We start from the raw sequence: 43158 nt of genomic DNA, 5'->3' as shown, positions 1-43158 counted from the left end.
CAAAACCTCCAAAATAAAAAGAGCCTATGTAGTCTATCGTACTACATAGGCTCTGAAAGTTCCCGAAGAAGTTGATTAACTCGAAGAGTTTGTCAACAGCCCCATTTTGGCTGCTTTCTTTACTAAACTCTTATGTGAAGGTAACTGATGGCATGCGTCCGATCGGTAAAAATTTCCACCAAACTCCCCACTGATTAAAGTTTCACTTTATATCTCAAATCACATCATCAACCTTTGCTTCCACACGAATTTGCTGAATGAATTGTTGTCTTTCGTTTTCGTTACGAATTAGTTTATGCATATACCGCCGCTTACTCAATAAATTCCGATAACGTTCTTCCGTATGAATTACATCTCGGCATTTTATATCTTCATATATGACTTTGAACCACTCATGCCCTTTTAACTTTTCAATATGACGAGCAAATCTTCTTTGCTTTCGCTTCTCTCATCCTTCTATGCTTTCTAACGCTTGTTCTACAATTTCCTCTCCTATAGCTTCTCCTACAACTTTTACAATTCCAACTGTTCCGCGAGCAATAACCTTTGTAGCATCTGCTGCCGCTTCTCCTAATGCAATTGCCCCTCGTACAACCCCAGCGAGAATGTGACCAATAATATCTTCCATAGCCCCTCTCCTTCTAATTTACTATTTGCATCCGTTTAAAAGGATAATAGATTGCAACCAAACTTCCTAATACATCATCTTTATCAATTAGCCCTAGCCCATTACGACTATCGCGGCTTACTAATCGATTATCCCCCATCACAAAGATTTTATTTTTCGGAATGATCATCGGACCAAAATCCTCAGTTAAATTCATCATAAGTTGTTTTGCCTGCTTCTTATTTTTTTCTAAATATGATTCTTTTTGCAATTGACTGTTTATATATAACTGATCATTTTTCATTTCAATTGTATCTCCAGGTAGACCGATAATACGCTTCACATAATAATTATCTGTTTTTATCACAATTACATCACCATGATGATAGCTATCAACTTTCCTTACCAACTTATTTATAATGACTTTATCTCCTTCATAAAGTGTAGGCTGCATGGAAGCTCCTTGCACCGTCGTCGGAAAAAACACAAATACTTTCATAAAAAAAGCGATAATGCATGCAATCGCAAATATTTCAATCCATTCCCGAAAGCGGCTTTTCTGTCTCATCCTTCTCTCCTTTACCCTTCAATGTACATATATTATAAAATATTTTTGTAAATAAATTCTATATTATCAGTAAACTGCATATACTATTTACAACGAAAACATCATATTCTATATATATAAATTATTTAACCAACAAAAAGAACTACTAATAAGCAGTTCTTCTTTCATTTCTATATAGATGGCAAATATTCAGCAGTGGATGAAGAAAACCCCCACCGATTAAAGTTTCACTTTATCAAATCTTACAATTATATTCTAAAAAACATCCTTATATATAGTTTTTTGATATAATGTTTCTGGTCTTTTTTATTTGATACATAAAATACAAGGAGGATTTATTTTTATTATGAAGGTTATGCTAAAAAACGAACGAACTGGACAAATTAAACAAACAAAACTAGGGTTTAGCTGGACTGTATTTTTCTTCGGCTTCTTTCCAGCACTATTTCGCGGGGATTGGAAATGGTTATTAATTATCTTAATTGCAAGTACATTCACATTCGGTTTTTCTAATTTAGTTTTCTGTTTTATTTATAATAAGTTATATATTAATGACCTTCTATCTCAAGGTTATAAACCTGCTGACGAATATAGCTTAGCTGCTTTACAACAAAAAAATATCATGGCAGCATAAATAATTAAAAAGTAAGCAAGCTGGTTATATACCAGCTTGCTTTATTACATTCCAACATAAATAATACATATTTGTGCTCCAACATATGTTGCCCAAACCCAAAGAGGATCATATTTTATATTTCGTCCGCCGATATCAGTAACACCAATAATAAAATCGGAGATGGCAAACAATAAACCTCCAAACGCTGGAATCCACCATATTCCACCGTTCAAGTAAGCAAGTGCAAATGCAAAGCATGCCATTCCACTAACCCAAAGCCCGTATATAAGTGCTCCTATTGTAAATAACTTATCTTGCTTATTATTTCGAATAAAAAAGAACCAGCCAATAATTAAAAATAACCCGTATCCTACTAAACTAAACCATAACCCATTCCATGAAATACCTGTTTCTAAAAAGGCTGTAACATACAAGCAATGTGCAATAGCAAATGCTACCATTCCGCCAATTAAACGGTTACCAAATGGAATTAAGCCTGCCATAAATAAATCGCCAATTGTTGACAAAATCATACCTATTGCAACCCATTGCCGATAAGGTGTCGCAGGGTCTTGCACCCACATCCATATTGCAGCTCCAGTTAATGAAAGGCTTAGGAGTAAACGTATAAATAAAGGTAATGGTTCGTTTTTCTTTGTTTGTTTTGATTGCCTTATTGCATAAATTGTACCGAATAGAAACAAAGTTACTTGTCCAATCAGCAATACGTACATCTCATTCATATTTTTCTCCTTGATGAATTAATATTTCTATGTTATTCGATATAAAAACGTCATTTTCCTTCCTTTTACCTACAAGTTTCAACAAAAAATAAGTGTTTTTCTGTTACTCCATCACTTTTTGAAAAAGATCCATTTCATACTTCCTGGCCTTACATATAGAAAAGAGGCTCTTACTGAGCCTCTTCACGCTGATTTTGTATTTGCTCCGTTTTTTTCACTATAGGTGTACGATTCACCACAATGATTCCTGTCGCTACACATGCCAATCCAAACAACACGAAAGAATGAATCGCTTCGCCTAAAATTAAGCTTGATAATATTACACCAAACACTGGAATGAAAAACATGTACATCGATACTTTTCCAACTTTGTTGTATTTCATCACTGTATTCCAAATACAAAATCCCGCTGCCGATAAGAAAGATAAATATAATAGCATAAGCAGCGTTTGCATATGGAATGTAAATGGCATAAATCCAACTTGTAAAACCCCGATGAACAATAAGCCTAAAGAACCAATAATCATTTGATATGCAGTCATATAGCCTACATCCATCGTTTTACTGCCTTCTTTCGCCAAAATGTTACCGTATGAGTACAGAATTGCCGCACCTAATAATAACAATTCGCCAATCCCAAAGTGAAAATCCATATTCCCCTTTGGAATATTTACAAGGACTACACCACAAAAACCGATTAATACCCCAACGATTTTTCTCATATTTAATGAATCATCTTTATATAAAAAATGTGCTAATAAAATTTGAAAGAATGAAGATGTTCCAGAAATAACTGCTCCTTCAATCCCAGTGCTATAGCTCATACCAATATAAAAACAAACATATTGTAAAAACGTTTGAAACAAACCAATCTGAACAAGTTGCTTCGCTGTACCTTTTTGGAAAGATACATTTTTTCCTAGTGCTTTAAAAAAGAATAAGAGCATGAATCCCGCTATGAAAAATCGATAACCTGCAAATAAAATTTGTTCACCTACTTCATGAGGTTGAATGTCTAACTGGACATAACTTAATTTAATAAAAGGAAACGCACTGCCCCATAAAAAAGTTGTACTTAATGCCGCAACAAATACGCCGAGCGGATGTGTAAAAAATCTTTCTACCTTCACGTGATGTCTTCCTTTCCGTACTTTTTTACGAACAATATTCATATATAACAAAGCAAAGTCAAAAACACAAGATTTTTTACTTATAATCATTAAGTAAAAAATCTTTCTCTATGTGGAAACATATGTTACAATTTAGAATAATAATAAAGTAAATAACTACACAGAATGTGTTTTCTAAGAAATGCTGCTATCCGTATGGATGGCAGCTTTCGTCGTTTTATAAGGGTTTCGATGATGATTCTTTTTCTCAATGAGAGGAGTAAAACGAGATGAATTCACTAGTAAAAATATTCTCAAAGCAAAAGAACGTTTCAACTTAAATGAATGCTGCTATCTAGATGGATGGCAGCTTTCTCCATTTTATAGAGCTGTCGATGATGATTCTTTTTCTCAATAGAAAGGAGCGAAAAACTATGGATGCTGAAATAAAAGTATTATTAAAACAAACGGAAACACCACCTTAAAAGAAAGCTACTATCCATCTTTCACTGGTTTCCATAATAAATTTTTTCTCAATAGAAAGGAGCAAAAAGTTATGAATTCTGAAGTAAAAGCATTATCAAAGCAACCAGTAACGCCAACTTCTCCATCCTGGTTAGAATCATTCCAAAAACATTATGAACTCATTTTTGCAATTACATCTGGAATTTTTATTTTAGCAGGTTGGTTACTAACAAAGAATGACCTAACAACTGCTGCAACTATATTTTACGTATTAGCTTATGTAATTGGTGGGTATGCAAAAGCAAAAGAAGGTATTGAAGATACGATTGCGGAAAAAGAGCTAAACGTGGAAATGCTCATGCTTTTTGCAGCTATTGGCTCAGCAATTATCGGCTACTGGACAGAAGGCGCTATATTAATTTTTATCTTCGCTTTAAGCGGAGCTATGGAAGCTTACACGCTGGATAAAAGTCAAAAGGAAATTTCAGCACTGCTCGACTTACAGCCTGAAGAAGCACTGCGTATTTCTCGTGGAGTAGAAGAACGTATTTCAGTCGAACAGCTGCAAATTGGTGACATCATTTTAATTAAGCCAGGTGAACGTATTCCTGCTGACGGTGTAATTCACACTGGCGAAACAAATATTGATGAAGCTGCCATTTCAGGTGAACCTATTCCAAATGAAAAGAGAACAGGCGACGAAGTATTCGCAGGAACTGTTAACTTACGCGGTGCCATCGAAGTAGAAATCACAAAACATAGCGATCAAACATTGTTCCAAAAAATTATTCGTCTCGTACAAAATGCACAAAGCGAAAAATCACCTTCACAGCTTTTCATTGAAAAATTTGAAGGAACATATGTGAAAGGTGTCCTTCTTGTTGTAGGGCTCATGATGTTTGTTCCTCACTATGCGCTTGGCTGGAGCTGGAATGAAACATTTTACCGTGCAATGATTTTACTCGTTGTAGCTTCTCCTTGTGCACTCGTTGCAGCTATTACACCAGCTACATTATCGGCAATTTCAAACGGTGCACGCCATGGAATCTTATTTAAGGGTGGTGTTCATTTAGAAAGACTCGCTTCATTAAAAGCCATCGCCTTTGATAAAACAGGTACATTAACACAAGGAAAGCCAACAGTAACAGATGTATATACGCGTGACGGAATATCTGAAAAAGAGTTATTGCACATTACAGCATCTATTGAAAGTCATTCTACACATCCTTTAGCAGCATCAATTGTTAAATATGCAAAACATGCATATGACATGACATTAACAAAACCAGAAAACGTTGAAGATGTAACTGGATTTGGCTTAAAAGGAACACTGCAAAACAAAGCTTACAAAATTGGGAAAGCTGATTTTATGGGTGAAGAAACAAAATCATTCCATAACGGCATTTCAATGAAATTAGAACAAGAAGGAAAAACTGTTGTATATGTAAGCGATGAGAAAGGTATTCTCGGTCTTATTGCCTTAAAAGATACACTACGCCAAGAAACAATTGCAGCAATTCACGAGCTTCAAAGCCTTGGTATCGAAGCGATTATGATTACAGGCGATAATGAACAAACGGCAAAAACCATCGCTGCTGAAAGTAATATTAAAGAGTATTATGCATCCTGCTTACCAGAAACAAAAGTGGAAGCAATAAAAGAATTGAAAAAGAAATATGGTACAGTGGCAATGGTCGGTGATGGCATTAATGATGCTCCTGCATTAGCCACAGCAAGTATTGGAGTTGCGATGGGAGAAGGAACTGATGTTGCTTTAGAAACTGCAGACGTTGTCTTAATGAAAAATGAACTTTCTCGCTTAGCACAAGCAATTCGCTTATCAAAACGAATGAATCGTATTGTAAAGCAAAACGTTATCTTTTCATTGACAGTAATTATGCTGCTCATCTGTTCAAACTTCCTACAATTTTTAGCACTCCCATTAGGTGTCATCGGTCATGAAGGAAGTACCATTCTCGTTATTTTAAATGGATTACGATTATTAAAGGCAAATAATTAAAAGGGTTCCAATATGGAACCCTTTTTTTAATGATAACCGTTATGTCCGTTTGCACTGCTGCTCGTTTTATGTTTTGGCTGTGAGCTGCTGTGTTGTTTACGTTGATTTTTATCGTTTTTGCTATTGCCAGTTTTATTTTGACCCATGAATAATCCCCCCTATTCCCTTTTAGTATGGAACAGAGGGTTACTTTTAATTACGGGAATTATTGTCACTCGTTCGATAATAATTCAAGAGTGCGTTAATTTCTCCGCCAAGCAAAATTACCCAGCCAGTTAAATAAAACCATAATATTAAAATAATAATAGCACCGAGGCTACCATATGTATTAGAATAATTTGCAAAGTTATCGACATAGAATGCAAATGAATACGATGCCACAATCCATCCAATCGTAGCAAATAATGCTCCTGTCACCACTTCTCTTCTCTTTACATGACGATTTGGGGCAAATTTATACAAAAAGCAAAATAAACCAAATAATACGAGAAAACTTAATAATAATCGAACAATACTCCAAACAAACGAAAATTCATGAGATAAACCTAGAGCTTTAAAAATCGCTGATCCAATTAATTGTCCAAATACAGGTAAAATTAAAGCAAAGACAATCATAAAAATCGTTGCTAATGTTAATACAATTGACAATGCTCTTGTTGTAATAAATGAACGTGTTTCAGTAATATCATAGGCACGGTTAAATGCCTTCATCACAGCATTTACGCCATTCGAAGCAAAATATAACATTGCAAGTAAACCAAACGATAATAATCCACCATTTTGTTCACTAACTATTTTATCTACATTTGTTTCGATTAAACTCAGTACATCTTCAGGAGCATAATTCTGTAAAAAGGATAATACATCTTCCGTCTCAATTGGGATATATCCAAGAAGCGTTATTAAAAAAACAAGTGCCGGAAAAAGAGAAAGCAAGAAGAAATAAGCGAGCTGTGCTGCTAAGCCCGCCAAATCATCTCGTATCGTTCGATCATATAAGTCTTTTCCAAATGTGAAAACATGATGAGTTCTTGCTTTTTGTAAAAATGTTTTCATCTTTTTTAAACGCTTTTCTTTTCTTCTTGATTTTGTTTTAGTTCAATAAACGCTTCCGATTTCTTCTCTTCTACAATAGATTCCTTTTTACCGCTATCTTCTGCTACAATCAGTTCTTCTTCCGCCTTTAACTCTTCTGTCGGTACAACCGCTTGAATTTCAATTGTTTCTGGTTGTTCTTTCACATTATTTTTCTTCTTACTAAAAATATCTTTCGTCTCTTTTAATGTTTCAACAACAGCTGGTGTTAACTTTTTAATTTCTGCTACTTTCGCTTTTACAACATTAAAATCAGCAATTTCGCGTCCTTTATCTGTAACTGTTTGCACTTTTTCTTTTATCTTTGCATTTTCACCAATTTGAATCATTTTTGTTTTCGCTTTTCCTGCCGTATACTTCACTTTTTCACGATTTTCTTTCTTTAACATAGAAACTGCCACACCTGCTGCCACACCGATTGCAATATTTCGTACGATATTTCCCTTCTTTGCCATATTCCTTCACCCTTTCATCTATTTTGTTAGAAAGTTATCTCGCTCTAACGGACAATGAGGTGATAGCCTCGAGGTATCTCCCTATAAGAGTTCGATTGGTTCAACTAACCATAAGCAGCGTTGCTCACCAATGGAAGTTTCACGTTATACTTTCTGAACTAACATCCTTATATTCCTTGCTCATTTCGAATGAACGCTAGCAATTTTGCACATCCTTCTGTTACAAGGTCATATACTTCTTGAAAGTTTCCTGTAAAATATGGATCCGGAACATCTGTCCAGCCACCGTCTGGAACAAAATCGGATAGTCTGCCAATATAGCCGCCTGCTTTTCCTAAAGCTTTTAAGTCGTCTAAGTTTTTATTGTCCATTGCAATTATGTAATCAAACTTTGTTAAGTCTTCTTTTTCTACTTGACGTGCTTTAATTCCTTCAAAGGACACTTCATTTTCTATTAAAATTTTTTGTGTGCCATGATGAGGCGGGTGGCCAATGTGCCAATCTCCTGTTCCAGCAGAATCGACAGTAATCGCTTGCTCTAACCCTTCTTTTTTTACAAGTTCACGAAAAATTGCTTCTGCCATCGGAGAACGACAAATGTTTCCTAGACAAACAAATAAAACTCGAACCATATTTGTTTCTTCCCTTCATGATGCATTTGTTATATTTAGTATAAACAATCAACAATTACTTATAAAGGGAATAGGTGCTAATTTAATGCGATTGCAAACTTCCGTTAACGAAAATGATAAAAAATGTTAAGATAAGTCTATCTTATTTAAAGGGGGACACTTCCATGGATTTATCCGTAAAAACGCAGGAAAACGTTGAATATATGGTAGAAGCAATTAAAGAAAAATTACGCATGGTAAACGCTGGTGCAATGAGAGCTTCAAACTTCAATGAAGATATGTACGAAGACTTACGTGACATTTATGAACACGTTATGAAACGTGAAACATTTAGCATTAGCGAAATGCAAGCTATTACAGAAGAATTAGGTTCATTAATTAAAAAATAAAGTGAAAAGGCAATAGGACTAATCCCATTGCCTTTTTTATCATTCATTATCCTTGCATTTCTTTTTTAATTTTGTCTGTTAATTCTGCCATACGCTTACGACTTTCTTCACGCTCAAGTTTGTTTTGTTCTTCAATTTGTTTTGTTTCTTGAACACCTTTAGAAATAATATTCCAAGTCTCTTCAAGAGTTTCCATCTTAATACTTGAAGAACCCGCCAATTTTGCTACTTCTACACTTTGCGTCGCGATATTTTGTGCATTTCTCTTCAATAGCTCGTTTGTGCGGCGGTCAAGCTCTGCCATTGAATCAGCAACAAGCTTTTGACGTTTTGCATTTACAGCTTGAATAATACCATTTTTAAAAATAGGAATTGTCGTAATAAACGCTGTATTAATTTTCCCTATTAACTTGTTGTTACCTCGTTGAATCATTCGAATTTGCGGCGCTGTTAGTAATGCAACCATACGCGCTTTTTCTAAATCATCAATACGCTGCTCTAAAATTTCTACAGAGTTTTTTAAGGATTCCAGTTCGATTCCTGCAAGCTGATCATTGTTACGAACACGTTCTTCATACATCGGAACTAATTCGGTTTGCAGACGCTCAAGTAACATTTCACCCGCAACAACGTATTTCTCTAAATCTAAATAGTATTTTAAGTTTTGCTCATACAAACCATCTAACGTACCAATTGAACGCTTCATTTCATCTTGATATTTCGTGATTTCCACGTATACTTTATCCATTTCGCGTCCCATCGTTTGGTACTTATTAAAGATTTGTTCAATCATTTGATTTCCTTTTTTAAATAAACGAGAGAAAAAACCGCTTTTTTCTTCAACGAAATCCTTACTGTCAAACTTGTCCATAATTTTCCCAAGTTGTTTTAATAGCTCACCGGAATCTTCTACCTTAGATAATGTCATCGTATGTAAAATTTGATCCGCAAACCTGGAAATCTCTACAGATGGCTCTTTTCCTAGCTCGATTAATTCCAATTGATCTTTTATATCCACCGCATTATAGATGCGCTGTACTTCAGGGTCTTGTCTTAACTGCAAACGAATATCTTGTGATGTTTGTTCATTCAATTCTGTTGTTGTTGGATCTAATACAATCGGATTCATATATGTATCTTCCTTCCTTTATAAAAATGGACGAAATAGCCCTTTTAAAGTATTTGATAAGTTTTTATAGGCCGATGGACCGTGAAACTCTACATCAAAACTCACTTCTTCTAACCAATGTGAATCAAATGCTCCCGCTTCAATGTACTGCTCAATATCATTACGTCCTGTCGGATTAAAATGTAAAACATCCACACCAATGCGATTTAAAAAGAGCATCAATATCGCATCAGAACGCGTAAGTTCTCCACTTTTTTCGTTGTTAAATATAACTATTTTGGGTACTTCTTGCGAATAGTCAAATTTCTCAAGCTGCTCAAGTATGTTCGGTGGAATTTGTGAAAGCTGCGCAAACACATATAAAGCAGCATCTTGCTCTGTTTCTGTTCCCATTCTCTTGTAAAGCTGACTTTCACATGTATGAATAATCGCTTCTGCAATGCCGTATTGTAATCCTTCAGGTAAACGTTTATGCGGCCACCAATGACTTTGAATGACTTTCTGCGCATCAAGCTTTCCAGAACGATCTAACGCATCACGATAATGGAATTGAAAATTAGCTTTCTGTTCTTTCGTAAATGGAAATTGATTTACTAATATACTGTTCTCATACGATGTTAACATTTTTAATCTTTGAAAATACTCTTTCTCATTTTTAGAAACACCAGACACCTTTGCAAATAACGACGGAATATATATATGTTGCTTTTCTACAAAGAACGTAGGTCTTATAAATGCCTTCTCTTTCGTAATGATAAATAGTTCATCATATGTTGTCTTTAATGTACGCGCAACTGGCGTATATGCCCTGAATTGCCACGGTTTATATAAGAGCGAATTATCATGATGAAGCACTTGCTCAATTTCTTTCGATGCTTGATATGCAACCGTTGCAACGCGCTCACGCTTTTTATCTGGAAATGGTTCTAATGAAATTCGGCTTGGATGTGAGATTACAAATGTCCGATTCTCTTCATCGATCTGTTCAAATCTGTCTTTTCCTTCTGGATGATAATACAATACGTCACATCCGAGCATAATAAGGAAGTATAAAAAGTAAGTTTGGCTTTCCGACACATCACCATACCATATAATTTGAGGCATTTGCACTTTATAATCCTTTTGCGAAAACCATTTTGAAACGTAATTTTCACTTAGCTTAATCATATCAATCAAAAAACGGCGGAAACCTTCTGTTTTTAACGATTGATTGTGCTGTCTTTCGTACAGCTTTAAAATTGAAATAAAAGTTGTGTGTATGTAGTGTTGCATATCTGGATGGTCAACTTCAGGCAACAAACGTTTTCCCGATAAATGAGCAACAAGTCGATTTACAGTTAAACCGCTTGATGCTTGTTGATGTAATGAAAAAACTTCTTGAATATCACGAAGCTTCTCTGAAGGAATGACTTTATTTAAATTTTGTTCATGAAGTACAGTGATATTCTCGTTTTGGCCATAACTAAATAATCGGTTATAGTATTCATCCACATCATTCGGCACACCAAGAATACGGCATCCGACATAACTAAAATGCATATCACTCTCTGTAAGTTCATAATGCGGACGCTTTGCTAACTCTACTTCAAATTGCTTCAATTCTTCTTCCCCGTTTAATGCATGTGGGTGAAGTGTAAAACGTGAAAACACACTAATTCACCTCCAAACGAAACGTTTATAAAAAATGGGCGCTCACATAACGAGCAAACCCATTTAGTCTATTAACCTATTAATCTTCTTTCTTAGAAGCTGCCACCTCTTCACGAGTTTGGCGAGATGTTTTCATATAATGTAAAATAAATGTAGCCCCAAATGCTATAACTAAAATCATAAAGAACATCCAATGTGGCATTTCAATATGAATTACAGAAAGGAACATTTTCACAGCAATAATTGCAATTAATATATATGCTGTCGTTTCAAGCTCTGGAATACGTTCTAGTAATTTTAAAAATACACCCGCAATACCACGCATCATTAAAATTCCAAGCATTCCGCCAAGAAGCAGAATCCATACTTCGTTTGAAACACCAAATGCCGCAAGAACGCTATCTACAGAGAAAGCGATATCCATTAGTTCGACCATTACAACTGTTCCCCAGAACATGCCAAACATTTTAAATAGCACACTATCTTGCTTCATGCCATGAGCTTCTTCGTCTTCTTCATTTCCTTTGGATTTATCAATAAAGTATTTCAAAGAAAGCCATGCAAGGTAAAGAGCACCAAGCACTTTTACCCACCATAATTTAATTAAGAACATACCAATTCCGATTGCAATAAAACGGAATGCATAAGCACCAATAAGTCCATAAAATAACGCTTTTTTACGCTTTTCTGCTGGAAGATGTTTTACCATAACGGCTAATACAAGCGCGTTATCAGCAGATAACAATCCTTCTAAAACAACAAGCGTACCAATTAATCCCCAAGATACTGGATCTTGCAATACTTTTATCCACATATCTAAATCAAAGAATTGGGCATACGTATCAAGAATTCCGTGTAAAATCTCCATATTGTTGTTGACTCCTATTCTTTTCTAAAATTTCTAAAAAGCGGAAAAGAAGGAAACGAAATTCGCTTCCTTCTTATGCATCCAAGCCGTACGCTCTTACAAGCGCAGCTAATCCACCTTGGAAGCCGCTTCCGACAGCATTAAACTTCCACTGTCCATTATGACGGTATAATTCACAAAAGACAACTGCTGTTTCGATGGAGAAATCTTCCCCTAAATCATAGCGAAGCACTTCTTCATTTGTTTCTTCATTAGCTAAACGAACGAACGCATTGGCAACTTGTCCAAAGTTTTGGCGGCGCCCCTCTGCATCATAAATCGTAACTGTAATGGCAATACGATGTACATCCGCTGGTACTTTATTTAAATCAACAACTAATTGCTCATCATCGCCTTCACCTTCTCCAGTTCGGTTATCACCTGTATGTGTCACAGAACCACAAGGAGATTGTAAATTGTTGTAAAAAATAAAATCTGTTTCTTTCGTACATTTACCTTCTTGATTTAATAAGAACGCAGATGCATCTAAATCGTAATCAGCTCCGCCATCATATTGTTTAATATCCCAGCCAAGACCAATAATTGCTTTTGTAAGGCCTGGGCTTGTCTTACCTAAATCAATTTTTTGTCCTTTTTGTAACTGAATGACCATATCCATTCACCTCTATTTACATAGATTCTTTACTCTACATCTAAACCAAAGTTTTTACATAAAGCTGCTAATCCGCCTTGGAAGCCGCTTCCAATCGCATTAAACTTCCAATCGTTGTTATGGCGATATAATTCACCTACTACAACCGCTGTTTCAATCGAGAAATCTTCACCTAAATCATAACGAATCAGCTCTGTGCTTTTCTCTTCATCTAAAATGCGAACAAAGGAGTTAGATACTTGTCCAAAGTTTTGACGACGACCTTCTCCATCATAAATTGTAATGGTAAAACAAATACGTTCAATATGCGCAGGAACATTTTTCAAATCTACTTTGATTGTTTCATCGTCTCCTGCACCTTCTCCTGTACGGTTATCACCTAAATGCTGTACAGAACCATTTGCTCCAGTTGGATTGTTATAGAAAACGAAATCTTCTCCTCCGCCAACTTTACCGTTTGCACCAACTAAGAAAATACTTACGTCTAAATCAAAATCAGCTTGTCCATCATATTTATTTGTATCCCAGCCAAGACCAACAATTACTTTTGAAAGGCCTGGATTTGTTTTCGTTAAATCTACTTTTTGCCCTTTTTGTAATGAAATAGCTGCCATATATAGCGCCTCCTTAAAGATTATCCCGCTCTAACGGGCAGTAAGGTCCCTAAATCTCAAGGTGTAGAGAAAAATGAGGAAGATAAGTAGGGAATAACTGCCCGTAAGAGCCCGATTGGTGAGAGCTTTCCATCAGTGGGGGATGAAGCTCCCCACTGATGGAAGTTTCACTTTATTGATAACGTGTTACAATTTCGCTTAAGTTTTTGGCTTGTGTTCCGTCTCCAATTGCAGAGAATTTCCATTCACCGTTATCACGATATATTTCACCAGCAATTAGCGTCGTCTTTCCGCCATAGTTATCAGTTAAATTATAACGTACTAACTCTTCATTTGTTTGTGGATTTTGAATACGAATATACGCATTGTGAATCATTCCAAAGTCTTGACGACGATTTACACAATCATAAATATTTACAACAAATATTAAGCGGTTCACTCTAGATGGAACTTTTGATAACTCCACAAAGATAGTTTCATCATCGCCTGCTCCTTCACCCGTTAAATTATCACCCGAATGAATAATACTTCCGCAAGAAGATAATTTATTTCCAAAATAAATAAGGTCATTTTTATGTAAAAAGCGATCATTTTCAAGCATAATCACAGATGCATCACAATCAATATTTGGCTTACTTCCAAATAATGAAGATAAAAATCCACCTGATTTTTCAATTGGATCCCAGCCCAAGCCAACTTGTAACTTTGTTAAACCAGGTTTTCCTTTCGTTAAGTCGATCTTCTGTCCTTTTTCTAAAATAATAGGCATGAAGTCTCTTCCTTTCTACAAATCAATTTCCACTTAGGAAAATATTGTATTCTTTCTTTATATTGTAGCATTTTTCATAGATTGAGAAAAAGAATAATTTTTTAATTATACGAAAACACCTATTTGATTTCATCGCACTGATGTAAGAAGTGCGAGAATTTCTATTTTACTACTGACACATATAAGATGTAAGCCCATCAATACTTATATTTGAATTATTTTTTCCAAATCTAAATGCGCTTCTGTTTGTACATCATGACTTTTCAACAGTTCACTTATTTCATGCTCATATTACTCATCTCTATGTAACATGGAAGTTATGAAACTATCTATTTTTTAGTATGAAGATACAAGTTTTACAGAATCTGCTTTCGCATACACACTCGTATATGCTTTGTTATCAGAAACCAGCTCATAATATGTTCCATTTGAAGTTTGAATTGTTCGTTTAATTGCAACCATGATATTACGGGATATTGAACTAGCTGGTTCATTAGCTAAATTTTTAAATAACGCAGATCCTTGTTGCAGCATCCCAAGTTGGTATTTATTTAAATCTTTTCCACCATTCATAGCATCGAGTCTATTCATAAGAGAACCAATTTGTTGTCCCCAATTCTCATCACTTGCATACATGACATTCATACCTTGTGATTTATCTCCCAAGTTCCCGCCATTATATGTCCAGCCATTTGGATTTAAATAATTTTGATCAATATATGAAGCGCAGAAATCAATACCTTCTTCCCATGTTTTAAACGCCGTTGCACCGTTGTATGGATCAGAATCTACCGCTCTAAAACCAAATAAATTTTTCTTATCTTGCGCAATACGACTTTTCCCCCAACCAGATTCTAAAACGGCATGAGATAATAAATATCCTGCATTTAAATTATATTTTTGTGCTGCATTAACGAAATATTGTCCAGTTCCAATAAGCGGACTATCTGGACTATATTTTCTTAAGAAATCATCAATGTCTTTCGCTGTATAAGTAGATGTAACGCGAAGCGGCATATATTCAAAATATTGATAGCTATCTTGTCCACCAATTTGTTCTTTATCAAATGCCTCATAACGCTCACCTTCTTTTAAATGTTTCGGTGCATTACCAATTTGATAGGTCGTATACTTTTTCGAAGAAGTATTATATACGTAATGATATAGCTTCCCATCTTTCACTGTATAATATGACGCTGATTCATGAACCATATTTGGATATAAAGTAACATCGTCTATATTGACATATCCTGTTGTACCATCAATTTTCACCTGCACGCGGTCTCCATCCGCTTTTATGAACTTTAAGTCAGCTCCTTCTCGTACATATGTTAACTTTTTACCAGTTGCGATATCGTAAATATTAATCAACTTATTCGCTCGTACAAAGCCTTGTTTCATATTCACAACTTTACCATCGCTAACAATATAACCGTCTTCTTGTTTTGTTTGCAGTTCTTTTTCTGCTTCCATCCCATTCGATTTTTGAACTTTTCCTGTCGCTGTGATCACTTCATAAGAAGATGCTTGTTTTAATTTTAAGAACTGTAAAGAAACATAACCTTCTACACCATTTACTCGAACTTTTGCCCAACCATTTTCCTTGCTAAGTACTGAAACTGACTGACCGTTATTCAAGCGTGCTACAACTGAAGTACTTGTGGAAGGACCTTGGCGCACATTTAATAAAGATGTATTTACAATTCCTCTTTCTTCTGTCACTTGTCCTTTACTTCCATCGTTAGCATCTAAATTCGTACTAATTTGTACAAATTCTAGGGAAACGTAGCCTTCTTTTCCGTTGTACGAAATCTTTGCCCAGCCATTTGCTTTCCCTAATACTGTTACCTTTTCACCTTGGTTTAAATTCCCAAGAATTGTACTCGTTGTATTTGCTGCGCTTCTTACTCGGAGACTTGTTGCTGTTATTGTTCCTGTCTCTTGAGTACTCGTTACGATATTTTCTGGTGGTTTTTCTGATGGCTTTTCTGCTGGTTTCCCTTCTAATTTCACAAATTCTAGGGAAACATAGCCTTCTTTTCCGTTGTACGAAATCTTCGCCCAGCCATTCACTTTCCCTAATACTGTTACTTTCTCGCCTTGTTTTAAGTTTCCAAGAATTGTACTCGTTGTATTTGCTGCACTTCTTACTCGGAGACTTGTTGCTGTTATTGTTCCTGTCTCTTGAGTACCCGTTACGATGTTTTCTGGCGGTTTTTCCGCTGGCTTTTCTGCTGGTTTTTCTGCCGGTTTCTCGTCTAACTTCACAAAATCCAGGGAAACATAGCCTTCTTTTCCGTTGTACGAAATCTTCGCCCAGCCATTCGCTTTCCCTAATACTGTTACTTTCTCGCCTTGTTTTAAGTTTCCAAGAATTGTACTCGTTGTATTCGCTGCACTTCTTACTCGAAGACTTGTTGCTGTTATTGTTCCTGTCTCTTGAGTACTCGTTACGATATTTTCTGGTGGTTTTTCTGATGGCTTTTCTGCTGGTTTCCCTTCTAATTTCACAAATTCTAGGGAAACATAGCCTTCTTTTCCGTTGTACGAAATCTTTGCCCAGCCATTCGCTTTCCCTAATACTGTTACCTTTTCACCTTGTTTTAAGTTTCCGAGTATGCTACTGCTTGTATTTGCTGCGCTTCTTACTCGAAGACTTGTTGCTGTTATTGTTCCTGCTCCATAGTTTCCATTATCAATTACTGATTGTTGTGGTGTTGTTGGTTGCTGTGATACTGGCTGTCCTTCTTTCTCTCCTACTTTTATAAATTCTAAGGAAACATAACCTTCTTTACCCTTATATTCAATTTTCGCCCAACCATTTGCTTTCCCTAAAATTGTTACATTCTCTCCTTTTTGAACATTTCCAAGAAGAGTACTACCTAAAACAGGACTGTTACGAACATTTAAACGAGTTGCTGTTACAACACCAATTTCACGTTTTCCATTATTAATACTCGCATTATTAATACTCGGTTGTTGCTTAGATTCTACTGTAGATTTCTTTAAAAACTGCAGTGCAACATATCCCTCTTTCCCATTGTGAGAGATCTTTGCCCAATCTTTTTGTATCTCTAATATTTTCACAGTTGTTCCTTGCTTTAATTGTCCAACAATTGGACTTTGTGTTGTTGGTTGTTGGCGTATATTTAAATTCGTTGTATTTACTGTCGCTGTGCTTTCTTCTTGTGCAAATGCATGTGTGGAAATAAGAGATGCCGCTGTTGCTATAAATGTACCTGCTATTATTTGCTTTTCTATCCTTTTCATCATTTATAAGAATATAAGGATACTTATATTCTAAGTTCACTCCCTTCCCATACTTTCTTATTTAATATTTTAACATAAATACTGCTATCCCTTGTGTTTGAAAAATGTTAAGAATCTATGAACCCATACATAAAGTGAAACTTTAATCAGTGGTTTTTTTCTTTATCCCCCACTGATTATTAGCCCTCACCAATCGGGCTTTTACGGGCAGTAATACTCCCTACAAAAGTGAAAAAGGCTGGCATTTTGCCAACCTTTTTCACTTTTAATAAATTCACTTACATTCACTTGCTGTCCGCGAATAGCGGGCCATTCTTTAATACGCTTTGCCCCAATACACCATATGCTTCGCGTCTTTCTCACAGCATACACATTGTTTAGCTAATTCCTCTTGTTCAAATGGCATACAACGTGATGTAACGCCTACTTCTTCTTTCAGCTTTTCTTCACAGGAAAGACTTCCGCACCACATTGCTTTAATAAATCCTTGCTTTTCTTCTGCTACTTGTTTCATTTCTTCAAAAGTAGTAGCTATATATGTTTTTTCTTCACGAAATACTTTTGCTTTTTCAAAGAGAGACTGCTGAATGTCATCAAGTAAGGTTGTAATACGTTCTTCTAATTCGGTTAAAGATACAATTTCTTTCTCTTTTGTATCACGGCGTACAAGGACAACTTGATTTTTTTCAATATCCTTTGGTCCTACTTCTAGGCGAATTGGTACTCCCTTCATCTCATATTCATTAAACTTCCAACCTGGTGTTTTGTTGCTTGCATCCATTTTCACACGTGCTACTTTCTGAATACGCGTTTGAAGTTCAGCTGCTTTTTCCAACACGCCTTCTTTATGCTGTGCAATTGGTACAATCATCACTTGCGTTGGCGCAATTTTTGGTGGTAATACAAGTCCGTTATTATCACTGTGTACCATAATAAGTGCACCAATCATTCTCGTTGTTACACCCCAAGATGTTTGATGTGCATACTGCCATTTCCCACTTCGATCTAAAAACTTAATATCAAATGCTTCTGTGAAGTTCGTGCCAAAATTATGTGATGTACCTGTTTGTAGTGCCTTACCATCATGCATTAAACTTTCGATTGTATAAGTTGCTTTAGCTCCTGCAAACTTTTCCTTCTCTGTTTTCTGACCTTTTATAACTGGAATAGCTAAATACTCTTCACAAAACGACGCATATATATTTAAAATATTAAGCGTTTCTTGCTGTGATTCTTCCGCTGTTTCATGAATTGTATGACCTTCTTGCCATAAAAATTCAGTTGTGCGTAAGAACGGACGCGTTGTTTTTTCCCAACGTACAACGGAACACCATTGGTTATATAACTTTGGTAAATCATTATACGACTGAACAATTTTTGAGAAATGCTCACAGAATAACGTTTCTGATGTTGGACGAACACAAAGACGCTCTGCTAGTTCTTCACTTCCTCCATGTGTGACCCACGCTACTTCTGGTGCAAAACCTTCTACATGATCTTTCTCTTTTTGAAGTAAACTTTCAGGAATAAACATTGGCATATACACATTTTCATGCCCTGTTTCTTTTAGCTTTTCATCCATCACTTTTTGAATATTTTCCCAAATACCATATCCATACGGACGTAAAATCATACATCCTTTTACACTTGAATAATCAACAAGCTCAGCTTTTTTTACGATATCGGTATACCACTGTGCGAAATCTTCTTCCATTTTTGTAATGGCCTGTACTTGTTCTTTTACCATCTACTTTTCCTCCTTCAAAAAAATAAAAAAAGCCCGCATCCCTATAATAGGGACCGAGCTTTTGCCGGCGTTACCACCCTGATTCATATACAACATGTATATGCTCTCTTGTTTGATAACGGGAATATCCCGCTGCATATGCAGAACTCAAAGGTAGGTTCCATATTGTCTTTTAAGAATCTCTCAGCCACTGGATTCTCTCTCTGCAAAAAGATTGAACATGTACTAATCCTTTTTCATCGTCATAACGATATAAATTTGTTGATTATCATAATACACACTTTGTCGTAAAGCAATAGCTAATTTTCTGATTCTTATATATTCTTTTCATTTTATTTTGTTTTATACTTGTATTATATATATCTATCTCGAAAAAAATTTTACTATTTGATGAATTAACATTCCAATAATTGTTCCAATTAATATAAAGAAGCATAAGAAACCATATCCCATGCCTTCCCAACCACCAATAAAAAACAATGTAAGTAAAAAACAAACGAAACAAATTATAATCACAATAAGTCCAAAGATAATGTCAAACGAACGCTTCGGAAAATTTTTTTGTAACATGAATGAAATTAGAAAAACAACAACCGTCGTAACAATACTACTTATAAGAAAAATTTCCATCCCCCTCCCTCCCTAAATATATTATACGTTAAGGGGTCTGAAAATTCTTAAAATACTTTTTTCTAAGGATAAGTTTATATTACTAAGTACTATAGTAATATATAAAAATATGTTTTAGAAATTTATGGAGGTATTTTCTATGAACAAACCTGCAACAAAACATGTTATTGTTTTATCATTTGACTGTTTATCAGCTTTAGATTTTCCTATATTACAAAACCTTCCCCACTTCCGTTCTTTACTAAAACGTGGTGCATACGCTGAAAAAGTTGAAAGTATTTATCCATCTGTTACATATCCAAGTCATGCAACAATTGTGACGGGAAATTATCCCGTGAAGCATGGGGTTGTGAACAATACACTGCTACAACCCGGGAAAGAATCACCAGACTGGCACTGGTACCGCCGTTCTATTAAAGGAACAACCCTTTATGATGAAGCGCGAAAAGCAAACTTAAAAACAGCTGCACTTCTATGGCCCGTAACAGGAAAAGCAAAAATTGACTACAACATGCCAGAAATTTTTCCAAATCGTCCATGGCAAAATCAAGTGCTCGTCTCCTTATTCAGTGGGAGTCCATTGTATCAACTAGAATTAAATCAGCGTTTTGGTCACATTCGGAATGGTCTGTCACAACCGGAGCTAGATGATTTTGTACTTGCTTCTGCGGTGCACACGATTCAAACGAAAAAGCCAAATCTTATGTTTGTTCATTTCACTGACTTAGATACACAGCGCCATTATCATGGATTTTCTTCTGAAGAAATAGTAGCAGCTATTCATCGCCACGACAAACGTCTAGGTGCAATTGTTGAGGCGTTAAAAGAAAGCGGTATGTACGAAGAAACAACCATCATTGCACTAGGGGATCATAGCGCATTAGATGAGCATAAGGCCATTCAATTAAATGCCCTATTGCGTGAAAAAGGGTTCCTTACTGTGAATAAAAAAGGGGAAGTAACGAATTGGAAAGCTTATTGTCAAAGCTGTGACGGTTCAGCATATGTATACGTAAAAGATAAAAATGATACAGAAACAATTGGAAGTTTACACCGTTTACTGCAAGAAATCATACAAGATGAACAAAACGGAATTGAATTTCTATTAACTGATGAGGAAGCAAAAGATTTGGGTGCTGACGGAAATTGCCTCTTTATGCTTGAAGCGCGAGAAGGGTATTACTTTTTAGAAAATCATACCGGTGACTTGATAAGAGAGATTACAAGAGAAGATGTTACCTCTAGTAAAAAATATACGTTTGGTACACATGGTTATTCTCCATCAAAACCAAATTACGAAACTATTTTCATGGCAGCCGGTAAAGGAATTCGTCAAGGCGCCATCATTCCGCACATGCGACTTATTGATGAAGGTCCTACAATTGCAAGATTGCTTGGATTACATCTTGGTGAAACAGATGGCACTGTTATAGAAGAGTTATTGCAATTGTAAAGTTGTGTAAAAAACATGTAAATATTCAGTTCATTTCTCTTTTTTACAAACGCCTTTTTGTACAATAACATTAAATTAATTGAGGGAGGAACATATATGAAAAAAATGTCCAGGCAGGAAAAAAGCTGGATATTATATGACTGGGCAAACTCAGTGTATTCACTTGTTATTACAACTGCTGTATTTCCAATCTACTTTAAAGCAGCCGCTAAAGAAGCTGGACTTGCAGGTACAACATCAACTGCATATTGGGGATATGCAAATTCCTTTGCGACACTTATGGTGTCTATACTTGCTCCAATTCTTGGTACAATTGCTGATTATAAAGGATTTAAGAAACGTTTCTTCACATTCTTTTTCCTATTAGGCATTATTTTTACAGGTATGTTGGCAGTAGTACCAACTTCGCAGTGGATTCTCTTACTTGGCTGTTATATGCTCGCTTTAATTGGATTTGCAGGAGCAAATATTTTTTACGATGCGTTTTTAATAGATGTGACGACAGAGGACCGAATGAACCGTATTTCAACACGCGGCTTTGCCCTTGGCTATATCGGGAGCACGATTCCATTCATCGGCTGCATGGCTCTTATTATTCTTTCACAAAAAAGTATCATCCCATTATCAGTCGGCGTGGCAAGCCAAATTTCATTCGCAATTACAGCACTTTGGTGGGGACTCTTTACAATCCCTATGTTAAAAAATGTTGAGCAACGTTATTTTATTGAACGTGATCCACATCCTGTTGTGACAAGCTTTAAACGCCTTGCTTATACATTTAAAAATATCCGTCAATATCGAACAGTTTTTTTCTTCCTTCTTGCCTATTTCTTCTATATTGATGGAGTCGACACAATTATTACAATGTCAACAGCATATGGAACAGACCTTGGGATTAGTGCAACAAATTTATTAATTATTTTATTCGTTACGCAAATCGTTGCCTGTCCGTTTGCATTGTTATATGGCAAGTTATCTGAAACATTTACCGGAAAGAAAATGCTATATGTTGGTATTATTATTTATATTATTATTTGCACGTACGCATATTTCCTAAAAACAACACTAGATTTCTGGATTTTAGCGATGCTCGTTGCCACTTCACAAGGTGGTATACAAGCGTTAAGCCGCTCTTATTTTGCGAAGCTCATTCCGAAAGAATCCGCAAACGAATTCTTTGGATTCTATAACATATTTGGTAAATTCGCTGCCATTATGGGTCCTGTTCTCGTCGGTGTCACAACGCAGATGACAGGCAAAACAAATGTTGGTGTGTTAAGTATTATCATATTATTTATTATTGGTGGATTTATTTTAACACGTGTACCAGAGAGCTCTTCTGCTTCTGTAACACCACCTTCTCCAAAATCAGAAATATTGTAAAAAAAAAATCTCTCCCAACTTATGCTAGTGGGAGAGTTTTTTTATAATTGATTTACTTTCTGCATTTCTTGTTTTTCTGTCATCTTCATTTTGAGTATCGGCAAGACAGCAATTACGACAAGTACACCTGCTACACTAAACACTGTAATAAGGGAAGTCGCTTCCTTCAATATCCTCCACCGTACTTGGGGTCAACATATAGGACTAACTTTCCGCACTTAATTGCTACTTTGCCCCTGGTTGCAAGAACGCTGGTACTGGGCCTTATAGCATAAGATACAATTCTGTTAGGGATATATGCATTTTATTCTCTTTTTTACACCAGAACCTAAATAACTGTTCTTTTTCCATACTAATCACACACCTTTTGTAAAGTAATAATATCAGTATGTACACAGGATTTACAAAAAAGAAGTTCCTTTTTTCTGAAAAATGAATATAAATTCAAAATTAATAATAAATATCCTAATGGGATTTTATATTTCTTTCATTTATTCCTTTACATCTGCATGAATTATTTATTATAACAGTTTTCCCGTCTAAAATAAGATGTTTCAACAAAGGAAAATATAGGTACCTTTATAACAGTTTTCCAATATAATCAATGTGTTAATAAAAAATAACTCTGTGTTATTTTTGCTTTTCTACTAACTAATACAGCTTCAGACAATGGACACAATTGCTATATGCCAAGTGTAATTTATTATCCATTCAAAATTCTGTTTATTCAATCTTTCTGAAAATAAAAAAATATTAAACTCATAAATATACAAGTTATAATGAGGGCGTCGAGAGATAATCTATTACCTCCGGAGAAAATATCAAACCTAGTTCTGGTGCAAAAGTTCTAAAGACCTTGCAAGTAATCTTCTAAAATTGGACATACTGATACGATTACTCTAAGAAAGGTGTGTGATCAGAAGGGGAATTTATTCAACACAAAAATGGAAGCGCTATCATACAAATCTTATTTTATTAACATTGGTCATTCTAATAACTTAGATTCAACTGCAATTAAAAATAATAAATTATGGGGGTGCTTATATGAACATGAATGTAGCATCTATTAAAGAAAAAAAGGTTGTTAAATACAAAAGTTGTTTTGATGTGGTTGGACCGGTAATGATAGGTCCTTCAAGCTCACATACTGCAGGTGCTTTAGCTATTGGAACAGTTGCCAATAAATTATTTCAAGGCCTTCCAAAAAAAGTCGTGGTAAGGTATTATGAATCATTTGCTGAAACCCATAAAGGACACGGAACTGATTTTGCAATTATTGCTGGGATATTAGGATTCGCTGCCGATGACAGCAAAGTGCCAGATGCTATTAAAATGGCAGAATCTAAAGGGATTGACATTACCTTTATTGAAAAAGCAGGTGATAGTCCTGCTGGTCATCCAAATACGGCAGATGTATATTTAGAGGATGAAAGTCGAAGTATTAGAACGATGGGTATTTCGGTCGGCGGCGGATTAATTGAAGTCAAACATGTTGAAATTGACGGATTTAGCTTAGATCTGCAGGGGCCATTGCCAGTTATTATTGCGATTTCCGAAAGAGCTGACTTTGAATTTGTCTTACGCAAGATCTTTAAACAATATGATGTGGAAATTAACAACTTTCATAGTTTAGAAGAAAACGGAAAATATTTATATGCATTCGCCTTGGATTCGCTATTGCCTAGTGATGTTCAGAAGGAATTGGGAAGTTTAAGCAGTATAGCTAATATCATTATTCTTTAGTTACATTAAGGGGTGAAAAAATATGTATATGACCATAAAGGAAATTGTAGATGCAGCTAATAAAAGGCAAAAGCCAATTTATGAATTAGCAATCGAACAGGAAATCGAACAAACTAAAACTTCTTACGAAGAAGTTTGGAGTAAAATGGAAAAAAATTTAACAACTATGGAAAATGCCATAAATAAAAGTATTGAGGGCAACGGGGTATTTTCTCCGACCGGTTTAACCGGGGGTGATGCTGTTAAAATAAAAAAATATCGAGAAAATGGAAAAACTCTTTCTGGAGATTTGATGGTGCTAGGGATTCAAAGTGCTATCGGTGTTAATGAAGTAAACGCTTCATTAGGGGCTATTTGTGCAACTCCAACAGCAGGTGCGAGTGGGACAATCCCGGGAGTCCTATTTAGTATTAAAGATACGTTGCAGTTAAGTCATGAAGATATGGTCCATTTTCTATTCACTTCATCTTTATTTGGAATGATAGTCGCAAATAATGCTTGTATTTCCGGAGCGTACGGAGGATGTCAAGCTGAAGTAGGCAGTGCCTCAGCAATGGCGGCTGCAGCAGCGGTAGAAGCTGCCGGAGGAACGCCACAGCAATCTTCTGAAGCTTTCTCAACCGCATTACAAAATTTACTCGGTTTAGTTTGTGATCCGGTCGCTGGTTTGGTAGAAATTCCTTGTGTAAAGAGAAACGCCATTGGAACGGCAAATGCTTTAGCAGCAGCGGACATCGCATTAGCAGGCGTAAACAATATCATCAATGCTGACGAAGTTATTGAAGCGATGTATAGAGTTGGAAGACAGATGCCTCGCGAATTAAGAGAGACCGGTTTAGGCGGAATTGCAGCCACACTTACAGGGATTGCCATTAAAAGTAAAATCTTTGGAGAGAAACAATTAAATAAATAAACGGTTATTGGAAATATTATGAAATGGTTAACAATTCTACTCTCTATTGTTCTCCTAAGGATGTCTGTATATTAAGAGCCATTATCACTAAAATATACTACTATAAAATTAAGGTATACTGATATACATATCAGTATGTCCAAGATTTATACAAAAAGAAGTTCCTTTTTTCTGAAAAATGAATATAAATTCAAGATTGATAATAAATATACTGAAGGGATTTTATATTTTTTTCATTTATTTCTTTAAATCTGCATGAATCATTTATTATAACAGTTTTCCCGTCTAAAATAAGATGTTTCAACAAAGGAAAGTATAAATATCTTTGTAATGGTCTTCCAATATAATCGATGTGTTAATCAAAGGAAAACTGTATTATTATTTTCTTTCTACTAACTAATACAGATTCAAACAATGAACACAATCGCTACATGCCAAGTGTAATTTATTATCCATTCAAAATTCTGTTTATTCAATCTTTCTAAAAATAAAAAAATATTACAACTCATAAATATGCAAGCTATAATGAGGGCGTCAGGAGATAATCTATTACCTGCAGAGAAAATATCAAACCAAGTTCTGGTGCAAAACTTCTAAAATTGGACATACTGATACCCTTCCTTTTGTAGTCAGAAAGAGAATTTTATTTAACATAAAGTGGAAGCGTTACCATCCGAATCTTATGTTCTGATTTTTGGAACAAATGTAATTGTAAAAAATAAAAGCCGGAACATATTTTGAATTGGACATTCTAATAACTTAGATTCAACTGCAGTTAAAAACAATAAATTATGGGGGCTTAGTTGTTAAATACAAAAATTGTTTTGATGTGATTGAGCCAATATTCCTAAGCCTTAAAAAGAGACGTAAGAATAAGATACAAGGAGGAATTATTATATGAATGGGAATACTGCAAAAAAAATGGAATTTCAAGCTGAAAATACTGCAGTAAAAAATGAGAAATATCCAGACCCTAAAAAGTGGCATAAACAGGATACTACCTGGGCATTGAGCCTTTTTGGAACAGCAATTGGAGCAGGAGTACTCTTTTTACCTATTAATGCAGGTTCAGGTGGTTTATTATCATTACTGCTAATTACCATACTTGCATTTCCTGTTATGTATTACTCACATAGGGCGCTTGCTAAAATGATATACGCTTCCAATTCTGCTGATGAGGGGATTACAGGTACAATAAGAGAGTATTTCGGAAATAAGGCAGGTATAACTTTTAACATCGTATATTTCGTCTCAATTTATACGATCGTGCTGATGTACTCGGTTGCACTTACAAATACTGCAAGTAGTTTTATCGTGAATCAATTGCACATGGCGGAGCCTCCAAGGGCCATTTTATCGCTTGTATTAGTACTCGGTCTTATAGCTATACTAAATTTTGGTCAAGATATCACTGTAAAGATAATGAGCATGCTAGTATATCCTTTCATAGCTTCTCTACTTTTTATCGCAATATCTTTAATTCCAAAATGGAATACGTCAATGCTTAGTTTTTCAAGTGTTTCTAATGCTTCAACAGGCACAGGATATTTTGGAACGATATTGATGATACTACCAATCATAGTATTCTCGTTCAATCATTCGCCTATGATTTCATCATTTGTTATGAAACAGAGAGCTACCTATGGAATAGAAGCTACTGATGCCAAATGTGCTCAAATACAAAAAGCTTGTTATATCATGACATTCGCTGTTGTTATGTTCTTTGTTTGGAGCAGCACATTGAGTTTAACTCCAGCTGATCTTATAAAGGCAAAAGAAGAGAACTTATCAATTCTATCATATCTTGCTAATGAGCTTAATTCGCCTGTGATCACTATTGCAGCTCCTCTTATTGCTTTTACGGCTATAACAAAGTCCTTCCTTGGCCATTATATAGGAGCATATGAGGTAATGCGTGACATGATTATCAAGGTCGGTAAAAAACGCGGGAAAAATATGGGAGAAAAAACAGTTAAGACAATGATCCTTACTTTTGTCGTATTAACATGCTGGTATGTTGCTTATGCAAATCCAAGTATTCTTGGAATCATTGATGCCCTTAGCGGTCCGTTAGTTGCTGCTATCTTATGTCTATTACCAATGTATGCGATCCATAAAGTACCAGTACTAGCTAAATACAAAGGGAAAGCGAGCAATGTATTTGTTATTATTATAGGTATACTTACTGTCCTAGCAAGTATTAGATCATTATTCTAATTCACCATTGTTGGTTCTGGTGCAAAGTTTCCTAGCGGAATTGAATTTTATGTTGTTCAACCAAAGAAATCATGGATAAGATATATCTATTTTTGGACAAACTTCTCACCTTGGGGAGTTTGTCCTTTTTTGATTATATGCATAACTTCTATTCCAGCAATCACTTTTTTAGCTGTTTGCAATGATTTTAATCCAAGCATATTGGGGTGCCGCCCCATGTCCATCAAGCTAATATTTTGAAGTATCCCCAAAACAAAAATTTTATATCACTACAACAGTTATTTATGAGAATTTAGTGAATTTTTTGCGTTTTGGGGAACAACCAATTTCTTAAGTTGATGGGTATGTAAGGTGACCCCTATTTAAGAAAACATCTTGTCAATCCAATTATGAATCGCATACAGTTTCCCTATTTTTAACGCGACCTTAAATAAAATAATGCCTACCCCTACTAAAGCAAATGCAATCATCTTCCCTTTATTTTTTACTTTCGGCTTTTTTTCCATTCTATATTCCCTCTTTATATCTTTTTATCTTTATTAGGTAATACTAATTCCCTTATTAATCAAACGTTTGTTTAATACATTTCACAAGACTTTACCCCAACTAATCAAACGTTTGTTTAAATCTCAAAATAAGAAATGCGCCCTTTCAGACGCATTTCCATATTCACTTCAATCGCCACCACAACTTCCACCATCTCCGCCATCTCCACCAAAAGAACTATCGCAATCTCCTGAACTCTCACTAGGTCCTGCGAAAAAAAATGGTGTAGCAGTATATGTACTATCCGTTGCATCAGACCTATATTGTTTTTGTGCCCGCTTTCTTTCACTAGATGCAACTACTTTTACAATAATCCAAAACAATACAATAAAAAGCACAGTGCCTACTAATATTTCCATTCTAAATCCCCCTTTCACTATTCAACCATTTGTAGAATACGATCTATATTCTCCAAAGAAATGAAACGAGATTCTCGAACTATTTCTTTTCCACCATAAAATAGTAAAACGGTTGGTGCAGTCAACACTAAATATTTCGCTGAGATTTCCCTCATGTCCTCTAATGAAATAACAATTTTTTCCACATTAGGATACACTTCGAGTAATCGCATTATTTTTTCAAGCATAACGTCACATACACCACAATCCGCAGTTTTAATAAATAATAGACATAATGGTTGTTGCTCAATATATGCTGCTAATTCTTCTACATTTGAAAATTGTTTCATACGAATCCCTCTTACATAAATTTTTGAAATATCTTTTTACGATATATACCAAATGCTGCTGTTTCTTTTAACTTGCGTCTTTCCATAACTTGCTGAAAACGAAGTGACTTTGCTGTTAATTCTTCTTGCAATCGTTCTCGTTTCATACCATCGTGACAGCAAGCAATTAGATCCTCAATTTTTAACATATCTTTTTGTAACTGCATTTCTTCAGGAATCATACCAGCATTTTTTAAGACTTTATAGCTTATACGAAGTTCTTCTGGTATCATTGACAAATCTTCTAATTCAAGAGGCTTTCCTTTCCCTGGAAGATCTTCAAAATCACCTTTTTCCATTGCTTGACGAATGCGTTCTTCAGCAATAATTGAAAAGATATCCATACCATCACATCCTCGGATGTATTAAAGTTCTTTTCTACATTTTATGTCAAAAATTAATTCATACTTAAAGCTTTTTTCCCCATGTAATTATAACTATTAATAAAACTTGATTTACTTACCTTCGCTCCCTTACCTCTTCGAAGGGGATCATTGAAGTACACATAGTTATCATCGTATCCAACCACTAACACTGCATGCATATCAAAATCTGCTTTTATAACTTTCCCTGATAAAGTTGTCCATGTTTTTGGTGCTACAGGATATGAAAAAGATGCTGTAATCCATGTCACAACCGGTTTTCCTTCTTCTAATAAACGCTCAATTCTAGAGAAGTCAGAACCAGTTAAATCAATACCAGTGTTTGTATAACGATCTAATACAGTTTTTAATGGTGCCGGATCAATGGAATATCCTCTAGAAGCACCTGTTACATCACCAACAAAACCAACTGCAGGATCTCCCCATATATAGATTTGGCCGTTCATTCCTGTTTGAATTGGTGTCCGATCTACTGGCAATTGCATCGCAAGTGTCATTTTATTCACATTATAACCGTGATACTGCAACATCATTGTCATAGAAACTACTTCACAGCCATTCTTCAATTCAGGATTTTGAAAGATTTGCGGTGCATCTAAATATGCATAACCTGTTTTCATAACCCCATCTGCATATAAGTAATACCATTTTCCGTTATCCCATATCCAGCCGGTAGCCATTGCACCGGTGTTCTGTAAGTAATACCATTTCCCGCCATTCCATAACCAGCCTGTTTGCATAGCGCCATTACTCGCTAAATAAAACCAATTATCTCCGTACTTTAACCAACCAACTGCCATCGCTCCGCTATTATGTAGGTAATACCATGTATCTCCATCTTTTGCCCAACCTGTTGCCATTGCACCGCTGTTCTGCAAGTAATACCATGTACTTCCATCTTTTATCCAGCCTGTTGCCATTGCACCGCTGTTCTGCAAGTAATACCACGTACTTCCATCTTTTATCCAGCCTGTTTCCATTGTTCCGTTGTTCTGCAAGTAATACCACGTATTTCCGTCTTTTACCCACCCTGTTGCCATTGCTCCTTCGCTATTTAAGTAATACCATGTACTTCCGTCTTTTATCCAACCCGTTGCCGTTTCCCCGTTGCTATTTAAGTAATACCATGTACTTCCGTCTTTTATCCAGCCTGTTGCCATTGCTCCGTTGCTATTTAAGTAATACCGTGTATCTCCATCTTTTATCCAGCCTGTTGCCATTGCTCCATCATTTTTATTTAAGTAATACCATGTATTTTGATCCTTAATCCATCCTACTTGGCGCACTCCTGTTTCTGGATGAAAATAATATCGTTTATTGTCAATATCCTTCCAGCCTGTTGCCATTTCGTTATTTGTATAATAATACCAATTGTTATTCTCTTGAATCCACCCATTCTTAACTTGCTCTTGAGAGTTAGAAGCTTCTACTTGGTTTTTTTGAATTTCTTCAGTTGCTTCATTTGTTGCTTGTTCAGATTGAGTCGATGTAGTCTGCTGTTTTAAAGATTTATCTTCTTCTGATACGCTTTGCTCTTGCTGCACATCATTCTTGTTCTCAACAACTTTTTCATTTTGTGCCTTCTCTACTACTGTTCCAGTAGTATTTTCTTGTTTACTCGTATCGTTTGTTTTTATTGTGGAGCTACCTTCTTGCTGTACAGTAGGTGTTTGATCTACTTTCACTCCTTCTGCCTGTACGAAACTATTTATTGGAGATACTAATAAACTAGTAGCTACACATAGAGCTGCAATTTTTCGATTCATGTTTCTAAATTCTCCTCATCCTAAATTTTCATACAATATATTAAAGCATTGGCTATTAATATACTAATCAAAACTACTACTTTTCTCTAGATTTAATAGTAGCTCAAAAAACAGAAACATCCCCAGTCAATACCTGTTAATTAAAATAATGTTTGTCTATATCATACAACAAATATTGGAAAAACAGTTAAAGCGTTTACAAAAAAACTTTTATCCTACATAAACGGGCAGAAGACCCCCACCTCAATATTCAGAGAGAAACAAAGAAAATAAGTGTGGGATAGAGAATTCCCCACACTTATGAAAACCTTACTTTATTTTAAGCTTTCACACCATTCTTGTACTTTCCAAACTTGTGTCACCCATTCTTCATAAAAATCTGGTTCATGAGAAACCAGTAGTACGGTTCCTTCATATTGCATGAGAGCTTCCTTAAGTGCTGCCTTTGCTCGAACATCTAAATGATTAGTCGGTTCATCTAAAACGAGTATATTGCTTTCTGTTAACATCAATTCACATAGACGTACTTTCGTTTGTTCTCCACCACTTAATGTGCAAAGCCGCTGCCTAATCTGTTCTTCTGTTAAACCACACCTTGCTAGGGCTTGCCGAATTTCCTTTTGAGTCATATCAGGCCTTAGGGACCATATTTCCTCAAGCGGTGTTTGTTCTGAAGCAAATTCTTCTTGTGCAAAATAAGCTGGATTTACTCGCTCTCCTATTTTCACAATACCGCTTAAAGGCTGCAAATGTCCCAGTAATGTTTTTAACATTGTTGTTTTCCCAATACCGTTATAGCCAACAATGGCAATTTTTTCACCGCGTTTTACCTGTAAATCAATTGGCGGGAATAAAGGCTCTGTGTAGCCAATTTGCATATCCTTTGTCTCTAAAATCCGGCTCACAGGATCACAGTGAACATGAAACATAAAACGCGGCTGCAATGCAGAAGGTGGTTTTCCAATTTGGTTTATCTTTTCCAATACTTTTTCACGGCTTTTTGCTTGTTTCGCTTTACGAATTTTATTCTTTTGAATAAAATCCTTTAACTTTCCAATTTCTTTTTGCTGCCTATCATACGCCACCTGTAATTGCTGTTTATTTTGTTCATAGTTTTTTACAAACGTTTGATAATTACCTGTATAACGTTTTATTCCTTTATGTTCTAAATGATAAATTACATTAGTAATTTCATTTAAAAATCTTTCATCATGCGAAACCACAATGTAAGCATGTTTGTAATTTTTTAAATACCCTGTAAGCCACTCAATGTGCACATTATCGAGATAGTTTGTTGGTTCATCAAGCAGTAAAACATGCGGCTCTTCTAATAATAATTTTCCTAATAATAATTTTGTTCGTTGGCCGCCGCTTAATTTTTCCACTTCACGATCCATACCAAGTGCTAAAATCCCTAACCCCGCAGCAACTTCTTCTATTTTTGCATCAATATGATAAAAATTAGAATGCTCTAGTATACTTTGTAACTCTCCGTATTGTACTAACAATTGCTCAAGGTTATCTTCTGCTGTTGCCATTTTCTCGGCTACTTGTCGCATATTATCCTCGATATCATACAAGTGGGCAAAGGCTGTTTGTAAATATTTCATAATGGTTGTTCCAGCTTGTAAATCAATATGTTGCTGTAAAAAACCGATATTTATATGAGGAAACCATTCAATCGTTCCTGCATCAGGAAGTAACTCTCCTGCTAATATACGCAGTAATGTGGATTTTCCTGCTCCGTTGCTCCCTACAAGGCCAACGCGCTCACCTCGAAGTAAGCGAAAACAAATATTTTGAAAGATTATTTTATCCCCGTACATATGGGTAACATTTTCAACTGATAACATACTCATTTTACTCTCTCCTTTTCGCTTCATGTACAAAGCCAAACGAGAGAACAGCATGATAAAAACAATATTCAATTAGCTGAACATAAAAATAGGTAAGGCGAACACACCTTACCCATTACAATTTATTATCGTAAAAAAGGAATAAGGTTCTTTATCTACTGTCTTCCGGTCGGCTTTTAATCAAAAATTGGGCATACTTCTCCCTTATCAAGCCAAAACCATTTGAAGAACAGTTGATAAAGTCATCTTATCCTTTCACTCCTTTTGGAATCATTATTTTCTCATAATAATAGTATAAACAAATCTCTTATATCATATTCTTCATTTTTCTTTTTGTTCCCGCACGCAAAAGAAAAAACTCTTAACAAATTAGATTTGTTAAGAGTTTTTTCATCTATTTCCTTATATAAGGAGCTAATATTTTCAATATCTCTGTTTTATCTTCCTTTAATTCTACTGACGTTAACATGTCCATTGTTCTAGGTCGTGGCAAGTTCACTTTGACTTCTCCAACAATTGTTGATGGTTGCTGCGACATAATGAAGACACGATCTGATAACAAAATAGCTTCATCTAAATCATGCGTAACCATAATGATGGTTTGCTTCCCTTTTTGCCATGATTCTAATAACCAGCTATGCACTTCCATTTTTGTAAATGCATCTAATTTCCCAAAGGGCTCATCAAGCAGCATAATTGGTTTATCACATAAATACGTACGTAAAAAACTAACACGTTGCCGCATTCCACCAGATAAAGCATCAGGATAATGATTTGCATATTCATCAAGTCCAAATTGCCTTAGCGCATCCATACCAGCTTCTAACCTTTTTCTTTTTGATTGTCCTTCAATTTCTAAAGGTAACACAATATTATGAAGCGCAGAACGCCACGGAAGCAGAAGATCTTGCTGCGGCATATAGCTGACAATCTCCCGGTTCATAACGGATTGATTTTCGTAAAGTACATCTCCTTCATTCGCTCGTTCAATTCCAGCAATAATGTTTAATAATGTACTTTTTCCGCAACCACTTGGCCCAACAAAGGAAACAAATTCTCCATCCCGAATTGAGACGTTCATGTGCTCTAGTACTGTTTTCCCGTCAAATGTTTTCGTAACGTCTTTTACTTGTAATCCGCTCATTTTTCGCTTGGAAGGAATTCGTTTGTAAAGGCAGCTTTCACATCGATTTTCTTTTTAATAACTTTATTGTCATATAAGAAATTCATATAATTGCTCCATACCTCTTCCTTCTGTACTCCCCACGCTTTCGCATCATCTTGATATTTCGTACTTAACCATTTTTGACTTTCTTGTACTAACTCTTTATTAATATCAGGTACATCTTTAATTAAAATATCCGCTGCTTCTTTCGGTTCCTTAATTGCAAAGTTATAACCATCTGTTGTTGCTTTCATAAATTTCTTCACAAAGTCTTTATCTTGTTTTGCATGTTTTTCACTTGTAATAATAACAGGACTATAATAATCTAATGCTGGATCTAAATCCTTTAACATAATTGTATTTAATTCAATACCTTTTCTCTTTGCCTCAATACCGTCCCAGCCATAATAGATCCACTCAAAATCAGCATCACGGCCAATAGATTTAAAGAAATCAGTTTGTCCAAGTACAACATTCTGCACTTTACTATAGTCTGCTTGTTGCTTAGCCATAATTGTTTTTAACGTAGCTTCTTCCGCTGGTCCACCCCAGCCGCCATACCTTTTTCCTTCAAACGCCTTTGGTGATGTTATATTATCTTTTTTTAGAGATGCAAACGCAGATGTATTATGTTGAATAATTGCACCAATTGATACAACTGGAACGTCTTGTTCACGTGCTATTGTTACGTTTTCTTGATAGCTCACACCAAAATCAGCTTTTCCGGATGCAACCATTTGTTCAGCAGAAGTATTATCACCTGGCTGAATAATTTCTACATCTAATCCTTGTTTTTTATAGTAATCTTTCGTCTTTGCTACATATAAACCAGTATGATTTGTATTTGGGAACCAGTCCAATACCACTTTTACTTTCTTCTCTTTACTCTCCGCTTTCTTTTCTGCTGAGCAACCTGCGAATGAAAATAGTAAAGAAGCTGCTAATAACATTTTTAACCCTTTTTTCATTTTTCCTCATCCTTCCTGTAAATCCATGGTGCTGTTAGTCTTGCCACCAATTCAACAATAAAATACAACAGTAACGTTACACCAACAATAACGGCAGCTATTCCAAACACACGAGCTGTTAAAAAAGATTTCGTTGCCCTTGTCAGCATAACACCTAGCCCTTCACTTGCACCAAGCCATTCCCCAATAATGGCCCCCATTACGCTATATGTAACGGCAATTTTTAATCCTGAAAAAAAGTATGGCAATACTGCCGGAAATTTCACCTTTTGATATACTTGCCATTTGCTTGCTCGCATCGTTTGAAGTAATTTCAGCATCGTTTTATCTACCGTTTGAAAACCCTCTAAAATGCTAAGCGCAATTGGGAAGAAGCATACAAGAATAACAACTATTACTTTTGGCAGCATTCCATAGCCAAACCAAATAATAAATAAAGGTGCTAGTACGACAATCGGGATCGTTTGTGAAATCACCAATAATGGATTAATTAAAACACGGAACAACGGAATAACGTCCATAATAATTGCAATGCTCGTTCCAAGTACAATCGCAAAAAATAATCCGATTAAAACTTCTTGCAGCGTCTGCATTGTATTCGGAAGTAGTAAATCTTTCATTTGTATAAGTTCACTTACAATCGCAGAAGGCTTCGGTAAAATCCACGGTTCAATATGAAATACTGACACAGCCCCTTCCCATATTGCAACGAGAAAAAGAAGCCAAACCATTGTAATCGTTATGTTAGATCGTTTCTGTTTTTTCATGTTCTTCACGATACTTCCACACTTTTTCATCAATCGTTACACCTGTGCTTGGACGATAATGAATTTTAATAGAAGTAATGACTTCTTCAGCTCCATCATCTATACAAGCTTGCTGCGCACGTTTGATAATATCAAGAAGTTCGTCTAATTCCCCTTCCATCGTTGTTTCCATCGCACCAACTTCATAGCGTACACCAGATTGCTGAACAACCTCAATCGCTTTATCTACAACTGAATATACATCTTTCATCTTTGCTTGTGGTACAACTGAAAATGAAATCGTAACTTGCTGTGACATACTAAATTCCTCCTTATATTAAATAAGTTTCACGAAAAAAGAAAAGGCTTTCCTGTCATGAAGCCAGGAAAGCCTTATATTCAAGTTACCATAGAATAACATATGCTACGATTCTTGATACAACTCCCTACGCTGGCATTATCCAGATCAGGTTAAGGGTCGATGCATTGTTACATCCTCTCAGCCGTATGGGCTCCCCTGTTCCAATTCGTTTTCATTGTAGCACGTATTATTTTTGTGAACAAACAAAATTAAATTTTTCCATCTAATGATACTGTCCTCAAGTTCATCTTCATATATTCTATTGTACTCACAAATTGATACAGAAAGGTGGAGTTTGTATGGGCATTCGCTTTATCAAGATTTCTTCTATTTATTTTGTTATCGGTATCTGTATGGGGATGTATATGTCAATGTCTCTTAATTTTGCATTAAGAAGTGTACATGTTCACTTGCTGCTTCTTGGCTGGGCTTCAATGATGGCAGCTGGCATTTTATATCATATCTTTCAAGAAGCTGGTCATTCTAAACTAGGAAAAATTCACTTTTGGCTGCTTAATATTGGACTGCCAATTATGATGATTGCACTAGCCCTTGAAATCTATGGACATCATGCTGCTATTCCGTTTGTTGCCGGTGGTAGTATTCTTGTTGTTCTCGCTATTATTATCTTTTCTATTAATATTTTTACCCATATAAAAGAAAATTCATAATGAAATTCTTTGCAAAGTAAAACTTCCATTATTGTAAGTTTTACTGCTCTTTATACAAAATACATGAAAAAGCAGAAGCGATTCGCACCTCTGCTTTTTCATGATATTTCAACTTTTAAATTCCGCAATAAGCTCTCGTAACTCATAGGCAAGCACATTTAAACAACTTGCTAATTCTGCTACTTCTTGAACAGACATTTCCTGCTCTTTCATACTTTCTTCTACATAGTTTGTACTCTCGACATATGTCTTTGCAATATTTGAAAGATCATTTACTAAATGAACAATATCTTTACTGTTTTGTGAAACATGACTTGATGTTCCTGATACTTCTTTTACTTGTTTTGTCACAGACTGTGCTGATTGTAAAATTTCCGCAAAAAATACCCCGCTACTTTGCACAAGAGAAATACCAGATTCCACTTCTTGTGAGCCTTTTTGCATCGAAACAACGGCTTGTTCAGTTTCTGTTTGTGTTTCACTAATAAGTTTAGAAATATCTTTAGCAGATGTTTCCGTTTGTTCTGCTAATTTTCGCACTTCTTCTGCTACAACTGCAAAACCTTTGCCAGCCTCCCCAGCACGCGCTGCCTCAATAGAAGCATTTAAAGCAAGTAAATTTGTTTGATTCGAAATTCCTGTAATCACTGTGACAATATCACTAATTTGCTTTGAACGATTTTCCAGCGAATAAATAATAGAAGATAAATCTTGAACTGCTTTTTGTATTAAACTCATCTGCTGAATAATTTGTTCAATAGCCTTGTTACCTTTAACAGAATGTTCCTCCATTCCTTCAGCTGCCTCCGCTACGTGCCCTGCCGCTCCTGTAATCGCTTGCATCTTATTCCCCATCTCATTAACAATTTCTAGACATTGCTGTACAGAAGTTTGCTGAGAATGAGCGCCCTCATTTAATCCTTCAATAGAGCCTGCAATTTCTTGTACAGCTCTACTATTCTCCTCTGTACTTGCTGAAAGCTCTTGGGAAGAGGAAGAAACTTGTTCTGAGGTTTCTTTTACTTTCTCAATGATTTTTCGAAACTTTTCAATCGTATTATTAAAATACGTATTAATAACCCCTATATCATCTGAACGTTCTCTTAATTTTATACTTAGGTCACCGTCTCCTACTTTTCGCAATCCTTCACGCAACTCTTTTAACGGTGCTAAAGAACTACGAACAATAAAGAATTGAACTAAAGTCGCAATAATAAGAAAAATAGAAATAAAGATCAAGCTTTGAATGATAAATTTTTGTTTCGTACTTGTAATAATAGAAGCATCTACATCTATTGCAACAATTGCAACGATCTTTTGATCGTCCCCCATAATTGGCTCTAATATTGTAACCCAGGTCCCGATATCATCTTTATATACCGCAGATACCTGTGGTTTTTTGGACGACATTACTTTGTCATAGGCCTCCATCCAGTATGAAGGTTGCTTAGCATAATCTCCTACCTGTACTTTTGTGGCCTTTGATAACTCCGTGGTTATCCCTACTACTTGTAATTCTCCCTTATTATTTGTTTTTACATCTGTAACATATAGATGACCTATGGTTTTTAATTCTTTTGATACATCACCTAATTGCTGAACTAACGTTTCTTTTTTCACTCTTTGCGTGGTTGGATCTTTTGCAAGATCCTCAATCAATCCCGTGTCTAGTTTGTGGACTACCATGTCCCCCGTATCTACAGAATGCTTTTCATATATAGACAACATACTATTCTGGAAAATATTAAAGTTTAACACGCTCATACTACCAATAAGCATTAAAATAACAAGGATTGTTAACAATACGTTTTTTTGTAAAAACGATAACTTAGACCAATATTTTTTTGTAATCATTTTACCCCTCCCAAGAACAGATGAATATAATATAAGAATATTAAGAATTTTAAAACCAGACTAAATATATTATTACGTACAGAAAAATAGTTAAAAAAAGAGACCAATGTTTAAAAAAGCATTGGTCTAAACCAACCCTATCAGTCCGGTAACTGGCTGGCTTAGTCTAATTCGACCTTAGCCCCTATAGTTTTGCGACCCTGCGTTTCCACAAGTTTGCCTTTCTCGATGAACGAGTTGAACGATATGGGAGTTTTATGAGAATTACACAATTCTCTGTCCACAGATTACACCATATAAATCCAATTGTCCACTTATTTGCACATATAAATATAAAATTCAAAATAACACTTTTGTAAAATATTTTTCACAAATAGAACGAATCCTATTTTTAATATACTATATAATAAAAATAGGATATTTAAGGAAATTTATTTATTATTCATTATTTAATTGTTGAACCATTAAACAAACTAAGTTATTCGATAATAATAATTGACTATTCTCTCGGAGGTACTACACTATGTTCTGGCTACAGTTCATCATCTTGTTACTCTGTATTTTCATCGGTGCACGCCTCGGAGGTATTGGCCTTGGCGTAATGGGAGGCGTTGGGATGACAATCTTTGTCTTCTTCTTCCACTTACAACCAACCTCCCCGCCAATCGATGTTATGCTTATGATTTTAGCAGTTATTACAGCCGCTGGAGCCTTGCAGGCTGCTGGGGGAATGGACTATCTTGTTCATATTGCAGAAAAAGCGCTCCGCAAAAACCCGAAACATATTACGTTCTTTGCCCCAATCGTCACTTATTTATTTACGTTTTGCGCAGGAACAGGCCACGTTGCCTATTCGGTTCTTCCTGTCATTGCTGAAGTATCACGTGAATCGGGAATTCGACCAGAGCGTCCACTGTCAATTGCTGTTATTGCATCGCAGCAAGCGATTACGGCAAGTCCAATTTCGGCAGCAACCGTTGCACTTCTCGCTATGCTTGCTGACTATAAGATTACACTATTAGATATTTTAAAAATTAGTATTCCATCTACCTTTATCGCTTGCATGTTAGCTGCTTTCGTCGCAAGCAAAATGGGGAAAGAGCTAAACGAAGATGAAGAATACTTAAAACGATTACAAGAAGGCGTGATTCCAAAACTAGAAGAAAAGAAAGAGTTTATTATCCCGAAGGGTGCAAAACTGTCTGTTATACTCTTTTTGCTTGCAACAATTCTAGTTGTTCTTCTTGGATCTTTTGAAGCATTACGTCCTAGCTGGATGATAGACGGAAAACTTGTACGTCTTTCTATGCCAAACACCATTGAAATGGTTATGCTAACAATCGCAGCGCTTATTATTATTTTTTGTAAACCAAATGTAGAAAGCATCGTGTCTGGTAATGTCTTTAAAGCAGGAGCCACAGCAGTTGTTGCGATTTTCGGCATCGCATGGATGGGAGATACGTTCTTTAACGGTAACTTACAAATGATTCAAGGTTCTATTCAAGGTCTCGTAACGAGTGCACCGTGGTTATTCGCAATTGCATTATTCGTGCTATCAATCTTGTTATATAGCCAAGCTGCAACGGTACGTGCATTAATACCACTTGGATTAACACTTGGCATTTCACCAGCACTCTTAATTGCAATGTTCCCAGCTGTAAACGGGTATTTCTTTATTCCAAACTACGGAACAATCGTTGCGGCAATTAACTTTGACCGCACAGGTACAACGCGTATCGGTAAATATGTGTTAAATCATAGCTTTATGATTCCGGGTCTTGTTGCAACAATTACAGCAATTGGAATTGGAATACTTCTCGTTTCACTGATGTTTTAATGAAGAAAGAGCTAGCCTTTATAAGGGCTGGCTCTTTTTAATCAAACGTTTGTTTAAATATTTATCCCGCATTAACGAGGCGGTAGATGGGGGCAGTTCAGTCAATGACTTCGATGCTATACCCTTTCTTCTTCATCCCCGTTAGCACTTGCTCAATATGTTCATTATCTTTCGTCTCAAGAGAAAGGTGCAGCTGCGCATAACCTGGAAATACTTTCGTTCCAATCCTCTCTAAGTGAATATGAAGAACATTCGCTTCAAAATCGGTTACAATCTGTAATACTTGCTGTAATTGCCCTGGCTTATCTTTAATCGTTGTTGAAATATGTACAAATCGGCCTGCTTCAACCATACCATGTTCAATAATGCGCGAAATAAAATTAACATCAACATTACCGCCACTTAATACAGAGACAATCTTTTTCCCTTGCTCAGGCACCTTTCCATATAGCATCGCAGCTAATGAAGTAGCACCAGATCCTTCTACAAGTAATTTATTACGCTCTAATAACATAAGCATTGTCCGAGCAATCTCCATTTCATCGACGCAGAAAATATCATCTACATAGCGCTGCACAAGCTGAAAAGTGAGATCCCCTGGTCTTTTTACTGCAATTCCGTCTGCCATTGTTGGTGTTGACTCTACCGTTATCCTTTGTTTTTCAGTAAGAGATCGTTTCATACTAGGACACGCCAACGCCTGTACACCATAGATTTTCACAGATGGCTTTTGTTCTTTAATTGCCATCGCAACGCCCGCAATTAAACCACCACCACCAATAGGACAAATGACCGCATCAACATCATCAAGCTGCTGCAATATTTCTAACCCAACTGTTCCTTGTCCAGCAATAACAAGCTCATCATCAAATGGATGTACAAACGTCGCTCCTGTTCGTTCCTTTAAATCAAGTGCATATGCTAATGCTTCATCAAATACATTCCCTTGCAATTCAACATTAGCTCCGTAACGCTTTGTCGCAAGTATCTTACTAAGCGGGGCTCCTTTTGGCATAACAATCGTACAAGGAATACCGAGCATATTACTAGAATAAGCTACACCTTGTGCATGGTTACCAGCTGATGCTGCCACAACTCCTTTTTGCAATTCTTCTTTGCTAAGTGAAGTCATTTTATTATAAGAACCACGCACCTTAAAAGAACCCGTCTTTTGCAAATTTTCTAGTTTTAAGTATATTTCATTATGAGATAATTCACTAAATGTACTGGAGTAGTCTAACGGTGTTGTATGTACAATCCCCTTCATTTTTTCATGAGCAGCTATAATATTTTGTAACGAAATCATGTTTTCGCCTCCGAAACGATATATATTCATACACGTTAGTTTAAGCTACACAGTTTGTTTTATACGACAAAAAGAACCATTTCTCACGTTAGAAATGGTTCTTTTCATATATTAGCTTATTATTTTCTTACTAACTCGGCTAATTTCTTCGTACTATTATAAGGAGAATCTGCTAAGCTAATTGCAGAAATAATAGACACCCCGTCCGCACCTGCTTCAACGACAGAAGCAGCATTTTCAATTGTAATTCCACCAATACCGACAATCGGAATTTCAATGCCACTTTCGCGGAAGAAACGTAATCCTTCCGTTCCTTGTACTGCTTTTGCATCTTTTTTCGTATTTGTTGGAAAAATCGGTCCTACCCCTAAATAATCCGCGCCATTTTCAATCGCAAACCGTGCTTCTTCTATTGTATGAGCGGATACACCGATAATTTTATCTCCCATTTTTTCACGTACTGTCTTAATGCCCTCATCATCTTGTCCAACATGAACGCCATCTGCATCTAATTCTAGCGCTAATTCCACATCATCATTTACGATAAACGGAACATTATATTCTTTACATAAAGACTGAAGCTGTTTTGCAAATGCATATCGTTCTTCTCCAGTTAACGCTCCGTCACCTTTTTCGCGATATTGAAAGATTGTAATCCCACCATCAAGTGCTTCTTTCATGACTTGCAATGGATCTTTGCGGCAATTATTGCTCCCCATAATAAAATATACTTGTAATAGCTCGGACATATACTGTTTATCGATGCGCGCCATTTCTCTCATCCTTTCTTACCGAACTTCTTCGACATTCCCATATTGTTCAACGTCTTTTGCAGTAACACTTGCTAACTGATTAAGAAATTCAATTTGGAAACTTCCTGGTCCCTGTTCAGCTGTTTTGTTTGCCGCAATTTCTGCCGCTACACCGTAAAACGTTACTGCTGCGACTGCTGCTTTTACATAGTCTCTTTCGACTGCTGCAAATGCTCCAATCACAGATGTTAATAAACAGCCCGTTCCTGTTACTTTTGTTAAAATGGGATGACCGTTACGAAGAATGAATGTTCTTTCTCCATCTGTTATAACGTCTTCTTTTCCAGTAATAACAATAGCGGTATCTAGCTGCTCTGCTGCTTGTTTCGCAATTGAAACAACATCACCGTTTCCTTCCCCTGCATCAACACCTTTAATCTCCCATTTCTCATCAATAACATTTGCAATTTCCGCTGCATTGCC

General features: G+C 35.9%; 41 protein-coding genes, 1 pseudogene, 2 riboswitches and 1 other annotated feature (1 of these 45 cut by a window edge). Of the genes and pseudogenes, 10 read left to right on the top strand and 32 right to left on the bottom strand.

Going from position 1 to position 43158, the window contains the following annotated elements; genetic code table 11:
- Positions 1-448: 448 nt before the first annotated feature.
- Together ACFQZ1_RS03015 and lepB are read right to left on the bottom strand one after the other, a co-directional pair.
- Complete coding sequence (locus ACFQZ1_RS03015) at positions 449-628, bottom strand: hypothetical protein (protein WP_377880622.1); 180 nt, start codon at positions 626-628, stop codon at positions 449-451.
- Positions 629-641: 13 nt separating this feature from the next.
- Complete coding sequence (gene lepB, locus ACFQZ1_RS03010) at positions 642-1175, bottom strand: signal peptidase I (RefSeq protein ID WP_377880621.1); 534 nt, start codon at positions 1173-1175, stop codon at positions 642-644.
- A gap of 346 nt (positions 1176-1521) precedes the next feature.
- On the opposite strand from lepB, the gene ACFQZ1_RS03005 reads away from it, so the two are divergent.
- Positions 1522-1809, top strand: coding sequence for a hypothetical protein (locus tag ACFQZ1_RS03005; RefSeq protein ID WP_377880620.1), 288 nt, complete (start codon positions 1522-1524; stop codon positions 1807-1809).
- Between the two features lie 44 nt (positions 1810-1853).
- On the opposite strand, the gene ACFQZ1_RS03000 is transcribed toward ACFQZ1_RS03005, so the two are convergent.
- Both ACFQZ1_RS03000 and ACFQZ1_RS02995 read right to left on the bottom strand, forming a co-directional pair.
- Positions 1854-2534, bottom strand: coding sequence for a lysoplasmalogenase (locus tag ACFQZ1_RS03000; RefSeq protein WP_377880619.1), 681 nt, complete (start codon positions 2532-2534; stop codon positions 1854-1856).
- 170 nt (positions 2535-2704) lie between these two features.
- Complete coding sequence (locus ACFQZ1_RS02995) at positions 2705-3664, bottom strand: DMT family transporter (RefSeq protein WP_377880618.1); 960 nt, start codon at positions 3662-3664, stop codon at positions 2705-2707.
- A 535-nt stretch (positions 3665-4199) separates the two neighbouring features.
- On the opposite strand from ACFQZ1_RS02995, the gene ACFQZ1_RS02990 reads away from it, so the two are divergent.
- On the top strand, positions 4200-6128 hold the full coding sequence (locus ACFQZ1_RS02990) for a heavy metal translocating P-type ATPase (protein ID WP_377880617.1): 1929 nt from the start codon (positions 4200-4202) through the stop codon (positions 6126-6128).
- Between the two features lie 192 nt (positions 6129-6320).
- On the opposite strand, the gene ACFQZ1_RS02985 is transcribed toward ACFQZ1_RS02990, so the two are convergent.
- The 3 genes from ACFQZ1_RS02985 to ACFQZ1_RS02975 all read right to left on the bottom strand — a co-directional run bounded on the left by ACFQZ1_RS02985 (position 6321) and on the right by ACFQZ1_RS02975 (position 8310).
- Positions 6321-7184: a YihY/virulence factor BrkB family protein gene (locus ACFQZ1_RS02985; RefSeq protein WP_377880616.1), complete on the bottom strand. Its 864-nt coding sequence runs from the start codon at positions 7182-7184 to the stop codon at positions 6321-6323.
- Between the two features lie 5 nt (positions 7185-7189).
- Positions 7190-7678: a DUF4075 domain-containing protein gene (locus tag ACFQZ1_RS02980; RefSeq protein WP_377880615.1), complete on the bottom strand. Its 489-nt coding sequence runs from the start codon at positions 7676-7678 to the stop codon at positions 7190-7192.
- A 167-nt stretch (positions 7679-7845) separates the two neighbouring features.
- Entirely contained in the window at positions 7846-8310 is a 465-nt protein-coding gene (locus tag ACFQZ1_RS02975; protein ID WP_377880614.1) for a low molecular weight protein-tyrosine-phosphatase, read from the bottom strand.
- Positions 8311-8474: 164 nt separating this feature from the next.
- Between ACFQZ1_RS02975 and ACFQZ1_RS02970 the strand changes: the two genes are divergently transcribed.
- Entirely contained in the window at positions 8475-8699 is a 225-nt protein-coding gene (locus ACFQZ1_RS02970) for a DUF1128 domain-containing protein (protein WP_098311126.1), read from the top strand.
- A 46-nt stretch (positions 8700-8745) separates the two neighbouring features.
- Here the strand turns inward: ACFQZ1_RS02970 and ACFQZ1_RS02965 are convergent, their stop codons facing one another.
- The 9 genes from ACFQZ1_RS02965 to ACFQZ1_RS02925 all read right to left on the bottom strand — a co-directional run bounded on the left by ACFQZ1_RS02965 (position 8746) and on the right by ACFQZ1_RS02925 (position 20028).
- Positions 8746-9828, bottom strand: a complete 1083-nt coding sequence (locus tag ACFQZ1_RS02965) for a toxic anion resistance protein (RefSeq protein ID WP_377880612.1) — start codon at positions 9826-9828, stop codon at positions 8746-8748.
- Between the two features lie 18 nt (positions 9829-9846).
- Entirely contained in the window at positions 9847-11478 is a 1632-nt protein-coding gene (locus ACFQZ1_RS02960) for a YceG family protein (RefSeq protein ID WP_377880611.1), read from the bottom strand.
- A 79-nt stretch (positions 11479-11557) separates the two neighbouring features.
- On the bottom strand, positions 11558-12346 hold the full coding sequence (locus tag ACFQZ1_RS02955) for a TerC family protein (RefSeq protein WP_377880610.1): 789 nt from the start codon (positions 12344-12346) through the stop codon (positions 11558-11560).
- 73 nt (positions 12347-12419) lie between these two features.
- The gene (locus ACFQZ1_RS02950) at positions 12420-12998 is read right to left on the bottom strand and encodes a TerD family protein (protein WP_377880609.1); all 579 of its coding nucleotides are present in this window, start codon (positions 12996-12998) and stop codon (positions 12420-12422) included.
- Positions 12999-13027: 29 nt separating this feature from the next.
- The gene (locus ACFQZ1_RS02945) at positions 13028-13612 is read right to left on the bottom strand and encodes a TerD family protein (RefSeq protein ID WP_377880608.1); all 585 of its coding nucleotides are present in this window, start codon (positions 13610-13612) and stop codon (positions 13028-13030) included.
- Positions 13613-13784: 172 nt separating this feature from the next.
- A complete protein-coding gene (locus ACFQZ1_RS02940) occupies positions 13785-14381 on the bottom strand; it encodes a TerD family protein (protein WP_377880607.1) in 597 nt (198 codons plus the stop codon).
- A gap of 336 nt (positions 14382-14717) precedes the next feature.
- A complete protein-coding gene (locus ACFQZ1_RS02935; protein WP_377880606.1) occupies positions 14718-17654 on the bottom strand; it encodes an SH3 domain-containing protein in 2937 nt (978 codons plus the stop codon).
- A gap of 313 nt (positions 17655-17967) precedes the next feature.
- Entirely contained in the window at positions 17968-19398 is a 1431-nt protein-coding gene (proS, locus tag ACFQZ1_RS02930; protein WP_377880605.1) for a proline--tRNA ligase, read from the bottom strand.
- A 45-nt stretch (positions 19399-19443) separates the two neighbouring features.
- Positions 19444-19647 (bottom strand) — a binding site (T-box leader).
- Positions 19648-19761: 114 nt separating this feature from the next.
- Positions 19762-20028, bottom strand: coding sequence for a YesK-like family protein (locus ACFQZ1_RS02925; protein ID WP_377880604.1), 267 nt, complete (start codon positions 20026-20028; stop codon positions 19762-19764).
- 139 nt (positions 20029-20167) lie between these two features.
- Between ACFQZ1_RS02925 and ACFQZ1_RS02920 the strand changes: the two genes are divergently transcribed.
- Together ACFQZ1_RS02920 and ACFQZ1_RS02915 are read left to right on the top strand one after the other, a co-directional pair.
- Entirely contained in the window at positions 20168-21481 is a 1314-nt protein-coding gene (locus ACFQZ1_RS02920; RefSeq protein ID WP_377880603.1) for an alkaline phosphatase family protein, read from the top strand.
- 96 nt (positions 21482-21577) lie between these two features.
- Positions 21578-22864, top strand: a complete 1287-nt coding sequence (locus tag ACFQZ1_RS02915; protein ID WP_377880602.1) for an MFS transporter — start codon at positions 21578-21580, stop codon at positions 22862-22864.
- A gap of 41 nt (positions 22865-22905) precedes the next feature.
- Here the strand turns inward: ACFQZ1_RS02915 and ACFQZ1_RS02910 are convergent, their stop codons facing one another.
- Positions 22906-23034 (bottom strand): hypothetical protein, encoded by a 129-nt coding sequence (locus ACFQZ1_RS02910; RefSeq protein ID WP_377880601.1) that lies wholly within the window; start codon positions 23032-23034, stop codon positions 22906-22908.
- A gap of 874 nt (positions 23035-23908) precedes the next feature.
- Between ACFQZ1_RS02910 and sdaAB the strand changes: the two genes are divergently transcribed.
- The 3 genes from sdaAB to ACFQZ1_RS02895 all read left to right on the top strand — a co-directional run bounded on the left by sdaAB (position 23909) and on the right by ACFQZ1_RS02895 (position 27737).
- Positions 23909-24607, top strand: coding sequence for an L-serine ammonia-lyase, iron-sulfur-dependent subunit beta (sdaAB, locus tag ACFQZ1_RS02905; RefSeq protein WP_377880600.1), 699 nt, complete (start codon positions 23909-23911; stop codon positions 24605-24607).
- Positions 24608-24629: 22 nt separating this feature from the next.
- Positions 24630-25520 carry an L-serine ammonia-lyase, iron-sulfur-dependent, subunit alpha gene (gene sdaAA, locus ACFQZ1_RS02900; protein ID WP_377880598.1) on the top strand — a complete coding sequence of 297 codons (891 nt, stop codon included), beginning with the start codon at positions 24630-24632 and terminating at the stop codon, positions 25518-25520.
- Between the two features lie 897 nt (positions 25521-26417).
- The gene (locus ACFQZ1_RS02895; protein WP_377880597.1) at positions 26418-27737 is read left to right on the top strand and encodes an amino acid permease; all 1320 of its coding nucleotides are present in this window, start codon (positions 26418-26420) and stop codon (positions 27735-27737) included.
- 86 nt (positions 27738-27823) lie between these two features.
- Here the strand turns inward: ACFQZ1_RS02895 and ACFQZ1_RS02890 are convergent.
- From ACFQZ1_RS02890 to ACFQZ1_RS02840, 11 genes and pseudogenes are all read right to left on the bottom strand, one after another.
- Positions 27824-27940 (bottom strand): annotated as a pseudogene (locus ACFQZ1_RS02890) (IS6 family transposase); the annotation flags it as partial.
- Positions 27941-28099: 159 nt separating this feature from the next.
- On the bottom strand, positions 28100-28243 hold the full coding sequence (locus ACFQZ1_RS02885; RefSeq protein WP_253628482.1) for a histidine kinase: 144 nt from the start codon (positions 28241-28243) through the stop codon (positions 28100-28102).
- Positions 28244-28411: 168 nt separating this feature from the next.
- Positions 28412-28642: a hypothetical protein gene (locus tag ACFQZ1_RS02880; protein ID WP_377880596.1), complete on the bottom strand. Its 231-nt coding sequence runs from the start codon at positions 28640-28642 to the stop codon at positions 28412-28414.
- 17 nt (positions 28643-28659) lie between these two features.
- Positions 28660-28971, bottom strand: coding sequence for a thioredoxin family protein (locus ACFQZ1_RS02875; RefSeq protein ID WP_377880595.1), 312 nt, complete (start codon positions 28969-28971; stop codon positions 28660-28662).
- An 11-nt stretch (positions 28972-28982) separates the two neighbouring features.
- A complete protein-coding gene (locus tag ACFQZ1_RS02870) occupies positions 28983-29354 on the bottom strand; it encodes a DnaJ family domain-containing protein (RefSeq protein WP_377880594.1) in 372 nt (123 codons plus the stop codon).
- 53 nt (positions 29355-29407) lie between these two features.
- Positions 29408-31159, bottom strand: coding sequence for a C39 family peptidase (locus ACFQZ1_RS02865; protein ID WP_377880593.1), 1752 nt, complete (start codon positions 31157-31159; stop codon positions 29408-29410).
- A 314-nt stretch (positions 31160-31473) separates the two neighbouring features.
- Complete coding sequence (locus ACFQZ1_RS02860; protein WP_377880592.1) at positions 31474-33018, bottom strand: ABC-F family ATP-binding cassette domain-containing protein; 1545 nt, start codon at positions 33016-33018, stop codon at positions 31474-31476.
- Positions 33019-33409: 391 nt separating this feature from the next.
- Positions 33410-34159: an ABC transporter ATP-binding protein gene (locus ACFQZ1_RS02855; protein WP_377880591.1), complete on the bottom strand. Its 750-nt coding sequence runs from the start codon at positions 34157-34159 to the stop codon at positions 33410-33412.
- Positions 34156-35148 carry an ABC transporter substrate-binding protein gene (locus tag ACFQZ1_RS02850; protein WP_377880590.1) on the bottom strand — a complete coding sequence of 331 codons (993 nt, stop codon included), beginning with the start codon at positions 35146-35148 and terminating at the stop codon, positions 34156-34158. The genes ACFQZ1_RS02855 and ACFQZ1_RS02850 overlap by 4 nt, the downstream gene beginning before the upstream one ends.
- A complete protein-coding gene (locus tag ACFQZ1_RS02845; RefSeq protein ID WP_377880589.1) occupies positions 35145-35945 on the bottom strand; it encodes an ABC transporter permease in 801 nt (266 codons plus the stop codon). Before ACFQZ1_RS02845 ends, ACFQZ1_RS02850 begins: the two co-directional genes overlap by 4 nt.
- The gene (locus ACFQZ1_RS02840; protein ID WP_098309120.1) at positions 35893-36213 is read right to left on the bottom strand and encodes an MTH1187 family thiamine-binding protein; all 321 of its coding nucleotides are present in this window, start codon (positions 36211-36213) and stop codon (positions 35893-35895) included. The genes ACFQZ1_RS02845 and ACFQZ1_RS02840 overlap by 53 nt, the downstream gene beginning before the upstream one ends.
- Positions 36214-36320: 107 nt before the next feature.
- A riboswitch (TPP riboswitch) is annotated at positions 36321-36423 on the bottom strand.
- Between the two features lie 131 nt (positions 36424-36554).
- Between ACFQZ1_RS02840 and ACFQZ1_RS02835 the strand changes: the two genes are divergently transcribed.
- The gene (locus ACFQZ1_RS02835; RefSeq protein WP_377880588.1) at positions 36555-36926 is read left to right on the top strand and encodes a cytochrome-c oxidase; all 372 of its coding nucleotides are present in this window, start codon (positions 36555-36557) and stop codon (positions 36924-36926) included.
- Positions 36927-37034: 108 nt separating this feature from the next.
- Here ACFQZ1_RS02835 and ACFQZ1_RS02830 read toward each other — a convergent pair whose 3' ends face one another.
- Positions 37035-38780, bottom strand: coding sequence for a methyl-accepting chemotaxis protein (locus ACFQZ1_RS02830; protein WP_377880587.1), 1746 nt, complete (start codon positions 38778-38780; stop codon positions 37035-37037).
- Positions 38781-38924: 144 nt separating this feature from the next.
- Positions 38925-39011: riboswitch (cyclic di-GMP riboswitch) on the bottom strand.
- A gap of 292 nt (positions 39012-39303) precedes the next feature.
- Between ACFQZ1_RS02830 and ACFQZ1_RS02825 the strand changes: the two genes are divergently transcribed.
- A complete protein-coding gene (locus ACFQZ1_RS02825; RefSeq protein ID WP_377880585.1) occupies positions 39304-40617 on the top strand; it encodes an anaerobic C4-dicarboxylate transporter family protein in 1314 nt (437 codons plus the stop codon).
- Positions 40618-40714: 97 nt separating this feature from the next.
- Here the strand turns inward: ACFQZ1_RS02825 and ilvA are convergent, their stop codons facing one another.
- From ilvA to thiM, 3 genes are all read right to left on the bottom strand, one after another.
- Positions 40715-41923 (bottom strand): threonine ammonia-lyase, encoded by a 1209-nt coding sequence (gene ilvA / locus ACFQZ1_RS02820; protein WP_377880584.1) that lies wholly within the window; start codon positions 41921-41923, stop codon positions 40715-40717.
- A gap of 119 nt (positions 41924-42042) precedes the next feature.
- Complete coding sequence (thiE, locus tag ACFQZ1_RS02815) at positions 42043-42696, bottom strand: thiamine phosphate synthase (protein ID WP_377880583.1); 654 nt, start codon at positions 42694-42696, stop codon at positions 42043-42045.
- 15 nt (positions 42697-42711) lie between these two features.
- On the bottom strand, positions 42712-43158 hold the 3' portion of the coding sequence (gene thiM, locus ACFQZ1_RS02810; protein ID WP_377880582.1) for a hydroxyethylthiazole kinase. 363 nt of this gene lie beyond the right edge of the window; the window shows 447 of its 810 coding nt (coding positions 364-810); the start codon falls outside the window, past its right edge; the stop codon is at positions 42712-42714.

This window comes from Bacillus sp. CGMCC 1.60114, from assembly GCF_042676365.1.
GTDB classification, from domain to species: Bacteria; Bacillota; Bacilli; order Bacillales; family Bacillaceae_G; genus Bacillus_A; species Bacillus_A rhizoplanae_A.
Note: the sequence above shows the minus strand (reverse complement) of the source record. Positions and strands in the feature narration are given on the sequence as shown.

Bases quoted from the DNA above. Each gene is read 5' to 3' on its own strand.
- sdaAB (WP_377880600.1), top strand. From the start codon at position 23,909: ATGAACATGAATGTAGCATCTATTAAAGAAAAAAAGGTTGTTAAATAC.
- ACFQZ1_RS02950 (WP_377880609.1), bottom strand. From the start codon at position 12,998: ATGGTCATTCAGTTACAAAAAGGACAAAAAATTGATTTAGGTAAGACA.
- ACFQZ1_RS02965 (WP_377880612.1), bottom strand. From the start codon at position 9,828: ATGAATCCGATTGTATTAGATCCAACAACAACAGAATTGAATGAACAA.
- ACFQZ1_RS02985 (WP_377880616.1), bottom strand. From the start codon at position 7,184: ATGAAAACATTTTTACAAAAAGCAAGAACTCATCATGTTTTCACATTT.
- ACFQZ1_RS02975 (WP_377880614.1), bottom strand. From the start codon at position 8,310: ATGGTTCGAGTTTTATTTGTTTGTCTAGGAAACATTTGTCGTTCTCCG.
- ACFQZ1_RS02840 (WP_098309120.1), bottom strand. From the start codon at position 36,213: ATGTCACAGCAAGTTACGATTTCATTTTCAGTTGTACCACAAGCAAAG.
- ACFQZ1_RS02940 (WP_377880607.1), bottom strand. From the start codon at position 14,381: ATGCCTATTATTTTAGAAAAAGGACAGAAGATCGACTTAACGAAAGGA.
- ACFQZ1_RS02870 (WP_377880594.1), bottom strand. From the start codon at position 29,354: ATGGATATCTTTTCAATTATTGCTGAAGAACGCATTCGTCAAGCAATG.
- ilvA (WP_377880584.1), bottom strand. From the start codon at position 41,923: ATGATTTCGTTACAAAATATTATAGCTGCTCATGAAAAAATGAAGGGG.
- ACFQZ1_RS02955 (WP_377880610.1), bottom strand. From the start codon at position 12,346: ATGGAGATTTTACACGGAATTCTTGATACGTATGCCCAATTCTTTGAT.
- ACFQZ1_RS02990 (WP_377880617.1), top strand. From the start codon at position 4,200: ATGAATTCTGAAGTAAAAGCATTATCAAAGCAACCAGTAACGCCAACT.
- ACFQZ1_RS03000 (WP_377880619.1), bottom strand. From the start codon at position 2,534: ATGAATGAGATGTACGTATTGCTGATTGGACAAGTAACTTTGTTTCTA.
- ACFQZ1_RS02935 (WP_377880606.1), bottom strand. From the start codon at position 17,654: ATGATGAAAAGGATAGAAAAGCAAATAATAGCAGGTACATTTATAGCA.
- ACFQZ1_RS02880 (WP_377880596.1), bottom strand. From the start codon at position 28,642: ATGGAAATATTAGTAGGCACTGTGCTTTTTATTGTATTGTTTTGGATT.
- ACFQZ1_RS02895 (WP_377880597.1), top strand. From the start codon at position 26,418: ATGAATGGGAATACTGCAAAAAAAATGGAATTTCAAGCTGAAAATACT.
- ACFQZ1_RS02850 (WP_377880590.1), bottom strand. From the start codon at position 35,148: ATGAAAAAAGGGTTAAAAATGTTATTAGCAGCTTCTTTACTATTTTCA.
- lepB (WP_377880621.1), bottom strand. From the start codon at position 1,175: ATGAGACAGAAAAGCCGCTTTCGGGAATGGATTGAAATATTTGCGATT.
- ACFQZ1_RS02920 (WP_377880603.1), top strand. From the start codon at position 20,168: ATGAACAAACCTGCAACAAAACATGTTATTGTTTTATCATTTGACTGT.
- thiE (WP_377880583.1), bottom strand. From the start codon at position 42,696: ATGGCGCGCATCGATAAACAGTATATGTCCGAGCTATTACAAGTATAT.
- ACFQZ1_RS03015 (WP_377880622.1), bottom strand. From the start codon at position 628: ATGGAAGATATTATTGGTCACATTCTCGCTGGGGTTGTACGAGGGGCA.
- ACFQZ1_RS02860 (WP_377880592.1), bottom strand. From the start codon at position 33,018: ATGAGTATGTTATCAGTTGAAAATGTTACCCATATGTACGGGGATAAA.
- ACFQZ1_RS02885 (WP_253628482.1), bottom strand. From the start codon at position 28,243: ATGGAAAAAAAGCCGAAAGTAAAAAATAAAGGGAAGATGATTGCATTT.
- ACFQZ1_RS02835 (WP_377880588.1), top strand. From the start codon at position 36,555: ATGGGCATTCGCTTTATCAAGATTTCTTCTATTTATTTTGTTATCGGT.
- ACFQZ1_RS02865 (WP_377880593.1), bottom strand. From the start codon at position 31,159: ATGAATCGAAAAATTGCAGCTCTATGTGTAGCTACTAGTTTATTAGTA.
- ACFQZ1_RS02970 (WP_098311126.1), top strand. From the start codon at position 8,475: ATGGATTTATCCGTAAAAACGCAGGAAAACGTTGAATATATGGTAGAA.
- ACFQZ1_RS02980 (WP_377880615.1), bottom strand. From the start codon at position 7,678: ATGGCAAAGAAGGGAAATATCGTACGAAATATTGCAATCGGTGTGGCA.
- ACFQZ1_RS02925 (WP_377880604.1), bottom strand. From the start codon at position 20,028: ATGGAAATTTTTCTTATAAGTAGTATTGTTACGACGGTTGTTGTTTTT.
- ACFQZ1_RS03005 (WP_377880620.1), top strand. From the start codon at position 1,522: ATGAAGGTTATGCTAAAAAACGAACGAACTGGACAAATTAAACAAACA.
- sdaAA (WP_377880598.1), top strand. From the start codon at position 24,630: ATGTATATGACCATAAAGGAAATTGTAGATGCAGCTAATAAAAGGCAA.
- ACFQZ1_RS02855 (WP_377880591.1), bottom strand. From the start codon at position 34,159: ATGAGCGGATTACAAGTAAAAGACGTTACGAAAACATTTGACGGGAAA.
- ACFQZ1_RS02915 (WP_377880602.1), top strand. From the start codon at position 21,578: ATGAAAAAAATGTCCAGGCAGGAAAAAAGCTGGATATTATATGACTGG.
- ACFQZ1_RS02875 (WP_377880595.1), bottom strand. From the start codon at position 28,971: ATGAAACAATTTTCAAATGTAGAAGAATTAGCAGCATATATTGAGCAA.
- ACFQZ1_RS02945 (WP_377880608.1), bottom strand. From the start codon at position 13,612: ATGGCAGCTATTTCATTACAAAAAGGGCAAAAAGTAGATTTAACGAAA.
- ACFQZ1_RS02845 (WP_377880589.1), bottom strand. From the start codon at position 35,945: ATGAAAAAGTGTGGAAGTATCGTGAAGAACATGAAAAAACAGAAACGA.
- ACFQZ1_RS02830 (WP_377880587.1), bottom strand. From the start codon at position 38,780: ATGATTACAAAAAAATATTGGTCTAAGTTATCGTTTTTACAAAAAAAC.
- proS (WP_377880605.1), bottom strand. From the start codon at position 19,398: ATGGTAAAAGAACAAGTACAGGCCATTACAAAAATGGAAGAAGATTTC.
- ACFQZ1_RS02825 (WP_377880585.1), top strand. From the start codon at position 39,304: ATGTTCTGGCTACAGTTCATCATCTTGTTACTCTGTATTTTCATCGGT.